51 protein-coding genes and 1 pseudogene are annotated in these 50,286 nt (G+C 62.3%); 29 read left to right on the top strand and 23 right to left on the bottom strand.

Going from position 1 to position 50,286, the window contains the following annotated elements; all coding sequences use genetic code 11:
• Positions 1–96 precede the first annotated feature (96 nt).
• On the bottom strand, positions 97–864 hold the full coding sequence (locus ACFRFQ_RS27070) for an SDR family NAD(P)-dependent oxidoreductase (protein WP_138871303.1): 768 nt from the start codon (positions 862–864) through the stop codon (positions 97–99).
• Between the two features lie 167 nt (positions 865–1,031).
• Here ACFRFQ_RS27070 and ACFRFQ_RS27065 point away from each other — a divergent pair, with 167 nt between their 5' ends.
• The 3 genes from ACFRFQ_RS27065 to ACFRFQ_RS27055 all read left to right on the top strand — a co-directional run bounded on the left by ACFRFQ_RS27065 (position 1,032) and on the right by ACFRFQ_RS27055 (position 3,628).
• On the top strand, positions 1,032–1,622 hold the full coding sequence (locus tag ACFRFQ_RS27065) for a hypothetical protein (RefSeq protein WP_378664646.1): 591 nt from the start codon (positions 1,032–1,034) through the stop codon (positions 1,620–1,622).
• The gene (locus ACFRFQ_RS27060) at positions 1,615–2,268 is read left to right on the top strand and encodes a DUF6308 family protein (RefSeq protein ID WP_378664644.1); all 654 of its coding nucleotides are present in this window, start codon (positions 1,615–1,617) and stop codon (positions 2,266–2,268) included. Before ACFRFQ_RS27065 ends, ACFRFQ_RS27060 begins: the two co-directional genes overlap by 8 nt.
• A gap of 121 nt (positions 2,269–2,389) precedes the next feature.
• Positions 2,390–3,628, top strand: coding sequence for a DUF222 domain-containing protein (locus tag ACFRFQ_RS27055; RefSeq protein ID WP_378664642.1), 1,239 nt, complete (start codon positions 2,390–2,392; stop codon positions 3,626–3,628).
• A 52-nt stretch (positions 3,629–3,680) separates the two neighbouring features.
• Here ACFRFQ_RS27055 and ACFRFQ_RS27050 read toward each other — a convergent pair whose 3' ends face one another.
• Positions 3,681–4,133, bottom strand: a complete 453-nt coding sequence (locus tag ACFRFQ_RS27050) for a GNAT family N-acetyltransferase (protein WP_378664640.1) — start codon at positions 4,131–4,133, stop codon at positions 3,681–3,683.
• A 104-nt stretch (positions 4,134–4,237) separates the two neighbouring features.
• Positions 4,238–4,921 carry a TetR/AcrR family transcriptional regulator gene (locus ACFRFQ_RS27045; RefSeq protein WP_378664639.1) on the bottom strand — a complete coding sequence of 228 codons (684 nt, stop codon included), beginning with the start codon at positions 4,919–4,921 and terminating at the stop codon, positions 4,238–4,240.
• A 102-nt stretch (positions 4,922–5,023) separates the two neighbouring features.
• On the opposite strand from ACFRFQ_RS27045, the gene ACFRFQ_RS27040 reads away from it, so the two are divergent.
• From ACFRFQ_RS27040 to ACFRFQ_RS27020, 5 genes are read left to right on the top strand one after another with little or no spacing between them, the layout of a single operon-like run.
• Positions 5,024–6,214 carry a lipid-transfer protein gene (locus tag ACFRFQ_RS27040; RefSeq protein ID WP_003944135.1) on the top strand — a complete coding sequence of 397 codons (1,191 nt, stop codon included), beginning with the start codon at positions 5,024–5,026 and terminating at the stop codon, positions 6,212–6,214.
• 42 nt (positions 6,215–6,256) lie between these two features.
• Positions 6,257–6,688 (top strand): SRPBCC family protein, encoded by a 432-nt coding sequence (locus ACFRFQ_RS27035; RefSeq protein ID WP_030535858.1) that lies wholly within the window; start codon positions 6,257–6,259, stop codon positions 6,686–6,688.
• Positions 6,689–6,694: 6 nt separating this feature from the next.
• Complete coding sequence (locus tag ACFRFQ_RS27030; RefSeq protein ID WP_378664636.1) at positions 6,695–7,585, top strand: MaoC/PaaZ C-terminal domain-containing protein; 891 nt, start codon at positions 6,695–6,697, stop codon at positions 7,583–7,585.
• A 41-nt stretch (positions 7,586–7,626) separates the two neighbouring features.
• Positions 7,627–8,493, top strand: coding sequence for an SDR family oxidoreductase (locus ACFRFQ_RS27025; protein ID WP_378664634.1), 867 nt, complete (start codon positions 7,627–7,629; stop codon positions 8,491–8,493).
• A 4-nt stretch (positions 8,494–8,497) separates the two neighbouring features.
• Positions 8,498–10,696 carry an acyl-CoA dehydrogenase gene (locus ACFRFQ_RS27020; protein WP_378664632.1) on the top strand — a complete coding sequence of 733 codons (2,199 nt, stop codon included), beginning with the start codon at positions 8,498–8,500 and terminating at the stop codon, positions 10,694–10,696.
• Between the two features lie 20 nt (positions 10,697–10,716).
• Here ACFRFQ_RS27020 and ACFRFQ_RS27015 read toward each other — a convergent pair whose 3' ends face one another.
• From ACFRFQ_RS27015 to ACFRFQ_RS27000, 4 genes are all read right to left on the bottom strand, one after another.
• Positions 10,717–12,129 carry an amidase gene (locus ACFRFQ_RS27015; RefSeq protein WP_378664630.1) on the bottom strand — a complete coding sequence of 471 codons (1,413 nt, stop codon included), beginning with the start codon at positions 12,127–12,129 and terminating at the stop codon, positions 10,717–10,719.
• Positions 12,130–12,215: 86 nt separating this feature from the next.
• A complete protein-coding gene (locus tag ACFRFQ_RS27010; RefSeq protein WP_185993102.1) occupies positions 12,216–12,389 on the bottom strand; it encodes a hypothetical protein in 174 nt (57 codons plus the stop codon).
• Positions 12,390–12,533: 144 nt separating this feature from the next.
• Positions 12,534–13,184: a sterol desaturase family protein gene (locus ACFRFQ_RS27005; protein ID WP_378664628.1), complete on the bottom strand. Its 651-nt coding sequence runs from the start codon at positions 13,182–13,184 to the stop codon at positions 12,534–12,536.
• The gene (locus ACFRFQ_RS27000; protein WP_378664627.1) at positions 13,181–13,903 is read right to left on the bottom strand and encodes a FadR/GntR family transcriptional regulator; all 723 of its coding nucleotides are present in this window, start codon (positions 13,901–13,903) and stop codon (positions 13,181–13,183) included. Before ACFRFQ_RS27000 ends, ACFRFQ_RS27005 begins: the two co-directional genes overlap by 4 nt.
• Positions 13,904–14,041: 138 nt before the next feature.
• Between ACFRFQ_RS27000 and ACFRFQ_RS26995 the strand changes: the two genes are divergently transcribed.
• Positions 14,042–15,073 carry an ABC transporter substrate-binding protein gene (locus tag ACFRFQ_RS26995; RefSeq protein WP_378664625.1) on the top strand — a complete coding sequence of 344 codons (1,032 nt, stop codon included), beginning with the start codon at positions 14,042–14,044 and terminating at the stop codon, positions 15,071–15,073.
• Here ACFRFQ_RS26995 and ACFRFQ_RS26990 read toward each other — a convergent pair.
• Positions 15,002–15,745, bottom strand: coding sequence for a TMEM165/GDT1 family protein (locus ACFRFQ_RS26990; RefSeq protein ID WP_378664623.1), 744 nt, complete (start codon positions 15,743–15,745; stop codon positions 15,002–15,004). The genes ACFRFQ_RS26995 and ACFRFQ_RS26990 overlap by 72 nt on opposite strands.
• Positions 15,746–16,038: 293 nt before the next feature.
• Complete coding sequence (locus tag ACFRFQ_RS26985; protein ID WP_233364288.1) at positions 16,039–16,566, bottom strand: peptidase; 528 nt, start codon at positions 16,564–16,566, stop codon at positions 16,039–16,041.
• A gap of 144 nt (positions 16,567–16,710) precedes the next feature.
• Between ACFRFQ_RS26985 and ACFRFQ_RS26980 the strand changes: the two genes are divergently transcribed.
• The 7 genes from ACFRFQ_RS26980 (at position 16,711) to ACFRFQ_RS26950 (ending at position 24,517) form a co-directional block, all read left to right on the top strand.
• Positions 16,711–18,042: a DUF1254 domain-containing protein gene (locus ACFRFQ_RS26980; RefSeq protein ID WP_378664622.1), complete on the top strand. Its 1,332-nt coding sequence runs from the start codon at positions 16,711–16,713 to the stop codon at positions 18,040–18,042.
• Between the two features lie 18 nt (positions 18,043–18,060).
• On the top strand, positions 18,061–18,633 hold the full coding sequence (locus ACFRFQ_RS26975; protein WP_378664620.1) for an HdeD family acid-resistance protein: 573 nt from the start codon (positions 18,061–18,063) through the stop codon (positions 18,631–18,633).
• A complete protein-coding gene (locus ACFRFQ_RS26970) occupies positions 18,623–19,813 on the top strand; it encodes an AI-2E family transporter (protein WP_378664619.1) in 1,191 nt (396 codons plus the stop codon). Before ACFRFQ_RS26975 ends, ACFRFQ_RS26970 begins: the two co-directional genes overlap by 11 nt.
• 105 nt (positions 19,814–19,918) lie before the next feature.
• Entirely contained in the window at positions 19,919–20,749 is an 831-nt protein-coding gene (locus ACFRFQ_RS26965) for a polyphosphate polymerase domain-containing protein (RefSeq protein ID WP_378664617.1), read from the top strand.
• Positions 20,750–21,427, top strand: coding sequence for a DUF4956 domain-containing protein (locus ACFRFQ_RS26960; protein WP_378664615.1), 678 nt, complete (start codon positions 20,750–20,752; stop codon positions 21,425–21,427).
• Positions 21,427–23,115 (top strand): CotH kinase family protein, encoded by a 1,689-nt coding sequence (locus tag ACFRFQ_RS26955; RefSeq protein WP_378664613.1) that lies wholly within the window; start codon positions 21,427–21,429, stop codon positions 23,113–23,115. The genes ACFRFQ_RS26960 and ACFRFQ_RS26955 overlap by 1 nt, the downstream gene beginning before the upstream one ends.
• A gap of 46 nt (positions 23,116–23,161) precedes the next feature.
• On the top strand, positions 23,162–24,517 hold the full coding sequence (locus ACFRFQ_RS26950) for a hypothetical protein (RefSeq protein WP_378664611.1): 1,356 nt from the start codon (positions 23,162–23,164) through the stop codon (positions 24,515–24,517).
• On the opposite strand, the gene ACFRFQ_RS26945 is transcribed toward ACFRFQ_RS26950, so the two are convergent.
• A complete protein-coding gene (locus ACFRFQ_RS26945; RefSeq protein WP_033235191.1) occupies positions 24,514–25,137 on the bottom strand; it encodes a superoxide dismutase in 624 nt (207 codons plus the stop codon). The two genes, ACFRFQ_RS26950 and ACFRFQ_RS26945, sit on opposite strands and share 4 nt — an antisense overlap.
• 233 nt (positions 25,138–25,370) lie before the next feature.
• Between ACFRFQ_RS26945 and ACFRFQ_RS26940 the strand changes: the two genes are divergently transcribed.
• From ACFRFQ_RS26940 to ACFRFQ_RS26930, 3 genes are all read left to right on the top strand, one after another.
• Positions 25,371–26,570 carry an acyltransferase family protein gene (locus tag ACFRFQ_RS26940; protein WP_378664609.1) on the top strand — a complete coding sequence of 400 codons (1,200 nt, stop codon included), beginning with the start codon at positions 25,371–25,373 and terminating at the stop codon, positions 26,568–26,570.
• Entirely contained in the window at positions 26,488–27,201 is a 714-nt protein-coding gene (gene msrA, locus ACFRFQ_RS26935; protein ID WP_138871325.1) for a peptide-methionine (S)-S-oxide reductase MsrA, read from the top strand. The genes ACFRFQ_RS26940 and msrA overlap by 83 nt, the downstream gene beginning before the upstream one ends.
• Positions 27,202–27,308: 107 nt before the next feature.
• Positions 27,309–27,902, top strand: a complete 594-nt coding sequence (locus ACFRFQ_RS26930) for a hypothetical protein (protein ID WP_378664607.1) — start codon at positions 27,309–27,311, stop codon at positions 27,900–27,902.
• A 10-nt stretch (positions 27,903–27,912) separates the two neighbouring features.
• Here the strand turns inward: ACFRFQ_RS26930 and ACFRFQ_RS26925 are convergent, their stop codons facing one another.
• Positions 27,913–28,842, bottom strand: coding sequence for an LLM class F420-dependent oxidoreductase (locus ACFRFQ_RS26925; RefSeq protein WP_378664606.1), 930 nt, complete (start codon positions 28,840–28,842; stop codon positions 27,913–27,915).
• A gap of 26 nt (positions 28,843–28,868) precedes the next feature.
• Positions 28,869–30,641, bottom strand: coding sequence for a hypothetical protein (locus tag ACFRFQ_RS26920; RefSeq protein WP_378664604.1), 1,773 nt, complete (start codon positions 30,639–30,641; stop codon positions 28,869–28,871).
• 444 nt (positions 30,642–31,085) lie between these two features.
• Between ACFRFQ_RS26920 and ACFRFQ_RS26915 the strand changes: the two genes are divergently transcribed.
• From ACFRFQ_RS26915 to ACFRFQ_RS26900, 4 genes are read left to right on the top strand one after another with little or no spacing between them, the layout of a single operon-like run.
• Positions 31,086–31,943: a DUF4328 domain-containing protein gene (locus ACFRFQ_RS26915; protein WP_378664602.1), complete on the top strand. Its 858-nt coding sequence runs from the start codon at positions 31,086–31,088 to the stop codon at positions 31,941–31,943.
• Positions 31,940–32,704: a glycerophosphodiester phosphodiesterase gene (locus ACFRFQ_RS26910; protein WP_378664600.1), complete on the top strand. Its 765-nt coding sequence runs from the start codon at positions 31,940–31,942 to the stop codon at positions 32,702–32,704. Before ACFRFQ_RS26915 ends, ACFRFQ_RS26910 begins: the two co-directional genes overlap by 4 nt.
• Before the next feature lie 51 nt (positions 32,705–32,755).
• Entirely contained in the window at positions 32,756–33,670 is a 915-nt protein-coding gene (locus ACFRFQ_RS26905; protein ID WP_378664598.1) for a DUF5926 family protein, read from the top strand.
• A 49-nt stretch (positions 33,671–33,719) separates the two neighbouring features.
• The gene (locus ACFRFQ_RS26900; protein ID WP_378664596.1) at positions 33,720–34,508 is read left to right on the top strand and encodes an alpha/beta fold hydrolase; all 789 of its coding nucleotides are present in this window, start codon (positions 33,720–33,722) and stop codon (positions 34,506–34,508) included.
• Here the strand turns inward: ACFRFQ_RS26900 and ACFRFQ_RS26895 are convergent.
• The 5 genes from ACFRFQ_RS26895 to ACFRFQ_RS26875 all read right to left on the bottom strand — a co-directional run bounded on the left by ACFRFQ_RS26895 (position 34,505) and on the right by ACFRFQ_RS26875 (position 38,710).
• Positions 34,505–35,050 carry a ferritin gene (locus ACFRFQ_RS26895; protein WP_378664594.1) on the bottom strand — a complete coding sequence of 182 codons (546 nt, stop codon included), beginning with the start codon at positions 35,048–35,050 and terminating at the stop codon, positions 34,505–34,507. The genes ACFRFQ_RS26900 and ACFRFQ_RS26895 overlap by 4 nt on opposite strands.
• Positions 35,051–35,140: 90 nt before the next feature.
• On the bottom strand, positions 35,141–35,686 hold the full coding sequence (locus ACFRFQ_RS26890; RefSeq protein ID WP_378664592.1) for a ferritin: 546 nt from the start codon (positions 35,684–35,686) through the stop codon (positions 35,141–35,143).
• A gap of 46 nt (positions 35,687–35,732) precedes the next feature.
• On the bottom strand, positions 35,733–37,070 hold the full coding sequence (locus ACFRFQ_RS26885; RefSeq protein ID WP_378664590.1) for an LCP family protein: 1,338 nt from the start codon (positions 37,068–37,070) through the stop codon (positions 35,733–35,735).
• 16 nt (positions 37,071–37,086) lie between these two features.
• Positions 37,087–37,941, bottom strand: a complete 855-nt coding sequence (locus ACFRFQ_RS26880; RefSeq protein ID WP_378664588.1) for a CPBP family intramembrane glutamic endopeptidase — start codon at positions 37,939–37,941, stop codon at positions 37,087–37,089.
• Positions 37,913–38,710 (bottom strand): DUF2470 domain-containing protein, encoded by a 798-nt coding sequence (locus ACFRFQ_RS26875; RefSeq protein WP_138871335.1) that lies wholly within the window; start codon positions 38,708–38,710, stop codon positions 37,913–37,915. Before ACFRFQ_RS26875 ends, ACFRFQ_RS26880 begins: the two co-directional genes overlap by 29 nt.
• A gap of 139 nt (positions 38,711–38,849) precedes the next feature.
• Between ACFRFQ_RS26875 and ACFRFQ_RS26870 the strand changes: the two genes are divergently transcribed.
• From ACFRFQ_RS26870 to ACFRFQ_RS26860, 3 genes are read left to right on the top strand one after another with little or no spacing between them, the layout of a single operon-like run.
• Positions 38,850–39,503 carry a hypothetical protein gene (locus ACFRFQ_RS26870; protein WP_378664585.1) on the top strand — a complete coding sequence of 218 codons (654 nt, stop codon included), beginning with the start codon at positions 38,850–38,852 and terminating at the stop codon, positions 39,501–39,503.
• Between the two features lie 21 nt (positions 39,504–39,524).
• A complete protein-coding gene (pheA, locus tag ACFRFQ_RS26865) occupies positions 39,525–40,439 on the top strand; it encodes a prephenate dehydratase (protein ID WP_378664583.1) in 915 nt (304 codons plus the stop codon).
• A complete protein-coding gene (locus ACFRFQ_RS26860) occupies positions 40,436–41,104 on the top strand; it encodes a histidine phosphatase family protein (protein WP_378664581.1) in 669 nt (222 codons plus the stop codon). The genes pheA and ACFRFQ_RS26860 overlap by 4 nt, the downstream gene beginning before the upstream one ends.
• A 9-nt stretch (positions 41,105–41,113) precedes the next feature.
• Here ACFRFQ_RS26860 and ACFRFQ_RS26855 read toward each other — a convergent pair whose 3' ends face one another.
• The 6 genes from ACFRFQ_RS26855 to ACFRFQ_RS26830 all read right to left on the bottom strand — a co-directional run bounded on the left by ACFRFQ_RS26855 (position 41,114) and on the right by ACFRFQ_RS26830 (position 47,216).
• Positions 41,114–43,183: an acyltransferase family protein gene (locus tag ACFRFQ_RS26855; RefSeq protein WP_378664579.1), complete on the bottom strand. Its 2,070-nt coding sequence runs from the start codon at positions 43,181–43,183 to the stop codon at positions 41,114–41,116.
• 22 nt (positions 43,184–43,205) lie between these two features.
• Positions 43,206–44,051, bottom strand: a complete 846-nt coding sequence (locus ACFRFQ_RS26850) for an ESX secretion-associated protein EspG (RefSeq protein WP_378664577.1) — start codon at positions 44,049–44,051, stop codon at positions 43,206–43,208.
• Entirely contained in the window at positions 44,048–45,289 is a 1,242-nt protein-coding gene (locus tag ACFRFQ_RS26845; protein WP_378664575.1) for a PPE family protein, read from the bottom strand. The genes ACFRFQ_RS26850 and ACFRFQ_RS26845 overlap by 4 nt, the downstream gene beginning before the upstream one ends.
• 57 nt (positions 45,290–45,346) lie before the next feature.
• On the bottom strand, positions 45,347–45,646 hold the full coding sequence (locus ACFRFQ_RS26840) for a PE domain-containing protein (RefSeq protein WP_378664574.1): 300 nt from the start codon (positions 45,644–45,646) through the stop codon (positions 45,347–45,349).
• A gap of 109 nt (positions 45,647–45,755) precedes the next feature.
• On the bottom strand, positions 45,756–46,106 hold the full coding sequence (locus ACFRFQ_RS26835; RefSeq protein WP_378664572.1) for a metallopeptidase family protein: 351 nt from the start codon (positions 46,104–46,106) through the stop codon (positions 45,756–45,758).
• A 3-nt stretch (positions 46,107–46,109) separates the two neighbouring features.
• Entirely contained in the window at positions 46,110–47,216 is a 1,107-nt protein-coding gene (locus ACFRFQ_RS26830) for a septum formation family protein (RefSeq protein ID WP_378664664.1), read from the bottom strand.
• A 70-nt stretch (positions 47,217–47,286) separates the two neighbouring features.
• Here ACFRFQ_RS26830 and ACFRFQ_RS26825 point away from each other — a divergent pair, with 70 nt between their 5' ends.
• From ACFRFQ_RS26825 to ACFRFQ_RS26815, 3 genes and pseudogenes are all read left to right on the top strand, one after another.
• Positions 47,287–47,682: an ankyrin repeat domain-containing protein gene (locus tag ACFRFQ_RS26825; RefSeq protein ID WP_378664570.1), complete on the top strand. Its 396-nt coding sequence runs from the start codon at positions 47,287–47,289 to the stop codon at positions 47,680–47,682.
• A gap of 67 nt (positions 47,683–47,749) precedes the next feature.
• Positions 47,750–49,003, top strand: a complete 1,254-nt coding sequence (serS, locus tag ACFRFQ_RS26820; protein ID WP_378664568.1) for a serine--tRNA ligase — start codon at positions 47,750–47,752, stop codon at positions 49,001–49,003.
• 166 nt (positions 49,004–49,169) lie between these two features.
• Positions 49,170–50,286: pseudogene (locus ACFRFQ_RS26815) on the top strand (Ig-like domain repeat protein); the annotation flags it as partial.

The following is a 50,286-nucleotide window of genomic DNA, read 5'->3' as shown; positions in this document are numbered from 1 at the left end:
CAAAACCCTTGAATGGGATACTCCGTTGGAAAGGTTTCGCACATCGCTCGTTGCGTCAACCACGTGAGCCCGACGTTAATAAAGGCGCACAGCAAGTTAGCGCGGTGTCATACGGAGAGCGCCATCCATGCGGATGGTCTCGCCGTTGAGGTAGTCGTGCTCGACGATCATCTGAGCGAGCTGCGCGTACTCGGACGGCTGGCCCAGACGCGACGGGAACGGAACGCCGGCTTCGAGGCCCTTGCGGTACTCGTCGGTGACGCCGGCGAGCATCGGGGTGTCGATGATGCCGGGAGCGATCGTGTTGACGCGGATGCCGAACTGAGCCAGGTCGCGGGCAGCCGGAACCGTCATGCCGTGCACGCCGCCCTTGGATGCCGAGTAGGCGATCTGGCCGATCTGGCCTTCGAAGGCGGCAACAGAAGCGGTGTTGATGACAACGCCGCGCTGCCCGGACTCGTCGACGGCATCGGTCTTGGAGATGGCGTCGGCTGCCAGACGCATGACGTTGAACGTGCCGAGCAGGTTCACGGTGATGACCGTGCGGAACAGTTCGAGGTCGTGCGGGCCGTTCTTGGACAGGATGCGTCCGGCCCAGCCGACGCCGGCGCAGTTGACGACGATACGCAGCGGAGAGCCGGATTCGACGATCTGGTTGATCGCAGCTTCGACCTCTTCGCCGCTGGTCACATCGGTGGGGATGAGGGTGACACCGGCGGGGACGTTGTCGCCGGCGCGTTCGATCGATGCGGGCAGATCCAGGCCGAAGACGGTGGCTCCGGCGTCGGCGAGGCGCTTGGCCGTAGCCGCACCAAGTCCGGAAGCTGCTCCGGTGACCAGTGCTGCGGTTCCCTTGATTTCCACTTCGTATGCTCCTCGAGTTAGCGATCGGTAAGGCAGTAGTACGTGTTGAGAACCATAACGCGGCGCTCTATGTGAGGGCGAACGCGCGACGGCTACCTAGCGCTGGGTACCTTTGATGCGAGGTGAAACGTTAGATTTCAGCCTCATCGGACAAGAGGGGGGCTGCAGTGAGCAAAGCACCTGTGCGCCCCGCCGCCTCCGTCGAGAACTTCGAGCGGTTGCAGCGCGACCCACTCTTCGAAGATCTTGCCGAGCTGATTGCCGAGGTTCTCTCCTACGCGTTCGACGCGCCGGCGGCAGTCGAGATCGAGCAGTGGACAATCAGTTGCCTGCCGTCGACCAACCGATCCGCGGAGCGCCATCGATTGTTCACCCTCAACATCGGCCCGATGGAAGTGCTGAGCGTCGAGTGCCATCTTTCCGGTGGACAACCGATCGAACACGTCATGTCGGTCTTCGTGTCGAGTTCGGCATTGGAATCCCGAACCGGTTGCAGTATCGAGGAACTCGCCGCGAAACACGATCTACTCGGCATTCGGCGTACCGAACTGGCTTCAGCCGACGGCGACGGAACTATGATCGACTGCAGCCTCGAGGACTCGGATGCGTTGGAGCAGTTCGCCGAACTGCCCGTCGACGCGTCGACCGTTCGGCCGCTTGCAGACCATCTCGTAGCCAAGGGCAAAGGGCCTTTCCGGCAATACCACAACCCCGGATTTGCCAAGTACGTACTCGAAAGGTCGGTCGATCATGGCTGAGCAAGTGTCCATCCGCCTGCCACGTGTGCTGCGAGACGGTGACGACGCCGGTGCACTGGACGTATTGCAGGAATACTTCACCCGCAAGGTTGCGAAGACGGGCTACCTACGGACCGGGGCGCTGTGGGACACCTGGGATCCGAGTGGCAATCGTGATCGCGACGTAGACCGCTTCACTGCGGAAGATCTTGTCGCAGTGACACTTCTCGCGGTCCAGGTTCCGGCCCAGGGTGCATTGTTCCTGCTGGGGGAGTGTAACGCTTCATTGAATGGTCTCCTGGCCGACGTAGGGCCAGATCGTGATCTGGCGAACGAAGCTGATCCATTGACGCCGGAATCTCCGGTGTGGCAGTTGGAGACAGCGCTCCGCGACATCCACGGTGTCGGCCGCACGATGGCGTCCAAGCTCATTGCTCGTAAACGCCCGCGACTCTTCCCGATTTACGACGACGTCGTCGGCCGGGAACTAGGGACCAAAGCGGCTCACGTGGAGCCGGTGCGATTCTCGCTGCAGGCTCGCAACGGAGAACTTCATGATCGGTTGTCGGACCTGCGCGATCGGGCGGGTTTGAATGATGTAGTGCCGGTGGTGCGGATCCTGGATGTGCTGGCCTGGATGCAGGGCAAGGGTTACAAGCCGGCGTAGTCGGTGGCAGGTGATGTGTCGTTGAATAGGCTTGTATATCAACAAGTCTCGAGCTTGGATTCATGAAAACCTGTCCGGTATGTCCCTAGGAATCGAAATCCTGTTCGACTAAAATCAGTGCATGGACAGTCGGGAAGCGTGGCAATACGACGGCGAGGGCCTCAAGGCAGAGGTTCTCGACCTCGCCCGCGCCCGGCACGAGATGACGTCCCGCATGGTTGTGATGATCACCGAGATGTTCACCCGCGACACACTCGGCGGCCGAGGATTCCGCGCCATCGCGCAGTGGCTGCACCAGTCCACGAACCTCGAGATCGGCGAATGCAGCCGGCTGGTCGGCCTGGCGCGGTTGTTCATGCTCGAACCTGTTGTCGGGCAGTCTTTTCACGACGGTGATATCGATGCGTCGAAGGCGCGTCAGGTGGCGCAGTTCTGTCAGCGCCCGCCCACGAACATGAGCCTCGTCGACGTCGAGAAGGCCCGCGACATCCTCCTGACCCTCGCCTCCAAGAACGTCGCCGACTGTGATTCCGTCCGCGCGGCGATCCGGCGGATCCAGAAGCAGTACGGCAACCGCGCTGACGGCGTACCGGCCGGTGAGGACTCCGAACTCAACGAGTTCTATGCTTCCCGTGGCCTGTACGGGCGAGTCAGCGTCAAAGGTGACCTCGACGCCGTCAACGGTGCCCGTCTCATCGCGCTACTGTCCGCGCTGTCGGCGCCCACGCCGGAGAAGGACGGCGTGAAAGACGAGCGCACGCCGGCACTTCGACGTGCCGACGGATTTTGTGAACTGCTGCGCCGCTACGAAGGCGCCGGCCTCGGCCCCGTCGAAGGTGGAGTGAAACCGCATCTGACGATCACCGCCACTGCAAAAGACCTCACCGATCTTCAGGCATTGAAAGACCTGTTGCCCTCCACCGAAGAACTCGGCTACGCGATCACCAACTGGGCCGGCCCCATCAGCCTCGACACCGCCCGCATGCTCGCTTGCGACTGCGAAGTCACCCGAATCCTTCTCGATAGCAACGGTGTTCCCCTCAATCACGGAATGAAGGCGCGACTCGCGACCGTCCCGCAGCGGCGAGCCCTCACGGTACGAGACGGCGGCTGCGCCTTCCCCGGTTGTGGAACCCCGTCAGGCTGGTGCGATGCCCATCATTTGATTCACTGGCTCGACGACGGCCCGACGGATCTCGATAATCTGGTCTTGTTGTGCGGTCATCATCATCGGATGATGCATCACACGGAGTGGAGAGTAGACATCGGAGACGACCGGAAAACCCGGTTCTATCCACCGATGTCGGTGGACCCGTATCAAGTTCCCGTTCCCGGGAACACACCACCAACAGCAGCCTGAAAAACCCAGCGTATGTACCGGGGATCAATCATGCCCCGGTGCACATTGCTGACTACGGCTGACACGGTTCCGGAGAGGCGCTGACTTCGAAGATGGTTTCCAGACCGTCTTCTTCGTCCCACTGCTCACCGACTTCGTGAAAACGATACTGGCTGATCAGATTTCGAGATGCAATGTTGTCCGGGCTGATGGTCGCGCGCACGATGTGCGCTTCGGATTCGCGACTCGCGACGTCGAGAAGTATCTCGAGGGCGGTTCGTGCGTAGCCCTGTCGTCGAAACGCCGGGTCGATGCGATATCCCATCTCGACCATCCCGCGCGCGTCGGGGCGGCCGTGAAATCCAGCCAACCCCACCGGCGTCGAGGTGCGGGCATCGACGGCGATGCGGGTGATCCACGCGCTGTCGAGTGGGTTCTCTGCTATCTGCTTGCTCCGGTAGCGCCATAAGCCCTGGCATTCTTCGCCGAGGAGATACGGGGTCAGAATGTCGGGTGCGAGTTCCATTGCGAGAGTGGAGTTATCTTCACCCAATGCGTGTAGGACTGGTGATGGGACATGGATCAGTTGAAGCCCGCGTCCGTCGAGTGTCCAGGGTAGTTCTGTGACGGTCACAGGTCGGCGATCGGGGTCGCCAGCGTTATGTCCACACCCATTCGTCGAAGGTTACCGTCGAGAACCTGCCAGATGGAAAGCTCGAGGAACTCGGCTAATTCAGTGCCGGACACGTCGGATCCTGGTTGGCTGAGCCAACGGTTGACGCTGACGTCGACCAATCCGATCACACCGAAAGCCAAGGGCTCCGCCATCTTCGACGGTTTGCCGCGGCTGGCGAGAATCGCGCCCAACAAGTTCCCCAATTGGACGGCGATGGCTGTTTTGGTTCCCGTCACCACTTTCGAACCGGTTGCCCGCGTACTCGGTGATCCTTTGCCTAGAAAGTGGTGCAAGCGTGGGTATTTCACGATCCAGCGAAGATAGGTGTCGACGGCCCGCGAGATGGTCTCGCCGACGGTACCCTGCGGCGTGAGGGTGGGCGTCAGGTCGGTCATCATCATGTCGAGGATGCGGACCCGCAGTTGCTCGTCGAGGTCGGCTCGATCCTTGAAGATCCGGTAGACAACAGAACGGGGGACGTCGGCGCGCTCGGCAATCTGCTGGACGCCGACATCGGCACCACCTTCGTTGACTGCGTCGAGGGCTGCGTCGAGGATGCGTGCTTTGCGCTGCTCCTTGTGATCGTTCCAGCGAGTGCTGCGCCCGTCGGGCTGCGCCGACTCGGCTGTGTTCGTCATGAATCGAACGATACTCACCCGGGCATTGACTGGACAAGATGTCTCACATACTTTGGTGGGACAGCGTGTCACACACAGATACCGTTCTCTTCAGGAGTGGCAATGAGTAACAGGGTTTTTGTCGTCGGCGTCGGCATGACGAAATTCGAGAAGCCGGGAGCCCGCGAGTGGGACTACCCCGACATGGCACGCGAGTCGGGTACCAAGGCTCTCGAAGATGCGGGTATCGACTACTCCGAGGTCGAGCAGGCATACGTCGGCTACGTCTACGGCGAGTCCACCGCAGGTCAGCGGGCTGTCTACGAGCTGGGGCTGACAGGTATCCCCATCGTCAACGTCAACAACAACTGTTCGACGGGATCGACCGCGCTCTACCTCGCCACGCAGGCAGTCAAGAGTGGTCAGGCCGACTGCGCACTGGCGCTGGGCTTCGAGAAGATGCAGTCCGGGTCGCTCGGATCCACGTACGACGACCGCGAACAGCCACTCATGCGGCACCTCCTCGCTCTCGCCGAGCTGCAGGAGTTCGCGATGCCGCCCGCTCCGTACATGTTCGGCGCGGCCGGCGTCGAGCACATGGAACGCTTCGGAACCACCGCAGAACAGTTCGCGAAGATCGCCGTCAAGAACCACAAGCACTCGCTGAATAACCCGTACGCCCAGTTCCAGGACGAATACACCCTCGAGCAGATCCTCGAAGCCCGCCAGATTCACGGGCCGCTCACCAAGCTCCAGTGCTCGCCTACCTCGGACGGATCCGGCGCGGCGATCATCGCCAGCGAAGCCTTCGTCGAGAAGCACGGCCTCGCTGCTCAGGCGATCGAGATCGTCGGACAGGCCATGGTCACCGACATGAACAGCACGTTCGAGGACAAGAGCGCCATCAGCCTCGTCGGCGCGGACATGACCCGTAAGGCCGCCGAGAAGGTATACGCGCAGGCCGGGATCACCGCCGACGACGTCGACGTCATCGAACTCCACGACTGCTTCTCCACCAACGAGTTGCTGACCTACGAGGCGCTCGGACTGTGCGCGGAAGGTGACGGCGGCAAGCTCGTCGACGCCGACGACACCACCTACGGCGGACGCTGGGTCGTCAACCCGTCCGGCGGCCTCATCTCGAAGGGCCACCCCCTCGGGGCAACGGGCCTCGCACAGTGCGCCGAACTCACCTGGCAGCTCCGCGGAACCGCCGACAAGCGTCAGGTCGACGGCGCGAAGGTTGCCCTCCAGCACAACATCGGCCTCGGCGGCGCAGTTGTCGTGACCGCATACAAGCCCTACGCACGCTGAATCACACCCTCAACCCGCTAGCTACCCACAAGGAGTTTCATCATGGCTTCCGTTTCCGTCTCCGCTGTACTGCCCGCGTCTCCCGAGAAGACCTGGGATGCGCTCTCCGACCTGTCTCGCTGGGAAGAGTGGCTCACCATTCACCAGGGATGGAAGAGTGAACTGCCCACCGAGGTGGCGTTGGGCGCCAAGTTCACCGAGGTCGTTTCGGTGATGGGTATGGCCAACAAGATCGAGTGGACCGTCGAAGAGGTCGAGGTTCCGAAGATGGTCAAGATCGCCGGAACCGGCATGGCCGGTGTCACCGTCGAATTCATCCTCTCGGTCGAGGCCGACGGTGCCGGCTCGAAGGCAACCGTCGACGCCAGCTTCAAGGGCACCATGATTGTCGGGCCGATCGGGAAGGCAGTCGCCAAGAACGCCAAGGCTGATCTCGAGGCTTCGTTGGCGAAGTTCGCCGAGCTGGTCGGATAACTCTCGATGACAACACCGAAGACGACAACACCGAAGAGCAACGCGGTCGAATTCGATACTTCCGGGCTGGACGTCTGGACTGATCCGGAGCACTTCGAGGTGACAGCCGAGCGCATCGCTGAATATGCCGCTGCCACCAACGATCCCATCGAGCGGCATCTGTTGGGCGAGATCGCCCCACCGGTCTTCGCGGTGGTACCCGTCTTCATGTCGATGGCACCCGCTGCGCTGTCGGTCGCACCGGTCGAACTGCTGATGAAGCTCGTTCACGGTGAGCAGGATTTCCTGTTCCACCGTCCGATCTACCCTGGCGACCATTTGGTGGCCCGGGCAAAGCCCATCGGGTTCGAGGGTCGCGACAACGGTTCCACTGTCGTCATCTACGTCGAAACCACAACCGACAAGGGTGAATTGGTCAACGAGCAGTGGATGACCGCGTTCTTCCGCAAGGTCGACGCGGGCCCCGGCCTGGGCGAGAAGGCTCCCGAACACCGATTCGACGACGCTCTTCGCGCGGGTAGTCCGGCAGCGCTGGTCAATCAGCACATCGACGAGGACCAGACGTTCCGGTACTCACCGGCGTCCGGCGATCCGATGCCGATCCACCTCGACGAAGAGATCGCTCGCATGTCCGGGCTCCCCGGAATCATCAACCACGGGCTGTGCACGATGGCCTTCACGTCGTGGGGAGCTCTGACTGAACTGGCCGGCGGCGAGACCGAGCGGTTGCGCCGTCTCGCAGTGCGATTCGCGAAGCCCGTACTCCCGACGCAGGACATCGAGACGGTGTTCTACAAGTCGGGATCGGCAGACGGAGCCACGTCGTACTCGTACGAAACCAGCGCGGTCGGTGACCTCGTCATCAAGGACGGCCTCGCGGTCATCGCCGACAAATGAGTCTTCATGTCCGACAACTGAACTGATGGGAATCTGAACTGATGGGAAGTCTCGACGGTCGCGTAGCGATCATCACCGGAGCAGGACGCGGCATCGGCCGTGAGCATGCGCTGCTCTTCGCTCGCGAGGGTGCGAGCGTCGTGGTCAACGATCTCGGCGGAGCAAACGACGGATCGGGTGCAGATGCCGGACCCGCGCAGCAGGTAGTCGACGAGATCGTCGCTGCAGGCGGCAAAGCCGTTGCCAACACCGACAACATCGCCACCTGGGACGGAGCCGAGGGCCTCGTCAAGCAGGCCGTCAGCGAGTTCGGCCGGCTCGACGTTCTGGTCAACAACGCGGGCATTCTTCGTGACGCCTTCATCGCCGGCATGGACGAGAGCCAGTGGGACGCAGTCATTGCCGTGCACCTCAAGGGGCACGCCGCGACGCTGCACCACGCTGCCGCGTACTGGAAGGACCAGAGCAAGGCAGGCGAGACCGTCAATGCTTCGGTCATCAATACGGCTTCGGCTTCGGGTACCTTCATGCCGAATGCGGGCCAGGGCAACTACGGCGCCGCCAAGGCGGGCATCGCGGCCCTGACCTTGGTAGCCGCTGACGAGCTCGATCGATACGGCGTGCGCGTCAACGCAATTGCGCCCATCGCACGAACTCGACTGACGCTGGCGACACCCGGCATGGGTGCGCTGTTCGCGGCCGAGGTCCCCGAGGGAGAGTTCGACGCGTTTGCGCCGTCCAACATCTCGCCGCTCGTGGCATACCTCGCGGAAGCCGAGTGCAAGCTGACCGGCAAGGTGTACGCCGTTCAGGGTGGGGCCATCACGGAACTCGCCGGCTGGCACGGCGTCAATACCATCGAGAGCGAGGGTCCCTGGACCGCCGCCGACCTCGCAGAACGTCTGTAAGCGCATGGCACGCAACGCATACGAACTCGGCCTCGGGCTGAGCGAGGAGCACACCGCGCTTGCAGATTCCGTGCGAGCTTTTGCCGAGCGCACCATCACCACCGAGCAGGTGCGTGCGGCGGTGGAGTCGCGGACCGAGGACAAGTTCCCGCAGTTCTGGACGGCACTCGTCGGGCAAGACCTTCTCGGGCTCGCGGTTCCGGAAGAGCGGGGCGGTCACGGCGCCGGTCTGCTGACCTTGGCGGTGGCACTGGAAGCATTGGGCCGCACAGTCTCTCCCGGCCCGTTCGTCCCGACGGTATTGGCAAGCGCCGTTCTCGGGGCCGCCGATTCCAAGGCGGGGCTCGAGTTCCTGCCCGGTCTGATCGACGGAAGCCGAACGGCAGCGCTCGCCTTGGGTGCACCTTTGGCAACTGAGGCATCGGACGGCGGGTACAAGGTCACGGGCGCACTCGACGGTGTGCTCGGCGGTGAACATGCCGACGTGCTGCTGGTCCCGATCCAGTTGTCCGAGGGCGTTCGCTACGCGGTGCTCGAGAGCAGCGCAGTCTCGATCACCGTGCAGGACAGCATCGACGTGCTGCGCGGCAGTGCGCGCATTGAAGCTGACAATGTTCAGATCAGCGCCGAACGGGTACTCGACGGTCTCACCGAGGCGCGGGTACGGTCCATTGCCGCAGTCGTTCTCGGCGCCGAAGACGTCGGCGTCATGTCCTGGTGCGTGTCCACCGCGTCGGAGTACGCCAAGACGCGTGTGCAGTTCGGGCGACCCATCGGCCAGTTCCAGGGCGTCAAGCACAAGTGCGCGCAGATGGGCATTGCGCTCGAGCAGGCACGCGCCGTTGTGTGGGATGCGGCAAGCGCATTGGACAAGGGTGACGACACGGCAGATTTTGCCGCCGACATTGCCGCAGTCATCGTGCCGGACGCCGCAGTGCAGGTAGCGCAGGACTGCGTCCAGGTCCACGGCGGCATCGGATTCACGTGGGAGCACGACGCGCATCTGTACTACCGCCGCGCGCTCTCGATCCGCGGCATTCTCGGAACCCGCGAGGATCGTGCCAATCGTGTTGCGCAGCAGGCACTTGACGGTGTCAGCCGGGCTTCGGTTCTCGAGCTGCCCCCCGAGGCAGAGGAGATCCGCGGCGGCATCGCGGCTGAGCTGGCCAAGTTGGTCGATCTCGACGAGGACGACCAGCTGATCGCGCTCGGCAACGGCGGGTGGGTTCAGCCGCACCTGCCGAAGCCGTACGGGCGCAGCGCCGCTCCGCTCGAGCAGATCGTCATCTCCCAGGAGATCAAGGCTGCCGGTATCTCGATGCCGCAGCTCCTCATGGGTGGCTGGGCGGTACAGGCGGTTGTCGCTCACGGCACGGACAAGCAGAAGCAAGAACTGGCGGTGCCGACGCTGCAGGGTGAGCTGGTGTGGTGCCAGCTCTTCAGTGAACCCGGTGCTGGTTCCGACCTCGCGTCATTGTCGACGAAGGCCGAAAAGGTCGACGGTGGTTGGAAGATCACCGGTCAGAAGATCTGGACCACGGTTGCACAGTTCTCCGACTGGGCAATGCTGATCGCCCGCACGGACGCCACCAAGCCGAAGCATCAGGGCATCACCTACTTCGTCCTGGACATGTCGACACCGGGCATTACCGTCCGCCCGCTCCGTGAGATGACGGGTTCGGCGCTGTTCAACGAAGTGTTCCTCGACGACGTTTTCATCCCCGACGAGAACGTGGTCGGCGAGGTCAACGACGGCTGGAACGTCGCCCGTACGACGCTGGCCGGCGAGCGCGTCGCGCTGAGCCAGAAGATGGAGGCGTACGCCTCGGACTCCGATCTGCTGAAGTTCGCGAAATCAGCAGACCTGAGCCCGATCGGTCGCTACCGCGTCGGGGAACTGGTGGCCGAGAGCCAGGCCATCGACCTCATCGGTTCCCGTGTTGTGCTCAAACAACTTTCGGGAATCGACGTGAGCACTACGTCGAGCGTCGGCAAGCTGTTGGCGATGAAGATCAGCCAGTCGATCGCCGAGTTCGTCGTCGCTGAACTGGGTGCTGCCGGAGCGGTCAGCATCCCGGGTCAGCCCAGCGACAAGGCGATGGAGCAGCTCATTTCGGGCCGTGCCACCACCATCTACGGTGGCACCACCGAGGTGCAGCTCAACGTGATCGGTGAGCGCATGCTCGGGTTGCCGCGCGACTGACAGTTTCTACCGGGTGGGGCTCAGTCCTGGATTCGTCTCCAGGGCTGAGCCTCTTCCAGTTCGAAGGCCAATTCGAGGAGCGTGCGCTCGTCTCCGAGATCAGCGGAGAAATGCGAAGCCAACGGCAAGCCGTTGCTGGTCTGGTGCATCGGTAGCGAAATCGCGGGACCGCCGGAGATGTTGTTCAGCGGCGTGAACGACGTGTACGCGATCAACTTGTCGAAGAGTTCCTCGAAAGGCTGAGCGGGAGAAAGGTATCCGAGCTCGGGAGTGGTGTGCCCCAGAGCCGGTGAGAGCACGACGTCGTACTTCAAGAACATGGCACTGTACTGCTGCTGGAGGCGTCGTAAGCGGTAGAGCACACGCGGCGTCTTCGCGAGGTTCTTCCGGTACAGCGTGTACAGGCCCTTGGTGAGATTGTCGGTGCCGGACTTGTCGAAGTCGGGTCCGAGCATCTGTTTGCCACCGGTGGAGATGGCAAAAGACAGGAAGCCCCAGTAGATGCTGAAGTCGTCGATGAATTCCGGGCCGACGGGCAATGCCGCGTCCTCGACATGATGGCCAAGGCTCGCAAGGAGTTCCGCGGTAGCTTCGACGGACTTGCGCGTCTCGTCGTCCGTCTTGGTGACGGTCACGGATTCGGCGATCACGCCGACGCGCAGTCGGGTTGAGCTGGGTCCTTCGATCAGCCGAACCGGTGCGAGTCGCGGATTGCGGTAGTAGTTCTCAGCCGCAGACATCCATCGTGCAGTGTCGCGAACTGTTCGGGTGACGGCGCCCTGTGCGATCAGCCGGATCGGCATCGACCTGTCTGCCGGATCGGCGATGGTACGTCCGCGAGTGGGTTTGAGTCCGACCAGTCCGCAGGCAGCAGCGGGAATGCGAATTGATCCACCGCCGTCGTTGGCGTGCGCGATCGGGAGTACGCCGGAAGCAACAAGCGCGGCGGCGCCACCCGAGGATGCGCCGGATGAGTACGCCGGATTCCAGGGGTTGTGGACGGGTTCTTCCGTCATGTACTCGGTGGACGCGCTGAATCCGAATTCCGGCAGCCGAGATTTGCCGATCGAAATGACCCCGGTGGAGAGGAACTGCTTCGCGAAATCGCTGTCAGCCTTGGCGGGAACCGCGGTGAAGGCCTTGCTGCCCTGCTGGGTGGGAAGGCCGGCGCTGTCGGTGTTGTCCTTGATCGCGGTCGGGACACCGGCAAAGACGCCCGTGGCGGGCCGGTTGCTTCTGGCGAGGGCGCGATCGAAATCAGTGCAGGCCAGAGCGTTCAATTGCCCCTGAACTGCCTCGGCGCGCGCGATCGATGCCTCCAGGACTTCCCGCGCGGTCACCTCACCAGATTTGATGCGGGCGGCGACGCCAGTGGCGTCGAGGTCGCCCAGGGCATCGTCGGTGAAGGCGTGGACTTGGGGGTTGGCGCTCATGAGGAATCCTTGATTGACGGCGGCAGGTCGCCCGTCCAGAGTATTGGACGAGCGACCTGCATGGTGCCGATATCGAGATGTACGTGTCAGCTTCCGAAGATGTTCGTGACGTGCTCGGCCGCCTGAGGTGCCTGCTGCGGAAGGAACTGCTGCGGGATGAACTGCTGGAGCGTGCCCTGCGGGATGAACTGACCCGGACCGCCCTGCTGGAAGTTCGTGACCATCGGGTGGATGACGTTGTTGAATACATCGTTGAACATGTGTTGCGTCCTTTGGTAACAGCGTTTTTCGAACTTCTGACTCCATCGACACTAAGCACGGTTCGAGCGAGATTCAACGAAAATTGCTGATACACAGTCAAGTTCAAGTTCATTGCCAGCTGGGAGCCAGGAACTGTCATTTCTTCACAGCTTCGAGGCGGTACCATGCAGATTCTTCGCAGTCGGGGATGTCTCGACTGATGTGGGATCGGGGCAGGTACCCAGCACACGATCGGCGGTTCCCGCGGTGGTGACCGTGAACCAGTAGTGCTCGTTCTTGAAGTGGTGATTGCGATGATTACGCCAAACCGACCGGTAGAAAGCAGTTTTCGGTTTGTAGTCACTGTGGATGAGGAAGTGGGTCCACTCGTAGCCAAGGCCCAGCACGGAAATGCACGTCAGGAACGTCAGGCCGAGTTCGATGCGGGGAAACGACAGGAGGGCGACGGCGGTCAGAACGGGAATCACGATCAGGAGCGTCTGCCACGGAATGAAGATGAGTGAGACGGTTCGCGGCGCGAAGTGGTGTTCCCGATGGCTACGGGCCAGCCGTGAATCGAGCGTGACGCCGGCAATGGTCCGTGGCTTCCAGTGCAGTACAAATACGTGAATGATCCACTCCACGAAGGGAAACGCGGCAATCATCACGAGCGGAACGAGTGTGTCGGTGATCTGCCAGTTGCCCAGCGCAATGCGCGTCGCCGCCGCAGCCAGCAGCATGGTGCCGATCATCCACGGCGTCGGCGACTTGCGGAACGTCCGTGCGGCATCGGCGAGAGTGACGGGCTTACTCATGGATCCAGTCCTTCTAGGAAGGCGAGAGCGTCGCCAATGGCTGTGGTGCCGGTGTGGAGCAGCTTCGCTGCCAGTGTTTCGGCGGTGATCTCGTCGTGTGAAGTGATGGCGGAGGCCAGTTTTCGATACAGTTCGGTCTGGCCGACTTCGGCAACCATGACGGAAGCAAGTGCCGTCATGGCCGGTTCGTACGCGGTGCGCAGGCTGTTGAAGATCAACTGGAAGGCAATGGAATCTGCGCTGTCGACAACGATGTCCCAGAACGCCAGCGCGAGGTCTTGCAGTTCTACCGGATCTTCGGTGGCGCCAAGATGTTCCACGGCCACGTCGAGTTCTCCGGCTGATTCCGCCGAGATGCGACGGGCGGCCAGCACTGCGATCTGCGGCCCCATCAACTCGCGAGTCTCGAGAACGCTGCGCACCACGCTCAGATCGGGGACGCTGTCGCGCACCAGCAATTGGGGGAGAAGTTCCGGTCCGGCCTGGCGTCGGAAATCGCGCACCGATGTGGACTCGCCCTGCCGAACCTCGACGAGTCCGGCCTGGGCGAGCTTCTGAATTGCCTCTCGGACTGCCGGCCTCGAGACCCCGAATGCTTCGGCAAGTTTGCGCTCGCTCGGGAGATTTTCTCCAGCCGCAAGCTCGCCGGCCAGCACTTTCACCGAAATCTGATCGAACACTGCGCCGGAGGCCGAGGTACGTGCAACGGGTTGGAACATGTACTGACGATAGGCCGCACACTGGCAAGAGGTCAAGTGGTCAGACCAGTTGTGGTTGGCGTGAAAGAAACAGCGCTTGGCCAACAAGCTTCACCGTAACGCCGCAGGTGAGAGTAATTTTAGGCGACCCTAATTCGAATGACCGTCAGGAAGCCGATGACACCACTTCTCTTGCCGACTCTCGATTCCGATGCCGAGTTCGCTCGCATCACTGCCGCGCTTACCCGTCGTGGATTCCTCGGGGCGGGCGCATTGGCCGGGATCGGGCTGCTCGCGTCCTGCGGTACCAGCTCCGGTGAATCGGCAGCGGGAGAAATGCGCACGATCACCACTGTGAACGGCCAGGTGGAGGTGCCCGTAAACCCGAAGCGGGTGGTCAGCGCCGATTACTACACCGGCCCCGCGATGGTCGACGCCGGTTTCACCCCCGTCGGACTGCCGGTGGACTACGAAAACACCGACGGCATCCCCGAGCCGTATGCGTCTGCTTTGCGGTCTCTGCCGAAGGTCGGGCGCTGGTACGAGCCCAACGCCGAGGCGATCGCGGCGCTCTCGCCTGACTTGATCGTGATGACCGACCGTCTTGCGGAGACCAGCCCGGACCTCTACGAGCAGATCCGGTCGATCGCTCCGACCGCGGTCTTTGCCGAAGAAGGGCAGTACGCGTGGAAGGAGCGTGCCCACGGTGTCGCGGACGCGCTCAACCAGAGTGCGAAGGTTCAGGAGTTGGCAGACCGGTACGAGGCACGGATCGCCAGGTTCCGCAGCGACAATGCCGACGTGCTGAGCAAGGTGAAGGTCGTCTACACCACGTACTTCGAGGAGAGTGGCTTCTCGCTGTACTCGCCGACCAAGTATCAGACGACTGTCATCAGCGAGGCCGGATTCCAGTTCAACGACCGTTCGCTCGCACTCCCTGCCGGAACCAACGAGTGGTTCCCGAAAGAGCAGTTGGAGCTACTCGACGAAGCCGACGTCATCATCACCAACAGCGGCAAGGGCCCCATCAACGAGAAGTTGTCCGGCGACACCATCTTCCAGCGTCTGCGCGCCGTCAAGAACGGGCAGGTGTACTCGTTCGACTACGAGGGCGTCGCCTCATTCGGTTGGGCGCTTACCTTCCTCGAGCAGTTCCAGCGGATCGCTGAGGAGATCAGAGCCAACCTCTGAAGGCGGCTTCGGGTGGGTGCGCTTCCAGAACATCCGGGCCAGCGCACCCGCCACGGACACTGCGAGGACGATTCCGCCGCCGATGATGCCGACGGACGACTCGGGAAAGATACCTTCGAGCAGCAGCCAGACACCGAAGACGAAGAACAGCACTGCCGCGCCGATCTTGATGAAACCTTCCGGAAGATGTTTTCCGAGAACCGAACCGACGATGATGGCCAGCGCGTCGGCCGCCACCATGCCGACGGTGGATCCGATCCAGATGCCGATCCAGTCGTTGTCAGCCGCGAGGGTGATGGTGGCGAGCATGGTCTTGTCGCCGAGTTCGGCCAGGAAGAACGCCGATGCGACGGCGATGAAGGCGGACCGGGTGACGCGTCCGGCCTTGTTCTGCTCGTCCTCGGTGAGATCGTCACCGCGCAGAGTCCAGAGACCGAAGATCAGGAACGCGATACCGCCGACGATGGAAATTGCCGCAGTGGGAAGTGCGACGCCGAGGTAGTGGCCGACAGCGACCGAGACCAGATGAACAAGGGTGGTGGCGACGGTGATACCGCCGAGAACGACCCACCAGCGATAACGCAACGCAAACGTCATGGCCATCAGCTGGGATTTGTCGCCGAGTTCAGCGACGAAGATGACGCCGAAACTCAAAAGTATTGCGGCAAGCAAGATTTACTCCTCCGGTCGGTATCGGTCGGAGGAAAAATGGGGCCTCCGGCCTGGGCAGGCGCAACGGGTGCGCTTGTCCGGCCGAAGGTCTCGCCCACCGAGGTCGCAAGACCTTCGGTTCGCCAGGCCGGGTGCTTCGCGATCCGCACCCGGCGGAACGCGTCGAACCAGTATGTCGACACAGGCGATTGGGGGCTACTCCCCTTCGTTGTTACCGAGGGTAGCCTGCGTTACGCGAATTGGCAAAGCGCACAGCAAGTTTGGGAACCCGAACTTATCGCTTACCGTTACCGTCAGCAGGCGAGGAGCATCGCCAAAACTGCGGTGTCGGGATCGCTGATCGGATCGATACCCACCCGGCTGATCATCGAGACAACCGTCCCGTCCGCCTCGGCTTCCACCCAAGCGGCCCGATGGTCCAAACCGAGGTACGGCAGGCCGGGAAGTAGGACGCACCCAGAGGCGCTGCCCTCACATTCCGGCAGGCTGGGCGTGGTTTCCGACGGTGGGTGCAGCATGATCAGCGCCGGCGGTTGATGCTCGGAAAAGCGCCCAGGTGGCAGAGCAAAATCTCCGAGAACCGGTCCTTCGGCCATCACCAACCCCACAGTGCCCGGTTGGGGATCATCCGGGACATCCTCGTGCACGCCGAACACCGTCGTGGTGGGCAACAGGCCGGGGAGTGACGCGACCCGCACAGCCAACGCGAGCAGTTGCGCCCATTCTTTGGTGGTATCGGGCCAACGCCCCGAAATGACAAAACCCTGCAACGCTCCGGCTTGCTGGAACGGTGAGATGCCTATCGCTTCATTTCTATTCATCTCTGTTCCTCCCCGAGGTGATGACACGTAAGTCCGGCACACATCGTTGGGTAGCTAAAATATGCGCCTAACCACCGCTGGCACACAAGAGTGGGGGAGTGCCAGCGTGGTTTGCGCAGGTGAGGGCGGTGGTATCCACCAGGCATGACTGCCTCGAAGCGCTCGTCGTTGGATGATCTGGCAACGCAGGCCTGGATATTCGGATATCCACTGTTGATAGCGGCGGTCTCACGGGATGTGATGACGGCAACCGAGACTCCGCGTGGCATGAAAGCCCCGCTCAATCAGTTTGCGTATGCGCGGGAAACCCCGGACGCTTCGTTCACGGATGTGGTCTCACCCAACGCGGACACCCTCTACTCGTCGGCATGGTTGGACCTGAAAACCGAACCGCAGGTCTTGACCTTGCCGGACTTCGGGACGAGGTACTGGCTGGTCCCGATTCTCGACGCGTGGAGCGATGTCTTCACCGTGCCCGGTTCGCGAACGGTAGGTCGCACCGGCGGACCGTACGTCGTGGCAGGCCCGAAATGGAATGGGGAAGTACCGAGGGGAATGACGCTTCTCCGCTCGCCGACCGCCATGAATTGGATAGTGGCGCGCTACGCGACATCAGGCGGCACCGACCTCGCCGCGGTACATACGTTGCAGGACGCGACTCGGCTGACACCTCTGTCGCAGTGGACGGACAACAAGGAGGGGTACACGGCGCCCCAAGGCGCCGTCGATCCCACTGTCGACTCCTTCACGCCCCCGGTCGACCAGGTTGCCGCGATGGACGGACAAGCGTTCTTCACCGCACTCGACGCGTTGCTCGACGACAATCCACCGCGTCCCGAGGATTCCGAGATCATGAATCAGCTCGGCGACATCGGCATCGGATCGGGACTCGCGTGGGCGTCGAGGCCACCCGAAGTTCGGGACGCGCTGGACCGCGCCGCGCGCAGCGGCATGGACGTGTTGCACAAGATTGCGGCCGACGCCGAGAGCTCCCCTAAAAACGGCTGGACCATGCACCGTGGGTTAGGGCACTACGGAACACATTATGCGCAGCGGGCTTTGATCGTGTGGCTGGGATTCGGCGCCAACCTCGACGCGGACGCCGTGTATCCGCATGCCACCACCGACATCGACGGTAACGAACTGACCGGCGAGAAGAACTACGTTCTGCACTTCGACGAGGACGAGTTGCCGCCGGTCGAAGGTTTCTGGTCTCTGACGATGATGAACGAGCGACAGTTCTTCGTGGACAATCCGATTGATCGCTACGCTATCGGTGACCGAAGTGACCTCGAATTCGAAGACGACGGCTCGCTGAATATCTACATCCAACATGAGTCTCCCGGCGGCGACAAGGAAAAGAACTGGTTACCCAGCCCGGCGGACGGATTCAACGTATTCTTGCGACTGTATTGGCCCAAGGCTTCGGTGCTCTCGGGATCGTGGACGGCACCGGGTATTCGTCCGACGAACTGAAATGCTCGGAGGCTACTGATGGTCGCAACGAACCCGTTCGTGTTGTACGGCAAAGAGATCTGGTGGATGATCCTGGTCCGCGGAATCTTCGGCGTGATTTTCGGCATCATCGCCCTCGTGTGGCCGGGAATTACCGTGGTGGCCTTGGTCTTCCTGTTCGGTATCTACTCCATCGTGGACGGCGTGGTCACCCTGGTGCGGGCAATCCGCGACCGCGCTCATCTCAGTTCGTGGGGATGGTTCGTCTTCACGGGCGTGGTCTCCGTGGCCGCCGGTGTTGTTGCTTTGGTATGGCCAGGAATCACAGCGGTGGTCCTGCTGTACATCATCGCGTTCTACGCAATCCTGTTCGGAATCCTCGGCGTGGTTGGATCTTTCAAGCTCAAGGGCTTGCCAGGCTCCGGGTGGGGATGGCTACTCGCGGCGTCGGTGCTGGCCGTGATCTTCGGAGTAATACTGCTCATCTTCCCTGGTGAAGGCATCATCGGGTTGACCTGGTTGCTGGGTTGGTACGCAATATTCTTCGGCATCTTGATGATCGTCGGTGCGTTCCAGATCAGGAGTCGGGCAAAGGAAGCTGGTGTTCTCTAAGCGGGCTCCCGTCCCCGTTCCTGTTCCCGCTCCGGCACCGACAGTGACAGGCGCCGAGCACTGGTCGATTCCCCGCGGGCTGATCGTACTGCTCGGCGCTGCCGCCACAGTGGTTGCGGTGGCCGGGATGAAAGGGTTCAGCGGAATCCTCGGACCGGTCTTTCTGGCCTTGATGCTCACCATTGCCGTTCAACCGATTCAGGATTGGGCACAGAAGCACGGATGGCCGAAGTGGCTCGGCATGCTCGGCGCCCTGGTCACGGTGTACTTGATCCTGATCGGTCTGGCTGCGTCGTTGGTAGTCTCGACCGCTCAGTTGGCTACGATTCTGCCGGAATACTCCGACAAGATGGGCGAGCTCCTGGATCAGGGCCGAAGTACCCTGGCAGACTTCGGGGTTGACACCGAGCAGATCCAAAACACGGTGAGCAGCGTTGATCTCACAAAACTGCTGGGTGTCGTCGAGACGGCGCTCGAAGGATTGCTCGGGGTGCTTTCCGACCTCGTGTTCATTCTCGCGTTGCTGCTGTTCATGGCTTTCGACGGCATGAGTATCCGGTCCAGGTTGCATATCCTGGCCGAAGAGCGCCCCGAAATTTCGTACGCTCTCTCCACCTTCGCGAAGGGGACTCGCAAGTATCTGGTGGTGTCCACGGTTTTCGGTCTCATCGTCGCGGTGCTCGACGGCGGCGCTCTGTGGTTGATGGGGATTCAACTGCCGGTGCTGTGGGCGTTGTTGTCGTTCATCACCAATTACATTCCGAACATCGGATTTGTGATCGGAGTGATTCCGCCGGCGCTCCTGGGACTGCTTCAGGGTGGCCCCTGGCTGGCAGTCTGGGTGATCGTCGTCTACTCCGTCATCAACTTCGTCATCCAATCCATCATCCAACCCAAGTTCGTCGGCGATGCGGTTGGCCTGTCGGTCACGATGACCTTCCTCTCCCTCATCTTCTGGTCCTGGGTACTGGGAGCACTCGGCGCACTGCTCGCCATTCCGCTCTCACTCTTGGTGAAAGCTGTCCTGCTCGACATCGATCCGGCGACCCGGTGGGCAGACATCCTGATCAGTGGTCCCAAAGAGGTCAAAGCGATAGCTGGTCCGGTGGTCGAACCGGAGTTGGAGGAGAAACCGCCGGAAGAAAAGCTCAATGTGAATAGCGAACAAACTCCAGATTGACGCAGTCTTGCTTTCAGGTTGACAGGAAACTGCCAGCTTTACTCCAGAATTACCAAAGCTTGATGGAGTGAACTGTCTTCCAGTCGACGAAGAAAGGCAACGTCATTGGGAACGCCCGAACGATCTCTGCACACTGCCAGTTCGCTCCATGCGTTCAACCGGTACGAGATCAAGTATCTAGCTCACGAACGTGACGTTCCGGCATTGCGCGAGGAACTGAACGCGCACATGGACTCCGATGTGAATTCGCCGATCGGTGGATACCCGGTGACAAGCCTGTACTACGACACACAGAGCCTGCGCTTCTACTGGGAAAAGATCGAGGGTCTGAAGTTTCGCCGCAAACTCAGAATCCGCCTGTACGGTCGCCCGTCCGATGCTGTTGACGAGACGCCCGTGTACGTCGAGATCAAGCAGCGGGTCAATCGTGTGACGCAGAAGCGGCGCATCCAGGTCCCCTACGGCGTTGCGCGGCAACTGTGTGACACACGCAGCGACATCGACGTCGACACATCGGCGCAGCCTTTTGTCAACGAAGTATCCACCCTGGTCGGCAATCTCGATCTACGGCCGTCGGTCACCACCGGCTATCTGCGTGAAGCGTTTGTCGGTGTCGACGCCGATCTCGGCTTGCGGGTGACTATCGATCACAAGATCCACGGCCGAGACCGCGACTTCCACTTCGCATCCGAGTCCGAGAATCGGTTCATCATCCCGCCGCATCTGTGCATCGTGGAGATCAAAGCCAATGAGCGTGTTCCCTATTGGGTTACGGACATGGCGGCGCGTCGGGACATGTCCGTCGTGCGAATCTCCAAGTACTGCCAGAGCGTCGAGGCCTTCGGAATGGCACCACGTTCCCGCTTGCACGCCCGTGAAGAAATGCTCACGCCCTCGAACGCTTTCGAGAGCTCCCTCGTGAAAACAGGACAGTAAATGAATTTCGATCTACAAGATCTCAGCGGTACCTTTTCGACCTTTGACATCATTGTCTCGCTTTCCCTTTCGTTCGTGCTGTCCGCGATCATCGGCTACGTGTACCGATTGACGCACAAGAACGTTTCGTACAGTCAGTCGTACGTGCAGACCCTCGTGATGGTGGGCATGATCATCAGCCTCATCATGCTGGTTGTCGGCTCCAACGTCGCGCGCGCATTTGCGCTCGTCGGAGCACTCTCGGTTGTGCGATTCCGCAACGCCATCAAGGAAACTCGCGACGTGGGCTTCATCTTCCTCGTCATGGCAATCGGAATGACAACGGGTACAAGGTTTTACCTCCTGGCGATTGCTGCGACAGTCGCGATCTGCCTCGTTTTGGTCCTGATGAGCAAATTCAACATGTTCAAGCTCGACGTGCAACGTCAGGTTGTGAAGGTGCAAGTTCCCCCGGAGCCCGGATACACCGCGCTGGTCGAAGACATCCTGATCGATTTCACCAAGGAATTCGAACTCGTTTCCACCGAATCGGTACGTTCAGGCGCTCTGACCGAGCTGTACTACACCGCGCAGCTGAAGCCGGGTAAGAAACCGGCAGAACTGATCTCGGCTCTCAGCGGTGTCAACTCCGGCCAGCGCGTCACAGTCCTGACCGGTTACGACCAGACAGATATCTGATGGGCGAGAATGTGGCGCCCACCCCGACGGCTACGGCGCCGCGCAAACGGTTGGTGCACCGACTGCCGACGCCCCTGCGTCAGCATTGGAAGTTGGCTGCTACGTTCATCGCGTTTGTGGCTGTGCTTGCCATAGTCTTCGGCGACAGCAGGGTTCGTCCGTACATCACCGGTGACGCCACTGTCATCGCGTCGCAGGTCACCGAAAATATCACGGGCACTGTAGATTTCTTCGACACGTCGGTTGAGCACACCTTTGAAGTCGAATTCACGCAGGCCGACTACGACAAGATGATCGATGCCTACGAAACCGATGGTGACAAGGAATGGATCACTGCGGACCTGACTATCGACGGCACACTTGTCACCGATGTCGGAGTGCGACTCAAAGGCAATTCCACCCTGAGGGGCTTGCAGAACAGCACATCCCGCGAGGGCGGAATGCAACCGCCGGAAGGGATGGAGTTGCCGGAGGGCATGGAACTGCCGGAAGGCATGGAGTTACCGGACGGCGCTGCGCTGCCCGATGGCGCTGCTGGTGGCATGGGGGGTGGACGAGGTGGCATGGTGACACTCTCGGCCGACGATCCGGCTTCGCTACCGCTGCTGATCAGCTTTGACAAGTACGTCTCCGGCCGGGCCTACCAGGGTATGACGCAACTGTCGGTCCGCCCGGGAAGTCCGGTGCTGAACGAGGCGATGGCATTGTCTCTGACAGCTGAAAGTGGTCAGCCCACACAGCGATACAGTTACGCGGTCTATTCGGTCAACGGGTCCGAAACCCAGACGCGGTTGATACTCGAGCATCCGGACGACGGCTACGCGAACTCCCTGTTCGACAGTGACGGAGTGCTGTACAAGGCCGATGCCAACTCGAGTTTCACCTACCAAGGTGACGACCAGACGACCTACGTCGACCAGTTCAAGCAGATCAACGGTGAAGGGTCGCAAGACCTCCAGCCGATCATCAGCTTCCTGAAGTGGCTCGATTCCGCGTCGGACGAGCAGTTCGATGCCGAACTGGGCGATTGGGTGGATGTCGATTCCTTCGCCAGATACGTTGCGACGCAGAATCTTCTGGTGAACAGTGACGACATGGCAGGGCCGGGCAAGAACTACTACCTGTGGTACGACCTCGACTCGAAGAAGATCTCCGTAGTGTCCTGGGACCTGAATCTTGCGCTGAGCAGTAATTCCGAAGCGGGCCCGCATGATTCGATCAGCATGGGCGGCGGGGGTGGTTTCGGCGCGGCGCAGCAGGGAGCCGCGACAGAGGGTGCCGCACCGCAGGGAGCCGCACCGCAAGCCGGCGCGACACGAGGTGGGCGCATGAGGCCGCAAGCGGCAACCGACGGCACTGCACCCACCGACGGCACTGCACCCACCGACGGCGGACAGATGCCCGGCGGGGCTGGGGGCATGGGCGGCGGAATGGGAGGCAACCAACTCAAGGAGAAGTTCCTCGCGTCGACGGCCTTCACCGAGATCTATGACTCCGCGTACCGCGAACTGTACGAGCAGCTCTTCTCGAGTGGACGCGCGCTGGAAGTTCTGGACGACGTCGCGGCATCGATTCCGATCAGTGACGGGTTGACCGAACAGGCTCTTGCCACCGAGGTGGAGACCATGAGGACGCGGTTGCAGGCCAGGACGGATGCGCTGGCAGACGATCCGGTGATGGTCGGCTGAGGCCACTCTCAGTATTTCTACAAGATCGCCCTCTATCGTCTCGGCCATGAGCACCGCGAACAACGCCGAGAACACTCACCGCCAGCCGTCGCTACTTGGTCGACGGCTGGCGGTGGGCGGTTTGGCAGCCGTTGTGGTGGGTGCGGTGGCCGGTACTGGCTGGGTGTGGTTCTCGGGCGGCGAGAACAGCTCGCGGACTGTGGCGATAGTCAACACCGACGCTGGGGCCATGCTGGACGGCGAAGAACTACGCGCCGGTGACACGCTGGTCGAGACACTGAGTGCGAGCGAGGATTTTGACTTCTCCGTCGTGGACAGTCCCAGCGGCAACTACTTTGCGACGCTCACCGTGCCCGAGAATTTCAGTGAGTCGGTTGCCTCGATGCTCGGCCCGGATCCACAGCAGGCGAGCATCGACCTCGATGTCCAGGGCGCAGACGGCGCGCAGGCGGTAGCACTGACGCGCGCAGTGTCGGCGCAGGTAAGTGCCGACGGTATCAAGGGATTGATGTCGCAGACGTCAGCCGCTCGCCGGGCCTTCGATCAGAATCTTGTGACCGCGCAGATGTTGGTGGCGGGAACAGCGGGCGCCGAGAAGTCGATCGATCAGGTCAAGGCCGGGGCAGACACGATCCTGCCGTATCTGGAGACGGCCCGCGCGGGTTCGTTGGAGCTGACGAGTGTCGCCGAGCAGGTTTCCGGCGTCGTGAATCAGGCAGCCGGGTCGGCGGAGGAGTTGGCTACGCGCGCAGACTCTCTCGGTCTGACGTTGGGGGAGGCGTCGTCGTCCACCGCAGATCTCAAGGCGCGCATCGACTCCCTGACCGGTGCGTTGAACGGATTGCCGGTGCCCCAGGATATTACGGCGCAGTTGGCGGGCGTGGGCACCGATTTGGGTGCGGTGACAGCACAATTGAACGCTGTCCCGTCGATGCTGGGTGGATCGGTTGGACCCGATACTGCACTCGGTGATCTGGTGCGAACTGCCGTCGGTCAATTGCAGGGCGCTAGTGCTCAATTGAACAGCGCTGCCGGTCAATTGAGTGACGGTTTGATTCCGATCGCAGATCAGGCTCCGCAGATGCTGGACGACGTGACCACTCAGATCACCCAGGGGTTCGGGACTCTCAAGTCGGTTGCGACGTCGTTGGTGACCGGGTTGGACACTGCAAAATCCGGGTTGCCGGCGATGACCACTCCGCAGCAGGTTCAGCTGATGTCGGTGCTGTCCGATCCGGTGGCGGTGAATCAAACCAGTGGGGCCGCAAGTGGATCTGATTCGCGCACAATTGCTTTGGTGTTCGGCACGGCAACAGCCGTTCTTGCCGGGGCATTGCTGATGCAAACGGCGGCGCCCCTGGTGCAGGAGCGCCGCCGCGTGAAGCAAGAAGAAAGTGACTAGACGATCAGACCTGCCGTCTGCGTACGAGCGCGCTCGAAGCGTGCCGTGACGTCGTTCCAGTTCACGATGTTCCAGAATGCCTTGACGTAGTCGCCCTTGACGTTCTGGTAGTCGAGGTAGAAAGCGTGCTCCCACATGTCCAGCATCAGCAGCGGCGTGAGGCCGATGGAGATGTTGCCCTGCTGATCGTAGAGCTGGACGATGACGAGGCGTGCGCCGATGGAATCCCACGCGAGGATGGACCAGCCGGAACCCTGGATGGCGTTGGCGTTCGCGGAGAAGTGTGCGCGGAAGAGATCGAACGAACCGAAGTTGTCGTCGATCGCTGCGGCGAGCTCGCCTTCGGGCTTGTCGCCACCGTCAGCGCTGAGGTTGTTCCAGAAAACGGTGTGGTTGGTGTGGCCACCGAGGTGGAAAGCCAGGTTCTTCTCGAGCAGGTTGGCCTGCGCGGCGATGGTGTCGTTCTCGCGAGCCTCGGCCAGCTTCTCGAGTGCAGCGTTGGCGCCGGCGACGTATGCCGCGTGGTGCTTGTCGTGGTGCAGCTCCATGATCTTGCCCGAGATGTGCGGCTCGAGGGCTGCGTAGTCGTAGGGGAGTTCCGGCAGCGTGTAAACAGACACGAGGGTCCCTTCTTTGCGGGCTCCGTGAGCCCTGCTTCTTCGAGAGTATGGTGCTTGGATTGCGGATCAATCTTGGGTATCCACCCAATAACATTCGTACACGGTCTGCAACAGTTAAGCTCAGGTAGTCATCACCTGAAAATAAAGTTCGGTGACCCGAAAACTGGGTGATCTCGGTCAATCGTGCGTCCGGAAATTCGTCGTAAAGGTGAACGGAACCTTAAACTTGCTCGATGCCCGCACCAGTTTTCCTCCCGGAGTCATCAGAGGCAGTACCGCCTCGGGTGCATCTTCCGGGCGCTGACCTGCTGCGCGCACTCGCTGTGGCGGCGGTGATCTACTCCCACATCTCGTTCTACGTCATCGACGATCTCGGCTCCGGCTGGTGGCTGATCGACGTCGTCTACGGCGCATTGATCGAGCCCGCCCAGCTCAATCAACACTTGTCGTTTGTCGGCGTCGCGACGTTCATGATGTTGACCGGCGCCCTGGTGACGCGGTCCGCGATACGTGATCGGCCCGGTAAATTCCTGACCAACAGATTGAGTCGGCTGGTGCCGGCCTTCTGGGTGGCGATTGCGATAGCCATCCTGCTGGTTCGACTCGGCATCAACGGCATGTTCAGCGGTCAGGACGGTATTTCGAATACCCAAGCGCTGATGAGCTTCTTCCTCGGCGGGTTCTTTCTCACACCCGAAGTGGCTGTTCTCGGTGTGACCTGGACTTTGACCGTCCAATTCCTCTTCTACCTTGCCTGTGTCGCGATGCGGCCGATTCTGCGGATGCGGCCGATCATCATGCCGCTCGGCGGGGCAGCGCTGTGCTCGCTGGTGTTGCTGTACAACATTTACGTACCGATGCCGTACACCGTTCCGATGCTCTCGAAGATCGCTGCGACACTCCCGGCCGTCTTCCTCGGACAGATCATGTACCTCGCGTGGGCGCGGCTGGCGCCGGGGCGCTGGCTGATCGTCGCTGTTCTGGCACAAATTCACGTCATCCTCGTGGCCACCGAGTTCCGCGTCTACTGGGCCGGCGAGAACTACTTGTGGACCATCACAGTCGTCGCCGCCGCCGTGGTCCTCATCGGCCGCTACGACGGTGCTCCGACGCGCTGGGCCGTCGTGAAATGGCTGTCGACACGCAGCTACATCATTTATCTCGTCCACACGCTGATCCTGTATCGCGTCGTCGAGAACACGACCCCACACGTCGGCCCCACACTCGCCTTCGGGCTGTTCCTTGTTGCCACGGCTGTCGTCGCGGAATTCGGATATCGGTGGGTCGAGCTGCCCGGTGCGCGAACCATCACCGCCTGGCGAAACAAGTACTCACGCGTAGAATCAAAGAATGAGCTGGTACGACGACATTCTGGGGCGAGCGTCCGCACAATCCACCCTGATCAGTCCGCAGGACGCACTGCCAGGACGTGAGACGGCAATGCCGGTACCAGCGGCGCATTACGTGAACGGGCATCCGCTCACGCCGCCGTTTCCCGAAGGAATGCAGACCGTCGTAGTCGGTATGGGTTGTTTCTGGGGTGCGGAGAAGGAGTTCTGGCAGCTTCCAGGCGTCTACAGCACCGCCGCCGGATATGCGGGCGGATTCACTCCCAATCCCACGTACGAGGAAACCTGCTCGGGACGCACCGGGCACACCGAAGTAGTGCTGGTTGTCTTCGACCCGGCCGTCATTTCGTACGAGCAGATCCTGGCCCATTTCTGGGAGAATCACGATCCGACGCAGGGGATGCGTCAAGGTAACGATCAGGGTTCGCAGTATCGATCCGCGATTTTCACGACATCCGAGGATCAGGAGCGAATCGCGCACGCGTCTGCTCTGGCTTTCGGCAAACGATTGACTGACGCCGGATATGGCGCAATTACGACGGAAATAGGTCCGCTGCGCGATTTCTTCTACGCCGAGGACTATCACCAGCAATATCTTGCAAAAAACCCCGGCGGATATTGCCCGGTCCACGCCACGGGAGTCAGCTGCCCGGTAGGACTATTGCGCCAAGATCAGGTGCCGGCCCAGACCGATATTCTTCCGCCGCACGAATAGTTGGTGTTGGAGGACACATGTGATTCCGATCGTTAATACTTGCAACTAGATCGAAATAAAGGGAATCTCGATAGTAAGAGTGTCTTGTCGAGAGAACTGAGCGCATCATGTCCGCTAGTACGCGAGCAACAGCGTCGTTGCTCCGACGCACCATTCACGTCGGCCACGATCCGATGGTCAGGCGTAGTGATCGCATCGAAGGATTCATGTCCTTCGGCATGATCGTTCTTGCAATCCTGCTGGTGCCGTTTGCCATCTGGGCCGGCGGCGCAACGGCAGCAAGCCAGAACGCTCTCATCGCCGAACAGGCCAGGAGCACCCATTCCATCGCCGCCGTCACGACGGGCGACTCGGTTACGTCCAGCGTCGCGACCGCCGACTACATTCCGACGAACACCGAAACCGCACCAGCTCAATGGAACTGGAACGGGCAGGTCCACCGCGAAGACATCACCGTCGACGCCACCACCCCGGCAGGCACTTCCGTCGACATCTACGTCGACAACAACGGTGACAGAACTATCGCCCCCATCACGGAGAGCGCGGCAGACGTGGCTGCGGTCGTGACCGGAATCTTCACGTGGTTCAGCATCATGTCGCTGCTGACCATCGGTTTCATGCTGATTCGGGTGTGGCTCGACCGCAGCCGCGACGCGCAGTGGGACCGGGATCTGCGCGCGTTCCTCGACGCACACGGCTAGAGGCGAAGGCCTACGCGATCTTCGGCATGACCTCGCTCGCCACCAATTCGAGATGGTCGAGATCGCTGAGGTCGAGCGTCTGTAGGTACATGCGCTCTGAACCGGCCTCGGCAAATGCTCCGAGTTTGTCCACCAGCTCCGACGGCGTTCCCGCCAAGCCGTTTTCACGCAATTCGTCGACATCGCGGCCGATGGCAGCGGCCCGCTTGGCGATCTCAGCTTCGTTGCGTCCACAGCACAAGACCAGTGCGTTGGAATACGTCAGTTCGCTCGGGTCCCGGTTGATGTCGACGCAAGCCTGACGAACACCGTCGAAGAGTTCCTTGGTCGCGTCGACCGACTGGAACGGGAGATTGAACTCACTGGCAAACCGCGCAGCCAAAGCCGGAGTCTTCTTCTTGCCGACACCGCCCATCAGAATGGGTGGCCCGCCGTCCTGGTACGGCTTCGGCAATGCCGGAGAATTCTTGATCTGCACGTGCTTGCCGTCGTAGTCGAAATGCTCGCCGACGGGAGTGCGCCACAAGCCTGTCATCACGTCGAGAGTTTCCTCGAGCAGTTCAAAGCGGTCCTTCAGCGTGGGAAACGGAATCCCGTACGCCTCATGCTCCTTTTCGTACCAGCCGGCGCCGATACCGAAGTCGACGCGGCCACCACTCATCTGGTCCACCTGCGCGACGGAGATGGCGAGCGGGCCGGCGTACCGGAACGTCGCCGACGTGACGAGCGTGCCGAGGCGGATAGTCGACGTCTCGCGGGCAATGCCGGCAAGCGTGATCCAGGCGTCGGTCGGTCCGGGAAGGCCGTCGGAATTCATGGCCAGATAGTGATCGGAACGGAAGAACGCTCCGTACCCGAGCTTTTCGGCCGTCTGGGCCACTGCCAGTAGTTGTTCGTAAGTAGCGCCCTGTTGGGGTTCGGTGAAGATTCGCAGATCCATGTGCTCACTCTGCCACTGGTGATGCGTCAGGGCTGTGTGGGGATAACCACTCCTACCTGCCCGGCGGCCAGGCACAGTGACAGTCCTGGGGTCCGCGGTGTGACCTTGACGGACTGGCCGTCGCCGACAACCTGCACGAATACCGAGTGCAGCCCCGCCTTCACCGGGACGGAAACGGCGTCGCCAGTGGTCAAGGACACGTCGATCATTCCGTCTGTGCTCGCGAGGTAGTTGAGCTGAACTGTCCAATCCCAGACGGCCAATGGGCCGTCCAACGTCAGTTCTGTCGGCCCGTCGACGCGTGTTCCGCACTGCGGATCTGTGCCTTCGGGGATCCGTCTGGTGAAGGTGACTTCGCCGTCGATGACATTGCCGCTGTCGTCGATCAGCCGGAGAATCGGTGTGCTGGAGGCAAATTCAGGTCGATCTGGCAGTGGGCCCAGCACGCTTGATGCCATGTTGTTCGGGTAGGTGACGGGGAGGAGCACCCAGATCGAGACCGGCTGATCGAGCAGCGGCGTATCCGTGTTCTGCGCCAACGACGCCCGTGCATTCTGCAGATAGTCACGCGTCGGGCTCTCCCGCCAGACAGTCACGAACGAGAATGTCGAGACCAGGGAACTGGCGACAAACAGAACCGAAAGCCCCACTGCCAGCGGCGCGACAGGAACTGTCGTGCGAGGTGCGGCGCGTCGCGGCGCCGCGAAGTAGAGCGCAACCGCGAGAGCGAACACCGTGGCCGAATCCGTGAAATATCGCAGGGTCTGCGCCAATTCGTACGTTGTCCCCTCGGCGGTGCGGGTGGCAGTCATCGCAACAACCGACGCCAGGAAGTACGCGGCGGCGCAGATCCAGATCCAGGGCGCGCCCTGTCGGGAGCGCACGGTCACCGCTATCACTGTCAGGAGCATGACCCAGGCGGCAACGACCAGGAACATCGGGGGATCGGCCCACGCAGGCCCCGGAATCCATCGCTCCCACTGCCACGGCCCACCCAACAGCGTCGGAAGCATTCCCAGGGAGGTGCCGTGGTGAAGCAGCGCCGTAGACATGCTGCGACCGTTGCCTGTCACCGGCGATTCGACGGTCAGCAGGTACACCGGAATCCAGATCGCGAGCACAACGGCACTCGGAATCCACAGCGCCTTGGCTCTTTTCACAGCTGTGCGAATCGGCGACGCGTCGGAGTGCGTGCGCAAGTACAAGACGATGAACGCGAAGGCCACGAACGGCACCACCGCCGACTTCTCGAAGAACAGCAAAGCCACCACGAAAACAGCTGTCCCCGACACGGCATAGCGTCGTCGGCCCGTCCGCACGAGTTGAATCGCGTCGCCGCACACCCACGCGAGAGCAATCTGCAGGGGAAGTGCGTTGAGCGCCGCAGCCCACCAGGCAAAAGCGGGCAAGGCGAGCGGGATGAACAGATATCCGAGCAACGGAATCAGCAGCGCCGGACGCCATCCGAGTACCAGTCGGAGCGTGCGAAGCAGCGCGAGTGATGCCAACGCCTGGCCGAGCACGAGCAGCGCCACCGGAAGAGCCCACTGATACGGGGCAATTCGCGTGACGAGGCCGGTGAGGAAGAAGGCCGCCGGCATGAAATGGCCGTCGTGGTCGTAGAGCAGCAGTTCGCTCGAGAAGAGGGGGAAGCGCGCTCCGCGTCCGATCAGGATGAGATCGTCCCAGTAGAAGTAGTTCGCCGACGCGACCCATGCGCGAACACCGAGTGCAATCGCTATCGACGCGAGTGCGGTCGGCAGCACGTACCGGGTGGGGCGCGGCATCGGAGGAGTCATCGCCTGGCAATGCTGCCAGGTGCCCGGTCGGACTGGATTCTCCGGTGGACGCCAGTCGCGAATTCACAGGGAATTCGCCCACTTGTCAAATTCATCCTCGAGCCTGTGCATCGTTCGCTAACACCTGTCAGTAAACCCACAACCCATGAGCCCTGACCTGTGGATAAAGGCCCGTGGATTCATCCCAAGCTGGGGATGAACCTGTGGATAGTGTGGATAACTCGAGTTTTTCGGTGTCGCAGGTCACATTATCGGCACAAAGTCGTACCTGGAGATGAAGTTCAGGTTACGGAACAGCTGCGAAACCATTTGCTGCCGTTACCGATACGGCGTGACAGAATCGAGCGTGTGAACCAGGTACAGGTCTGCGCACGGTGCGCCGCACGATGGCCCGTCGTCGGTCCCGCGGGCAGATGGTGTCCCCGCTGCAGCGGCGTCCTCCTCATGCCGGTCCGGACCGACGTGTATCTGCCGCCCTCTCGTCGAGGCTTCCGGTGGATCGCCCGCAACCCCGGCGAACCACGCGGCGTCGGAGATTCAAACCCGCCGCACGTGGACCCGTCGACGCCCCGATACGACGCAGTTCCGGCGTGGGGACTCACCGATGTTGTCGACACCGGCTCCGCCGAGGAGTCTCGCGCCGACCGGATGGCCGATCGCGTCGGCTCGTTGCTCACGATTGCGACAGTTCTGTATGCGTTGGCGGTCTTCGCGGAACTCGGCCGCTACGCGATCCTGGTATACAACCAAACCCGTCTGGTCCCACAACTGCTGTTGACGCTGTCCGACGCCGCTGTCTACTTCACGCAACTCGGTGGCCTGTTTACGGCTGTAGCGGCTGCCGTGGCCGCGGTGTGCTGGCTGTTGCGTGCGCGCCGCGAGTTGTACGCGCGGGAAAAGCGCACCGATCCACGCTCTCGCGGTGAAATCCTGGTCGGCTGCGCAGTGCCGGTCCTCAATCTCGTGATGGCGCCCGTGTATCTGCTCGAACTCGTGCGCCGCGATCCGCGTGGGATCCGGCTGGTCAAGATCTGGTGGGGATTCTGGGCCTTCAGCGGGTTCCTCCTCGTCGTGAATGCGTACTGGCGCTCGCGGCCCGGCCTCCAGGCAATGGCCGACGGAGTGCTCCTCTCCGCCTTTATCGCCTTGATTGCCGCTGCCACCGCTGGGCTCCTGCTGGTGGTGATTCGGCGCATCGAGCACAAAGACTGGCGAGGCGAGCCGGACACCGCGACAAGATGGGTGCCGGTTCCACGATCGGTGCTGGAAAATTCGGCACCCGAAAAAGCGGCTGCTCGGTGAGCCCGGACCATCGAGGCCCGCTCGTCGTAGCCCATCGCGGCGCGTCGGCAGCGAGGCCGGAACACACCCTTGCCGCCTACGAGCTTGCTCTCGCAGAAGGCGCAGACGGGCTCGAGTGCGACGTCCGGCTGACTCGCGACGGCCACCTCGTCTGTGTCCACGACCGCAAGGTGGACCGCACCTCCAGCGGCACAGGCATCGTCAGCGAGATGACCCTCGATTCCCTGAACGCACTCGACTTCGGATCAACCGGTGAGCCCGCCGATCTGCTGACCCTGACCGAACTCATCACCTTGGCGCTGGACTTCTCGCGACCGGTGAAACTGTTCATCGAAACCAAACACCCCGTGCGATACGGCGGACTGGTCGAAGCGAAGCTCCTCGCCGAACTGCACCGCTTCGGCATCGCGTCGCCGCCGTCCGCGGATCATTCCCGGGCCGTCGTGATGTCCTTCTCCGCCAGCGCGGTGTGGCGCGTGCGCCGCGCCGCGCCACTACTCCCGACGGTCCTTCTCGGCGACGCGTCGCGGTATCTCGGCGGCGGAGCGTCGACGGCTGTCGGGGCGACCGCGATCGGTCCGTCCGTGAAGGCGCTGCGTGAGCATCCCGATCTTGTGGACCGCGCCGCCGCGGCCGGACGCGCAACCTACTGCTGGACCGTCGACGACAAGGCGGATGTGGACCTGTGCCGCGAACTCGGGGTCAGTTGGGTGGCCACAAACCATCCCGGCCGCACCAAGCAATGGCTGGGCAGTGCTTAATCGTGCGGACGCAGTGCCTAAACGTGCGGGACGCCGTGTAGTTTTGCCCTCGTGGCTAAGAAGAGCAAGAGAAACAGTGGACCGAAGGTAGACAGTGGGCGCGCAGCGAAGCTCGCCGCCCGCCGAGCAGAGCGCGACGCCGCATCAGGCGCGGTCAACCGCCCGTTCGAAGGCCTCGCGGCAGAGTGCGACCTGGTTGCCATGCGCGAATTTGTTCCTTCGGCCACGGCTCCGCTGCCCGTCATCGGTTCGGATCGCCCCGTCACCGTCGCGACGGTTCTCCCCGGCGCTGTTGCCGCACTCGTCCGTAACGAGGGTGAGACCGCAACCGGATTTGTCGGTGTTCAGGTTCAGGCACATTCCGCCGATCTGGGTGCAGACCTCGCCGCGTCCGTTACGTGGGTTGCCGACGCAGCTCCCGGCGACGCGCTCCCCGCTGCCGATCCCGCCGAGGACACCCCGGCCGTCACCGCCGTCGTCGATCCCGCGGCACTGCTCGACATCACGGTTTACCAGGACTTCAACTGGTGGATCCCCGAAGGAACCGAAACGGATGCCCAGGTCAAGGCCACCGTCGAGCAGGCCAACGCGGCAATCATGCCGTCGGCTCGCCTCGAAGGCGACGGCCTCGTCGCAGCGTGGTGGGTGGACGCCGGCGAGAAGGCGCACCTGCGGTGGGTCCGCCCCGAAAGCGAAGACGACCTGATGCTTGCACTGGCTCGTGTTCACGCTGCCGGTGGACTGAACCTGGGTGAGGGTTCGCGATACGCCGGATCCTTCCGCACCCACGGTCTGCTGGTTCCGGTCTTCGACCTGGACCCGGAGAAGCACGCAAACGAGTGGGTTGCGGCAACCGTCGAGTTCGGTGACCGTCTGGCGCAGGCCCTGGCCGTCGACGCGCCTTTGACCTCGGCAGAACTGCGTTCGCGTGACGGACTGCGTGGACGTCAGGTCACGCTGCGCTGATAACGCTCCACCTATAGACGTTACGCAGAGTCACGTATAAAGTTTAAAAATGACTCTGGCGCACGACATTTCCGGTAGCGGTCCCACGCTTGTGCTCGTCCATGGCATTGTCCATCGGCGCCAGGCGTGGGATTCGCTTTTGGATCAGTTGACGCCGTATCGGCGGGTCGTCACTGTCGATCTCCCCGGTCACGGGGATTCTGCGCTGCCCGAACTCGGTGCCGACGTCATGGGTCAGTTGATCGACGACGTCAGTGACTTCATCGCGGGGGTGACTCCGACTGGTGAGCGCGCCCACGTCGCCGGTAACTCTCTCGGCGGGTGGATCTCGCTCTGCCTTGCCGCCCGCGGCGACGTTGCGTCGGCAACGGCGCTCTCGCCCGCTGGATTTTTTGTCAATCACCTGGATCAGTTACGCGCGATCGGTACGTTTCAGGCCCTCCGGGGCACTGCCAAACTTTTCGGCGACGGACTGCCGCGCGCGTTGCGGTACAAGCTGATTCGCTACCCGGCGCTTGCCGCATTCTTCGCGCATCCGAGTCGTGTCGGCTACTCGGCGGCCCTGGCCGATTGTCGCTCGCTTGTCTCCAACGAACTGGTAGATCTCGGAGCCGAACTCGATTTCGTGCTGCCACCGATCGTGAATCCCACTGTGCCCGTGACAGTTGCGTGGGGTCGACGCGATCTCATCCTGCCGGTCTATCAGGCCCAGCGCGTGAAAAAGCCCTTCCCGCAAGCAAAACTCATAGTTTTGCCTGGGGTCGGGCACGTTCCGATGACCGACTCACCCGAGCTGATCAGCTCGATCCTGCTGGCCGGCAGTGAGGTGCGACGTTAGACGGCGCCGCCGGCAACGGCGGGTGCTCCCGAAGAATCGCCGACGACGCTCATTTCGCGAGACACAAAATCCTCGATGTCGAACAGGTTGGCGCCCGCACGATCCGCAATGGTGAGAAGTGTTGTCATGCTGGCAACTTCCTCGACCTGCTCCTTGAGGAACCACTGCATGAACTGCTCGCCCAAGTAGTCGCCTTCCTCACGAGCGGTGCTCGCGAGCTGAACGATCTGCTCGGTGACCGACTTCTCCTGGGTGAGCGCCAGCGCGATGGCTTCCCGGACATCCGTGAAGTCGGACTTGGCGCCGTCGACACCCGTGAGTTCGACGTTGATGCTGCGATCGAGGAAGTACTGGACGATCATCATCGCGTGATTGCGCTCTTCCACGGCCTGCTTGTAGAAGTGCTTGGCAAGCTGCGGAAGATCGGCGTAGTCGAAATAGACAGCCGTTGCCGTGTACTGGTGCGAGGCGTTGAATTCGTTGCGAATCTGGTCCCGGAGTAGCGCATGGAATTTAGTCATGTGTGTGTCACCAGAAGTCATGAACCCTAAGATAGTGCAGGTCAGAGGCCCTGTCATCCCAGTGCAGCCTTATTGTGGTAAGCGTTTCCAAACTAATGGAAGGCTAATTCTTCAGGCTCCGGAACCCGCAATTTTCGGAGCTGTCGCATCGGCGGCAGGAGGATTGTTCATCTCGCGCGCTACAAAGTTTTCCAAGTGGAAAAGATTGTCTCCGGCTCGATCCACGATCGACAACAACGTGGTCATACTCGCCACTTCCTCGACCTGCTCCTTGAGGAACCACTGCATGAACTGCTCGCCCAAGTAGTCTCCAGTGTCCCGAGCAGTGCGAGCGAGGCGCGTGATCTGATTCGTCACGGTGTGCTCCTGCTCGAGCGCCAATTCCACAGGTCCGCGTACATTTTCGAACTTCGTGACAACCTCGTCGATCCCGGGAATCTCGACGTCGAGATCGTTGTCCAGCAGGTACTGGATCATCATCATGGCGTGTCCGCGTTCTTCGCTCGCCTGGTTGTAGAAGCGCGTCGCCATCTGCGGCAGATCGTGGGAATCGAAGTACACGGCAACCGCGACGTACTGCTGAGACGCCGTGAACTCGTTGCGGATCTGCTCACGCAGAAGAAGGGTGAATTCGCTCGAGTTCTTCGCCTGTGTCATGCCTCCAGGTTACTGCGTGAGCGCTGCCATCCGGCAGCTACGTCGTTCAGCCGGTTGTGATCAATTCCGCAGGAATCTGCTGATCATTGGCGAGCGCGTCGAAGAATTGTGACGCCTTGGTCTTGTCCCACAACAGAACGTCACCCGAGCCGTCGACATAGTCGAAACCGCCGACGGGAACCGTTGTGGTTGTCATGCCGCCGCGTAGAGCCCAGGCGAGAGACGCCAGGTTCCAGATGTGATCACCGTTGTCGACCTGAAGCGACTTCGCCGTGTCGGTGGCCAGGGACCACAACCGGAACGGATTGAGGAACGTCGTCGGACTGGTTGCCTTCGACAGCAGTGCCGACATGAACTTGCGCTGATTGTTCATCCGGTCCAGATCGGCCATCGCCGTCGCGCGGGTACGCACAAATCCGAGTGCTTCCGAACCCGTCAGATCCTGACACCCGGCGGGCAAATTGATACCGGCTAGCGGGTCGTCGATCGGGGAATCGAGGCACACGTTGACGCCGCCGACGGCATCGACGATTCCCGCGAAACCGCTGAATCCGATTTCCGCATAGTGGTCGATCCGCAAACCCGTTGCTTCTTCGACGGTCTGCACCAGCAACGGCGCTCCGCCCCACGCGAAAGCGGCATTGATCTTGTCGGAGCCTTCACCCGGAATCGGTACGTACGAGTCACGCGGAATGCTGACCATCGTGGTTTTCCCACTCTTGGGCACATGGACAAGCATGATCGTATCCGTGCGCTTGGGTCCGGTATCGCCACCGGTAGCGAGCGCCTGCTCCTGCTCCGGAGTGAGACCGTCGCGGCTGTCCGAACCCACGATCAACCAGTTCGTGCCAGGAGTGTCCGCGACCCGGCCGGCGTAGTCGGGAAGAGCGTCGATGCGATTCAGCGAATTGTCGACGTAGAAAACCGCGCCGACAAACGCGAGCAGCAGCACCAGCACCGTGATGCCGATGCGCTTGCCCCAATTCTTGCGTCGACGTGGCGCCGACGGCTGCTGCTGACGCGGCGGTGGCTGGCGGGGTGGCTGGTTGGGCGGCTGCCTGCGCGGCGGGGGTGGGGGAGCTTGACGGTATTGCTGTGGTTGCCGGTTCTGCTGTGCTTGCCGATTCTGCTGTGGGTCCCGGTACGGCTGTGGTTGCTGCGGTGGGGCCCAGTTGCCCCCACTCTGCTGCGTAGTCCGATTCTGCGGCGGCGGGGCCTGAGACCATGCCCGGTTTTGGGGTGGCTGATTCTGGGGTGGCCGGCCGTCACGGCGGATGACCTGAGTTCCCTCGGGCGGGCGCGGCGGCTGGCGCCGCGGCGGCGGACCCTGAGGTGGAGGGCCCGGTCGCGGCGGGCGCTGAGGATTTCGGGGGTCGCCGGTCACCAGTTCACGGTACCGGTCACGGCAACCAACCCACATGATCGCGAAGGAGGGCGTAACCGATGAACGCCACCATGTCGATGAGGGCATGAGCGATGATCAACGGCCACAATCGGCCCGTTCGCTGCCAGTACCGACCGAAGATCAGCCCCATGACGACGTTGCCGACACCACCACCGAAGCCTTGGTACAGGTGATAGCTGCCTCGAAGAAGGGAAGACGCGAGCAACGACGAGTTCTCGCTCCACCCGAGCATGCGCAGCCTGCTGATCAGGTAGGCGACTACTAGAACTTCCTCGGCGCTCGAGTTCGCGATTGCCGACAGAATCAGGATCGGGACGCGCCACCAGTGATCGTCGAGGGCACTCGCCTGCACGGTGAGATTGATGTTCAATGCCTGCGCCGCGAGATAGAACAGCAGGCCGGGCAGGCCGATCAAGGCGGCAAGGCCCAAGCCGGGCGCGATGTCGCGTCGTAGCTTCGGTTTGGGGGGAAGACCGGCCGCGCTCGGGCCGATTCCCGCCCGCCAGAGCAAGTACAGACCAAGTGCGGCCCACGCGAACAGTCTTGCCACACTCAGTAATTGGCGGGCCAGGTCGATCCAGTCGATAGCTGCCCGCGACGGATTGAGAGCCACCGTCTGATCGGACAGGGCGACTGGCGTCGCAAGCGATTCGAGGAGCGACAATATGCCGGACAGGCCACTGAGGCCGAAGGTGACCAGCAGGACGATCGTGATCTCGATCCACACACCGCGGCGCTCGGATGCATCGAGAGCGGGTCCGGCGGGAGCGGGTGGGTTCAACCACGAGCGGACGGTTTGGCGGGCATTCACCCGCGCAACGCTATCCGTTGGTGGCGCCGCCCGTGACATGTGAACCGCCGGGGCGCAGTCCGTTGAGGAACGGGCAGCCGACCAGAATGCGGATCGCGCGCGACAGTGAGATGGCGTCGTCGACGGGGTTGGCAAACGGCATCCAGACGTCCCGGTCGCCGGCGTGGTCCTCGACGCGCAGATGTAATCCGTACCGATTGATTCCGAGGGGGCGTACCCGTCCGGTGCGCAGGTACGAGGGAAGTTTGCGTGTGAGCATCTCCACAAGGTCGCTGTGATCTTCGTCGAGGTGCTGCAACCACGCCGTTTCCATTTCGCAGAACGGATCGGGGCGGGCCGCGAGCAGGTCTTCCACGGCGACGGGTTCGGCTCCGGACGAGTCTGCGACAACGGCCGACGCGAGGCTCAGTCGCAGTAGTACCGACGTGTGACCGAGGTCGAGGAGTCCGGGGTGCGGATGTTCGGAGGCGACGTCGTCGGCAAGAACCCGCGATTCGTAGTCGGGTACCGCGTGCAGTGTGCCGCGCAACCAGACGAGTGAGCGGACAGGTTCGCGCAGGGCCAGCGGCGCATGGTCGGTGAGTTCCAGCACCGCAGGCAGACCACCGTTTCCGGCGCTCCAGGCGAGTGCTGTTGCTGCGGACGAGGAGGGTACGGCCACAACGATGTCGCCATTGGATCGCAGGTGGTGCACTGATGTGACGGTCGGTTCGCTGCCTTCGATGGCGAGCACCGCATCCTGGGCTCGGGCGCAGGCGCTACGTACTCGTTCGGCGGTGGATGGACCGGTGCTCGTTTTCGTAGCCATGCTGCCCCCTCGGTGGGTGTTCCCGAATACCCCACCAGCTGATGAGGTAACCCTAACCTAAGCTGCTGTGGTGTGAATCGCAAGACTTTTGCGCAACTCGCCTGAAATCCCCAACTCCACCCGCTACTACGGTGGAGCGGTGGCCATACCTCTCTCCCTCGGGTTGCCCCCGAAAAGTTCCCGCGGATTACTCGACGGACTCCTGCTCGGCGCTCCTGGCGAACCCCGGGTTGTCCCCGCATCGGCGCTGCTCGGAGCCGAATCCGCTGGACGCGTCGTAGTTCTCCTCGACATCGACCCGGCGCGGCTGCGAGCTGACGCCGACGCGTCGTACGAAGCGGTGCGCTTCGATCTGGAGTGCACAACCGAACAGATCGGCGACGCCATCGCGCTGCGAGTACCCGCCCCGCTCGCGGTGTACGTCGACGGCGGCGACGAGGTTCTGTCGCCGGCCGAATCTGCTGCGCTGCTCTGCGAAGGTGGCCGCATTCCTGGCCTCGACTCGGGGCGCTCGCCGGCCGAAATCGCGGATTTCCTGGCAGTGCTGGCACACGAATCGGTGGGATTTGTCGCGCGCGCAGCCGGGGCGGACGAGGTCATCGGACTGCTGTGCGGAACCATGGCGGCCCTGCGCGGCGACGATGCCCGCGCTGCGATCCTCGACCCGCAGCCGGCAAAACTGGCCGCCCTGATCCCCGAGGCTCAGTCCGCGTTGCGCGAGGTTCTCCTCACGATCGAGGTATCCGACCCGACTTCGGTGGAAACGGCACTACGTGCGGCAGGTTTGAGCTGATCGTTGCGTAACCTTTGAGGCGTGCCAAAAATCGCGTATTTCGGTCCGTCGGGAACCTTCACGGAGATAGCGCTCGCCCAGTTCGAGGCAGCGGGCGTCTTCGACGAGCTGGTCGAACGGGTGCCTGCCGGTAGCCCACCCTCGACGCTCGACCTGGTTCGTGACGGCGTTGTCGACGGCGCCGTGGTGCCGTTCGAGAACTCGGTGGAAGGCGGTGTCGCGCCGACGCTTGACTCACTCGCCTTGGGTTCGCCGCTGCAGATCGTGGCCGAGACCGAGATCGAGGTGAGCTTCTCCATCCTCGTTCGTGACGGCGTCACCGCGGATCAGGTGCGCACCATCGGCGCCTACCCGCACGCAAGTGCTCAGGTCCGGGGATGGATCGCGGCCAATCTCCCCAATGCGGAAGTTGTGGTCTCCTCATCCAATGCCGGTGCCGCGCTGGACGTGCAGGCCGGAACCGTCGACGCCGGTGTGTCCACCGCCTTGGCCGGGCAGATGCTCGGATTGGCAAGCCTCGCCGACAATGTCGCCGACGTAGGCGGCGCCGTGACGCGCTTCGTGCTGGTTACCCGGCCCGCGCCGGTACCGGCCAGAACCGGCGCAGACCGCACCGCGTTGGTACTCCACCTCGACAACGCTCCCGGATCGCTGGTTCAGGCGCTCTCCGAATTTGCCGCTCGCGGAATCGATTTGACGCGAATCGAATCCCGCCCGATGCGCACGGAGCTCGGAACCTACCGATTCTTCGTCGACTGTGTCGGGCACATCGAGGACTCTTTGGTGGCCGAAGCGATGCGCGCGTTGTATCGAAAATCCGGAGTCCGCTTCCTGGGATCGTGGGCGACCGCGAATTCGACCGGGCCCCAACCGCCTTCGGATGACAAGGCAATAGCGTGGATCGAAGACATCAAGCGCGGAGAGGGAGAACGATGACCGGCAGGCTCATTCTCGTTCGGCACGGCCAGACCGAAGCCAACGTCGCCAAGCGACTCGACACCGCATTGCCCGGAGCCAAGCTCACTCCGGAAGGGCTGGCGCAGGCCGAAGTTCTCGGTAAGGGTCTGGCTGTCGCACCGCCACTGGCCTTGGTGTCGTCCTTGGCGTTGCGAGCCAGGCAGACAGCGGGATTCGTGGAACAAGCGTCCGGGGTCTCGCTGGACGTGCGAGACGGTTTGCACGAAGTGCAAGCCGGCGACCTCGAAGATCGCACCGACGAAGACGCCCACCGGTTGTTTGTCGAGACCTTCCATCACTGGCACACCGGCAACCTCGGTGCCCGCATACCCGGTGGCGAAACCGGCTACGACGTGTTGGAGCGGTATGTCCCCGTGGTCAACTCACTGCGCGACGAGTTCCTTGAAGGATCGCCGACGGCCGGCGATATTGTCGTCGTGAGCCACGGCGCTGCCATCAGGCTTGTTGCAGCTCAGCTCGCGGGCATCCCGGGACTGTTCGCGGCGAACAATCACCTCGCGAACACCGAAAGCGTCGAACTGCTGCCGCGCGCCGACGGCGGTTGGGAATGCCTGCGCTGGGGGACGGTGAACCCACCGTTCGAGCACCGGCTCATTCCGGGTGCCGACGACGTGATGGGCTGACGCGCCAGCTCACCACCAGGTTGTCGCTGATCCCAACTGGCGGCCGAGTTCCGGCTCCAAGGTGCGGACGTAGCTTGCCGTCAGGTGGTGGGAATCGTGATACAGCAACACATTTCCCTCGACCACTCGGCACAGGTCGGGGCCGCAGACGCCGTCGCTCAGATCCAGCAGTTGCACATTGGAGAGTTCCGCAATTGCATCCCACGCCGGGTTGATGTCACTGAGCATGTCTGCCCGCGGCAACGCGCAATGATCCGCTGAGGTAGCAGTTGCGAGGCAGTCGATGGCGCGATACGGAACACCGTCGTGGTGCAGCCACGGCGTGTCGCGGATGGCCAGAACCTGAACGCCGCTCTGCTCCAACTCTTGCCACACGTCGACGTAGGCTTCGGGCGTCACGTCGCCGGGACCGTCCGGACTGGGCCGACTGGCTGTGGTGAACACGAAATCGGGTGTGGTGGCCGCGAGTCGGTCGATGACCGCGCTCGACCAGGGTGCACAATCCGGTACGTCGCTGACGTCGGGGCTCTCACCCGCGACCAGTGGACAACCCATCTTCAGATACGTATCGACCCGAAAACCATTGCTGCGGCCCAGTTCGTCGAGTGCAGTGATCCAGTGCTCGGAATGGGATCCTCCGGCCAGGGCAATCGTGCGCTCGGCGGTCACGTCGCCGTACGTGCAGGTCACGATGTCGATCTGCTGGAAATCCGAGATGCAGCCGTCGAGTGTGGTTATCGGAAGATCCAGTGGCGCATCGAAAATGGATGGAACCATCGACGCTTTCGGAGCTGAAACGCCGTCGGTCAACGTCAGTGCGCCGGGGTGGGTGGGGATGTCGAGGGTATCGGCGGCGCGCTGACCCGTGCTCTGGCTTCCGACGTAGGCCTGCCAACCGAACATCCCGGTGACGATGACCGCGGCACCGACGACGGACGCCAGCAGGATCGGCCTCCGTGCGGGAGCGTTGCGTTCGATCGGTACTTCGACAGCCATCCGTAAGCCGTAGGCCAGCGCAAGTGATACGGCGATAATCAAGGTCCCGCCGACAAATCCAGCTTCCGGGCGCCCGGTGACGACCAGGGCGAACACCAGGATCGGCCAGTGCACCAGATACAGGGTGAAGGCGAAGGAGCCCAACTGTGAGAGGGCGGGGTGCGCGAGAATCTGTGCGGTCCAGGTTTTGTCGCCTTCGCCTGCCCCGCTGACGATCAGTGCGATGGCCGCGGTGGTGGGCACCAGGGTCCACGGGCCGGGGAATTGCTCGGCGCCGTCGAGAAAGAACCCGCACAGCAGAATCGACGCCAGTCCGGCGATGCCGAGAGCGGTTCTCAGCGCAAGCGGCCAGGCCCCGACCCGCGTGGTATTCCAGCGTGTCAGCATCAAAGCCGCGAGTGCGCCCACCGACGGCTCCCACAGCCGGGCCGCGGAATCGTAGTAGTTCCACGCTTGATCGTGGCTGGACATCACTGCGGCATAGATAAACGACACGACGGCAAATGCACCGAACACCAGCGTGAGTGTTGGCCGGAGAAGTTCTGGGCGGGTGCGTGATACACCCGACGCGACCGCCAGCACCACTGAGATGGCCACCAGATAGAACTGACCCTGCACAGCCATCGACCACAGGTGCTGGAGGGGAGAGACTGAACCGTCGGCCGCCAAATAGTCACTCGACGTGAGTGCAAGCTGCCAATTCTGGAAGAAGCCGAGAACAGCAGTCAGCTCGTCGGCGAGGCCGGCCCAGCGGGTCCGGGGCAACAACACCAGGGCCGCTGCCGCGGTCAGGATCGTCACCGCCGCGATCGGGGGGAACAATCTGACAAATACCCGTTTGAACGCGGGCAGGGGATTGAGTGAGCCACCGGCCTCGGCCCGGCGAACCAGTGAACCGACAAAGAAGTAGCCGGACAGAACCAGGAAGACGTCGACCCCGCCAGAGACCTTGCCGAACCACACATGGAAGACCACCACCAGAGCGATCGCGAGTCCCCGAAGCCCGTTCAGGTCTTCGCGGTACTGCCGTGTTCTCGGTTTGTGCGGTGACTCGACGGTGGTGGCGGGGGTGGGCAAAGGCATGCTGGGTGAAGGCTCCGGGCGTCTAGGGGATCGCCCTAGGGTACCGGGAGGCGGGCGCGGGCGATTCGGACAGCAGTTCTATCAGCGAATTCACCGCCTGACGCAGGCGTTGGGGTGTGCCGGAACTGATCGAGCTCCACTGCGTGCCGTCGGCCGACGTACTCGACGACGCGACAAGTCGACCATGCGCGGTGTCGAAGACCGACACCACTCCGGCGGGAAGATTCTCGGTGCCGACGCCCCGCGGGATGCCGACAATTTCAGTGAAGGACGTGCAGGCGACGATCGCACAGCCAAGTTGTCCGGCCTCGGCGGGTGGTACGCCGGCCTGGGTCAGAGCGTCGGCGACGGTGGCTGGGTCGGGTTCGGCATTCAGTGCGGCGCTCAGCCGGTCGGTGGGTGCATTGATCACGGCAATCGGCATGGTGTCTGACGGGCCGAGCACGCGCACAACCGCATCTGCCGGATTCAGGACTCTGCTAAGAGTGAGTGATTGGCTTGTCTCGTTGGAAGATGCTTCCACGCACAGTGATTCGTCTGCGGCGATGCAGACCCGGGTAAGCGTTCCTTGGTTGTGACTGCGGAGCGCAAGTTCCCACGCGGGTCGAGTCAGGGCGCGCAGGGTTTCGGCAATGTCATGATGAATCTCGCCGCCGGGGAGCAGATCACGCTCGGTCAAAGATGTTGCTGCACTCTGCATTGCTACATCACGTTCGCGGACCGAACCGCAGAGGGCGGTGCCGCCGAGTACCACCGGAAGTACATCGAGGCCAAGGTGCTCGCGGACGTACTCGATCTCCGCCGACGTCAGGTCCACGGAGGGGAAAGTGTCTGCGTCGGTGGCTATTCCGAGATCAAGGGCACTCACAGGTGCATGTCCAGATCGGCGGCGCCGATCACCGCGGTGATGACGGTGCGTCCATCGGCAAAATGCTCGAAGTGCTTGAGATAGTCGGGGGTGTCGTGGAAGTTGGTGTCGTCGTCATCCGCCGCAGCATGTCGACCACCGGCGATGGGGCCGGTTCCGGAACTCGGCGCTGCGCGGACGGCGTCGGTACGAACGGAGTCGGAGCGGATTGCATCGGCGATAGCCGGGTTCACTGTTCCCGACGCCGCGCGCGGCATGATCTGGCCGGTAGAACTGCCCGAGCTCGCCGAGAGCCCTGCGCTGGCCGAATGTGCGTCGCCGGGTGTTGTGGCCGCCGCTGCGGTGGTGGCTGCCGTATGCCGCCCGGCGCTGTTGCCCCCGGCCAGTGCGGTTCCAGTAGCCGCCGATACTGGCGAACTCAGAAGTGACGTTGCTCCCGCTCCCGGTCCGCCGCCGGCGCCGACCGCCGCCGATACGGCACCAGCCGCCGCGGTGGCCGTTGTTGCGGATGCCGTTGCTGCAGTGGTGGCGGCGTTGGCTCCGCCCAATACGGCGCCGAGCTGAGAGGCGGCCGCGGTGACAGCAGGATTGGACAGCACGGAGGTGATTGCGGCCGCTGCAGTGCGGACCGGCTCGACAACTGCGTTGACGGTCTGTTCGGCGACGGTGACGTTCTGCTGGGAGCCTTGGCCGGAAACATCGGACATGGTGATGGACGGCGGCGGCTCGAACTCGTCCCGCACGGAGAGGGGAGAGGTAGCGGAATCGTAGGTTTCCATGGCCGCCGCAGCGCGAAGTTTGAGCTGCTCTGCAGCCAGTTCAGCCATCGCAGCCGATCCGGTGAGGGCGCCGCCGAGCGTGTACGCGGCCAGCTTGGCTGATTCGACAGCCGCGATTTCCGGTAGCGACGGCATGGCGATAGCCGCGACGGTGTACGTCGCCGACTGAACATGAGCTTTGCCGCCGGTCTTCTGGGCGAGCATGGATGAGCGTGCTGCCCACTCCTCGAACGGCTTGAACTTGGCAAGAGCGGCATCGGCGGCCTCACCCGACCAGCCCGTTCGCAGATTTGCCATCACTCGGCTGACCGTCGACGCTGTGTCTGCGAGTCCGGCCGACACTGCCGTCCAGGCCCCGCCCGCGACGCTCAGTGGAGCCGGGCCCGCGCCGGCGATCAATGCAGCCGAATTGGGTGCTGCGCCGCGTGGATACCAGATGACGCCGGTAATGCCGACCATTGTTCTTCCCCCAGAAGTGGCAAATGTGCGAAGTAGTGACGTGTCTGCGGACGCGAATCAGATGGGTGCCGAAGCCAGATCCGCCTGCGTCCGGTTGTCCTCGAATTCATAGGCGGCGGCGTAACGGCGCAGCGCAGCGGCTGCGTCCTCGAGTTCGACAACAGCGCGGTCGGCTGACGATGCCAGGCTCTCGGACGTCGAATTGAAACTGCTCGCGGCGCTGGTGGACACTTCGTCGGAGCCGGACGGCAGGACTTGCCGGGCCGGTTTGGTGGACGCGACGACTCCGCGCAGCCGGGCGGCGCCGGCTTCGAGTTCGAGTGCAGCGGTAATGAGGGCGTGAGGATCGACGTGCATGTGCCGAACTCCTAGATGACCAGGTCCAATGAGGTACGGGGTCAAACTCCCCGCACCTACTTTGATGCCTGGCGGCGGCTATCGGTTCCCTCGAAAACGGACTGGTTTCTCAACCCCACCCGAGTTCGTGCAGGCGGTCCTCTTCGATGCCGAAATAGTGAGCGATCTCGTGGATGACCGTGACTGCAACCTCGTGCACGACCTCTTCTTCGGACTCGCAGATGTCGAGGATCGCGTCGCGGTAGATGGTCACCGTGTCCGGTAGGTATCCGCCGTACTGAGAATCGCGCTCGGTGAGGGCAATGCCCTGGTACAGCCCGAGAAGGCTCGGTTCCTCGGGGTCACGAGGTTCAACCAGGACAACAACATTGTCGATGGCTTTTGCCAATTCCGGCGGAATGAGATCGAGGGCCTCGCCGACCAGGTCTTCGAACCGGTCGTCGTTCATGGTTACCGTCATGGCTTACGACGGCGGAGACGCGCCGGGCAACGGCGTCGGCACTGACCGACCTTCCGGTGCGGCTGGCGGCGGGACCGGAGCCGCGCCGTTGATCAGGATCTCGCCTTTGGCGCTGCCGGTGATGGTCGCGAACCCGCCGGTGTCGACTTCCTTGCCGACGGAGCAGTTGACGCGCCGGCTGCCGGCCAGCCAGCTCTCCAGTGCGATGTTGTCCCAGAACAGGGTCAGCGTCTTGTCGCGCAACGCGTCGGCCGTACCCAGGTACTCGTTGGCGGCCTGCGTGCAGACCCCTTCGAGATAGGCGTCCTGATCCTCTACCGACGGCATACCGGCGGGAAACTGTGTGCCCAGGTCGATCACCGAGATGACCTCGTACGCGTGGGGGTTCGCGCAATTGACGGGGTCGGTCGGAAGATTCTGGTTGATGCCGATGCAGGTTCCGACGTCCCAGACATTCGACTGATCTTGATCGGCGACCCGGCCGGTGAACGGCAGAAGTTCGCCGGTTGTGGTCGAGAACTGCAGGCCACAGCGCAACGAACGGTCGCCGGACGTCCAGGACGATTCACTCGGGAACATCAGTCCGACGCTGAACTTGCCCTTCGGGTCGAAACGCGAGCCGAGGTACGAGTTCACGATCGGAGTGCAGTGCTCGTCGCGCAGTTCCGCGAACCGCAGCGCGCCCGGGTACCGCGATCCCGGGCCGAACTCCGCGCCCGGGAACACCGACAAATCGAGTGGGCCGGCAACCTCGAAGCGGTGCTCGGTATCGCACGAGACGATGGACATGTCGGTGCGATCACCACCGGATGCCGTCGCGGGCGTCCAGTTCAGGCAATCGCCCGCACCAGCAGACGTGAAGGCGTTTTCTTCGACCGATTTGGTCGACTGAGAGCCGATTCCGCCGACCGTGGCAGCCGGCTTGTCGCCACTGTTCATGCCGCCGGAAATCGCGATCGTCGCGATGGCAGCAACAACCGCGCCCACCGCAACAGCAGCCAGAACGCGTCTGGTGCGGTTCGCTGAGACGGTTTTCTTCCCCGGAGAGGCCGTCGGGCCCGCCGGATCGGACGGCTTCTCGATCTTGTCTTCAGACATCGATCCCATCATGCCTGTTTTCCATGCCATACCGAACCTTCACGGCAAAACGATTACGTCCGAAGCAGGTATTTTATGGACTATGACCGAAGAATCCGGACTCGAACCCGAAGCCGTCGAACTCGCCGGACGTCTCTTCGACATGGCGAGGACCGGCGACGCAGCGTCTCTGGCGTCGTACATCGACGCCGGAATTCCGGTGGATCTGACCAACAGCAGCGGCGACACGCTGGTGATGTTGGCCGCATATCACGGCCACGTCGATGCCGTCGTTGCTCTGATCGAGCGTGGCGCCGACGTCAATCGGGCCAACGACAAGAACCAGACGCCTCTTGCCGGTGCCGTCTTCAAGGGTGAGGACGCCGTCGTAAAAGCACTGGTGAGCGGGGGAGCTGACCCCCGCGGCGGGCATCCGAGCGCTATCGACGCGGCCCGGATGTTCGGACGCGAGGATTATCTTTCACAGCTGGAATCCTGAGCGTCGCCCGGAGCCGCCGCGGACGTGACCGTTGGCGACCTGGGGAGAGTGGGTAAAGTTCCTAGTCGTGATTGACCTCAAGTTCCTCCGCGAGAATCCCGAAATCGTCCGCGAGTCGCAGCGCACCCGTGGAGAAGATCCCGGACTGGTCGACGCTCTGCTCGAAGCCGACGCGTCCCGACGCGCCGCTGTGCTGACCGGAGACAACCTCCGCGCCGAGCAGAAGGCGTTCGGCAAGAAGGTCGGACAGGCATCTCCGGAGGAGCGTCCCGCACTGCTCGCGGGGTCCAAGGAACTTGCCGCCAAGGTCAAGGAAGCCGAAGCCGCGCAGCACGAGGCGCAGGCCGCCCTCGACGCCGCGCATCGCGCGATCTCCAATGTCGTGCAGGAAGGCGCTCCGGCCGGCGGTGAAGACGACTACATCGTCCTCGAGACTGTCGGCGACATTCCGTCGTTCGACTTCGAGCCGAAGGATCACCTCGAGCTTGGTGAGTCGCTGAACCTCATCGACATGGAGCGTGGCGCGAAGGTCTCGGGCTCGCGTTTCTACTTCATGACCGGGTACGGCGCGATGCTTCAGCTCGGCCTGCTTCAGCTCGCCGCGCAGAAGGCGATCGCCAACGGTTTCACGATGATGATCCCGCCGGTACTCGTGCGTCCCGAGATCATGGCCGGTACCGGCTTCCTCGGCGCTCACTCCGACGAGATCTACCACCTCGAGGAAGACGACCTCTACCTCGTCGGCACCTCCGAGGTTCCGATGGCCGGTTACCACTCGGGTGAAATTCTCGAACTCAACGAAGGACCGAAGCGCTACGCCGGCTGGTCCTCGTGCTTCCGCCGTGAAGCGGGCAGCTACGGCAAGGACACCCGCGGCATCATCCGTGTCCACCAGTTCGACAAGGTCGAAATGTTCACTTACTGCCGACCGGAGGACGCCGACGCCGAGCATCAGCGTCTGCTGCGCTGGGAGCGGGACATGTTGGACGCCATGGAGATTCCGTACCGCGTCATCGACGTTGCCGGTGGCGACCTCGGTTCCTCGGCTGCCCGTAAGTTCGACTGCGAGGCGTGGGTTCCGACGCAGCAGGCGTACCGCGAGCTGACGTCGACGTCCAACTGCACCACGTTCCAGGCGCGACGGTTGAGTGTTCGGTACCGCGACGAGAACGGCAAGCCGCAGACGGCTGCCACCCTCAACGGCACACTCGCCACGACTCGCTGGATCGTGTCGATCCTCGAAAACCACCAGCAGGCCGACGGCACCGTTCGCGTGCCGGCAGCACTGGTTCCGTTTGTCGGCACGGACGTGCTTCGCTGACACGCTGAGACCATCAGAACAGGGCCGCGACGGACTTCGTCGCGGCCCTTTCTCGTACTTTCGGAGGAGTCAATTGGGAAATTCCTCCGGAATGCTGCCGATCCAAAAATGTTTGCCAGAAGCTAGATGTGCAACCAAATTTGCTGTTGCAAGGCCGCTCTAGTGGGTGTTTTTCTCTGAACTACGGCTATTCGTCTCAATTTTCCATTTGGTATCGGCTGGTGGAAGGGTGAATTCCGGGGTGAATTGGACATGCGTCCTGCCAAAAGTAGTACACGTACTAGTTTCTTCGTTATGTTGTGACGGCGCGCACACGTTATGTCCGAATCCACTGCTCATGTTTGCCCTTCCGAAGGAAGTGCCCATGTCCCAAATCTCTCAGTTGCGGCGATTCGCCGTGCCCATAACCGGAACCGCAATGGTGGCCGGAATGCTGCTGGTCGGCGCGCCGGCGTCAGCGGCCCCTGTTACGACGAGTTTTTCCACTGCGTGCGAGGCAAAGGCTTCGCTCGCGACTGTCGACAAGATGACAGCCAGTTCGGTCACTGTTGATGCTCCTACCACCGTATTGCCTGGCGAGACATTCACATTCAGAATGCAGACCAACGGGCAGTCCTATCCGAACTCCGATTCGGGTGCGACGACGACAAACTTGTCGAGGTTGAAAAACGACTTCAAAATCCCCGACAACGCGACGTTCGTCAGTGCCGCCATCGTTGCAGGTACCTCGTTCAACCTGGATCTTGTTGCGCCAAGCGTAATCCGAATCAACGATGCGGGCAGTCCGGATGCTACCGGCCCGTACCTACGGATCTCGGGAAACAACGAAGTGATCGGCAATTCGCCGAATTCGAAGAACAATTCCGAGGGTGGCATCCGTGCGCCCAAGACGAAGCTGAATCTTGACGGGACAACCAACACAAGCGGTGACAGCTGGCTCCGAATGCCGGCAATCGACGTAACGATGGTCGCCGGCCCGTCGGGCGTGATCGAGCCCAAGGTCAGGACCGATGGTGACGCCGCCAATTACGGCAACGACAAGAACTTCAGCACACAACTTGCCCAGGCCAGTGTGCCGCTCTTCGGAAAGCAATGGGCGGCCACTAGGTGCAGTCCGCGGGACGCGAGGGGAAATGCGAACCTGAACGCGGGCGCAGGTCCGTTGGCCACCATCACTATTGAGTCTGCTGCGGTCGATGTCGAAACCACGACGTCATTGTCAGTTCCGGCCACGGCGATTACGGGTACGGCGGTTGATTTGACGGCGACGGTTGCTCCTTCGG

This window comes from Rhodococcus sp. NPDC056743 (assembly GCF_042790355.1).
Classification (GTDB): domain Bacteria; phylum Actinomycetota; class Actinomycetes; order Mycobacteriales; family Mycobacteriaceae; genus Rhodococcus_F.
Note: the sequence above shows the minus strand (reverse complement) of the source record. Positions and strands in the feature narration are given on the sequence as shown.

What these genes read in the sequence shown, in the direction of transcription:
- ACFRFQ_RS27000 (WP_378664627.1), bottom strand. Translation starts at nt 13,903, where the DNA reads ATGTTCCAACCCGTTGCACGTACCTCGGCCTCCGGCGCAGTGTTCGAT.
- ACFRFQ_RS27055 (WP_378664642.1), top strand. Translation starts at nt 2,390, where the DNA reads ATGGACAGTCGGGAAGCGTGGCAATACGACGGCGAGGGCCTCAAGGCA.
- ACFRFQ_RS27015 (WP_378664630.1), bottom strand. Translation starts at nt 12,129, where the DNA reads ATGAGCGCCAACCCCCAAGTCCACGCCTTCACCGACGATGCCCTGGGC.
- ACFRFQ_RS27010 (WP_185993102.1), bottom strand. Translation starts at nt 12,389, where the DNA reads ATGTTCAACGATGTATTCAACAACGTCATCCACCCGATGGTCACGAAC.
- ACFRFQ_RS27005 (WP_378664628.1), bottom strand. Translation starts at nt 13,184, where the DNA reads ATGAGTAAGCCCGTCACTCTCGCCGATGCCGCACGGACGTTCCGCAAG.
- ACFRFQ_RS26930 (WP_378664607.1), top strand. Translation starts at nt 27,309, where the DNA reads ATGTCCGCTAGTACGCGAGCAACAGCGTCGTTGCTCCGACGCACCATT.
- ACFRFQ_RS26895 (WP_378664594.1), bottom strand. Translation starts at nt 35,050, where the DNA reads ATGACTTCTGGTGACACACACATGACTAAATTCCATGCGCTACTCCGG.
- ACFRFQ_RS26830 (WP_378664664.1), bottom strand. Translation starts at nt 47,216, where the DNA reads ATGATGGGATCGATGTCTGAAGACAAGATCGAGAAGCCGTCCGATCCG.
- ACFRFQ_RS26860 (WP_378664581.1), top strand. Translation starts at nt 40,436, where the DNA reads ATGACCGGCAGGCTCATTCTCGTTCGGCACGGCCAGACCGAAGCCAAC.
- ACFRFQ_RS26900 (WP_378664596.1), top strand. Translation starts at nt 33,720, where the DNA reads ATGACTCTGGCGCACGACATTTCCGGTAGCGGTCCCACGCTTGTGCTC.
- ACFRFQ_RS26825 (WP_378664570.1), top strand. Translation starts at nt 47,287, where the DNA reads ATGACCGAAGAATCCGGACTCGAACCCGAAGCCGTCGAACTCGCCGGA.
- ACFRFQ_RS26855 (WP_378664579.1), bottom strand. Translation starts at nt 43,183, where the DNA reads ATGCCTTTGCCCACCCCCGCCACCACCGTCGAGTCACCGCACAAACCG.
- ACFRFQ_RS26875 (WP_138871335.1), bottom strand. Translation starts at nt 38,710, where the DNA reads ATGGCTACGAAAACGAGCACCGGTCCATCCACCGCCGAACGAGTACGT.
- ACFRFQ_RS27040 (WP_003944135.1), top strand. Translation starts at nt 5,024, where the DNA reads ATGAGTAACAGGGTTTTTGTCGTCGGCGTCGGCATGACGAAATTCGAG.
- ACFRFQ_RS27050 (WP_378664640.1), bottom strand. Translation starts at nt 4,133, where the DNA reads ATGGAACTCGCACCCGACATTCTGACCCCGTATCTCCTCGGCGAAGAA.
- ACFRFQ_RS26985 (WP_233364288.1), bottom strand. Translation starts at nt 16,566, where the DNA reads ATGAATAGAAATGAAGCGATAGGCATCTCACCGTTCCAGCAAGCCGGA.
- ACFRFQ_RS26980 (WP_378664622.1), top strand. Translation starts at nt 16,711, where the DNA reads ATGACTGCCTCGAAGCGCTCGTCGTTGGATGATCTGGCAACGCAGGCC.
- msrA (WP_138871325.1), top strand. Translation starts at nt 26,488, where the DNA reads ATGAGCTGGTACGACGACATTCTGGGGCGAGCGTCCGCACAATCCACC.
- ACFRFQ_RS27045 (WP_378664639.1), bottom strand. Translation starts at nt 4,921, where the DNA reads ATGACGAACACAGCCGAGTCGGCGCAGCCCGACGGGCGCAGCACTCGC.
- ACFRFQ_RS27030 (WP_378664636.1), top strand. Translation starts at nt 6,695, where the DNA reads ATGACAACACCGAAGACGACAACACCGAAGAGCAACGCGGTCGAATTC.
- ACFRFQ_RS26950 (WP_378664611.1), top strand. Translation starts at nt 23,162, where the DNA reads ATGAGCACCGCGAACAACGCCGAGAACACTCACCGCCAGCCGTCGCTA.
- ACFRFQ_RS26840 (WP_378664574.1), bottom strand. Translation starts at nt 45,646, where the DNA reads ATGCACGTCGATCCTCACGCCCTCATTACCGCTGCACTCGAACTCGAA.
- ACFRFQ_RS26915 (WP_378664602.1), top strand. Translation starts at nt 31,086, where the DNA reads ATGCCGGTCCGGACCGACGTGTATCTGCCGCCCTCTCGTCGAGGCTTC.
- ACFRFQ_RS27035 (WP_030535858.1), top strand. Translation starts at nt 6,257, where the DNA reads ATGGCTTCCGTTTCCGTCTCCGCTGTACTGCCCGCGTCTCCCGAGAAG.
- ACFRFQ_RS26975 (WP_378664620.1), top strand. Translation starts at nt 18,061, where the DNA reads ATGGTCGCAACGAACCCGTTCGTGTTGTACGGCAAAGAGATCTGGTGG.
- ACFRFQ_RS26925 (WP_378664606.1), bottom strand. Translation starts at nt 28,842, where the DNA reads ATGGATCTGCGAATCTTCACCGAACCCCAACAGGGCGCTACTTACGAA.
- ACFRFQ_RS26835 (WP_378664572.1), bottom strand. Translation starts at nt 46,106, where the DNA reads ATGACGGTAACCATGAACGACGACCGGTTCGAAGACCTGGTCGGCGAG.
- ACFRFQ_RS26920 (WP_378664604.1), bottom strand. Translation starts at nt 30,641, where the DNA reads ATGACTCCTCCGATGCCGCGCCCCACCCGGTACGTGCTGCCGACCGCA.
- ACFRFQ_RS27060 (WP_378664644.1), top strand. Translation starts at nt 1,615, where the DNA reads ATGGCTGAGCAAGTGTCCATCCGCCTGCCACGTGTGCTGCGAGACGGT.
- ACFRFQ_RS26890 (WP_378664592.1), bottom strand. Translation starts at nt 35,686, where the DNA reads ATGACACAGGCGAAGAACTCGAGCGAATTCACCCTTCTTCTGCGTGAG.
- ACFRFQ_RS26960 (WP_378664615.1), top strand. Translation starts at nt 20,750, where the DNA reads ATGAATTTCGATCTACAAGATCTCAGCGGTACCTTTTCGACCTTTGAC.
- ACFRFQ_RS26880 (WP_378664588.1), bottom strand. Translation starts at nt 37,941, where the DNA reads ATGTCACGGGCGGCGCCACCAACGGATAGCGTTGCGCGGGTGAATGCC.
- ACFRFQ_RS26940 (WP_378664609.1), top strand. Translation starts at nt 25,371, where the DNA reads ATGCCCGCACCAGTTTTCCTCCCGGAGTCATCAGAGGCAGTACCGCCT.
- ACFRFQ_RS26995 (WP_378664625.1), top strand. Translation starts at nt 14,042, where the DNA reads ATGACCGTCAGGAAGCCGATGACACCACTTCTCTTGCCGACTCTCGAT.
- ACFRFQ_RS27025 (WP_378664634.1), top strand. Translation starts at nt 7,627, where the DNA reads ATGGGAAGTCTCGACGGTCGCGTAGCGATCATCACCGGAGCAGGACGC.
- ACFRFQ_RS27020 (WP_378664632.1), top strand. Translation starts at nt 8,498, where the DNA reads ATGGCACGCAACGCATACGAACTCGGCCTCGGGCTGAGCGAGGAGCAC.
- ACFRFQ_RS26955 (WP_378664613.1), top strand. Translation starts at nt 21,427, where the DNA reads ATGGGCGAGAATGTGGCGCCCACCCCGACGGCTACGGCGCCGCGCAAA.
- ACFRFQ_RS26845 (WP_378664575.1), bottom strand. Translation starts at nt 45,289, where the DNA reads ATGGTCGGCATTACCGGCGTCATCTGGTATCCACGCGGCGCAGCACCC.